Annotated in this window: 54 protein-coding genes, 2 tRNA genes and 2 pseudogenes (1 of these 58 running past the window's edge); 31 read left to right on the top strand and 27 right to left on the bottom strand. The window is 34.4% G+C overall.

The window, feature by feature from the left end; translation table 11 throughout:
- From KDE13_RS05620 to KDE13_RS05605, 5 genes are all read right to left on the bottom strand, one after another.
- A protein-coding gene (locus KDE13_RS05620) for a nickel-dependent hydrogenase large subunit (protein ID WP_212141218.1) crosses the window boundary here: on the bottom strand, nucleotides 1-1294 show its 5' portion. Its footprint begins 425 nt before the window's first position; 1294 of the gene's 1719 nt are visible here — the first part of the coding sequence; its start codon is at nucleotides 1292-1294; its stop codon lies beyond the left edge, outside the window.
- Nucleotides 1295-1304: 10 nt separating this feature from the next.
- Nucleotides 1305-2432: a hydrogenase small subunit gene (locus KDE13_RS05615; RefSeq protein WP_212142030.1), complete on the bottom strand. Its 1128-nt coding sequence runs from the start codon at nucleotides 2430-2432 to the stop codon at nucleotides 1305-1307.
- Nucleotides 2433-2994: 562 nt separating this feature from the next.
- Nucleotides 2995-3147, bottom strand: coding sequence for a hypothetical protein (locus KDE13_RS09825; RefSeq protein ID WP_411508635.1), 153 nt, complete (start codon nucleotides 3145-3147; stop codon nucleotides 2995-2997).
- A gap of 68 nt (nucleotides 3148-3215) precedes the next feature.
- Nucleotides 3216-3353 carry a hypothetical protein gene (locus tag KDE13_RS05610; protein ID WP_212141219.1) on the bottom strand — a complete coding sequence of 46 codons (138 nt, stop codon included), beginning with the start codon at nucleotides 3351-3353 and terminating at the stop codon, nucleotides 3216-3218.
- Nucleotides 3354-3859: 506 nt separating this feature from the next.
- Nucleotides 3860-6436: an ATP-dependent Clp protease ATP-binding subunit gene (locus KDE13_RS05605; protein ID WP_212143078.1), complete on the bottom strand. Its 2577-nt coding sequence runs from the start codon at nucleotides 6434-6436 to the stop codon at nucleotides 3860-3862.
- A gap of 194 nt (nucleotides 6437-6630) precedes the next feature.
- Here KDE13_RS05605 and KDE13_RS05600 point away from each other — a divergent pair, with 194 nt between their 5' ends.
- From KDE13_RS05600 to KDE13_RS05560, 9 genes are all read left to right on the top strand, one after another.
- On the top strand, nucleotides 6631-7917 hold the full coding sequence (locus tag KDE13_RS05600) for a S41 family peptidase (protein WP_229204050.1): 1287 nt from the start codon (nucleotides 6631-6633) through the stop codon (nucleotides 7915-7917).
- 18 nt (nucleotides 7918-7935) lie between these two features.
- Entirely contained in the window at nucleotides 7936-8646 is a 711-nt protein-coding gene (gene purC, locus KDE13_RS05595; RefSeq protein ID WP_212141990.1) for a phosphoribosylaminoimidazolesuccinocarboxamide synthase, read from the top strand.
- A 14-nt stretch (nucleotides 8647-8660) separates the two neighbouring features.
- On the top strand, nucleotides 8661-8915 hold the full coding sequence (gene purS / locus KDE13_RS05590; protein WP_212141222.1) for a phosphoribosylformylglycinamidine synthase subunit PurS: 255 nt from the start codon (nucleotides 8661-8663) through the stop codon (nucleotides 8913-8915).
- Nucleotides 8912-9577, top strand: coding sequence for a phosphoribosylformylglycinamidine synthase I (gene purQ, locus KDE13_RS05585; RefSeq protein WP_212143077.1), 666 nt, complete (start codon nucleotides 8912-8914; stop codon nucleotides 9575-9577). Before purS ends, purQ begins: the two co-directional genes overlap by 4 nt.
- Entirely contained in the window at nucleotides 9571-10887 is a 1317-nt protein-coding gene (locus KDE13_RS05580; protein WP_212141992.1) for an SH3 domain-containing protein, read from the top strand. The genes purQ and KDE13_RS05580 overlap by 7 nt, the downstream gene beginning before the upstream one ends.
- Nucleotides 10868-11542, top strand: a complete 675-nt coding sequence (locus KDE13_RS05575) for a lysophospholipid acyltransferase family protein (protein WP_212143076.1) — start codon at nucleotides 10868-10870, stop codon at nucleotides 11540-11542. Before KDE13_RS05580 ends, KDE13_RS05575 begins: the two co-directional genes overlap by 20 nt.
- Nucleotides 11543-11914: a fluoride efflux transporter CrcB gene (gene crcB, locus KDE13_RS05570; RefSeq protein WP_212143075.1), complete on the top strand. Its 372-nt coding sequence runs from the start codon at nucleotides 11543-11545 to the stop codon at nucleotides 11912-11914. It begins immediately after the preceding gene.
- Nucleotides 11915-12054: 140 nt separating this feature from the next.
- Nucleotides 12055-13914, top strand: a complete 1860-nt coding sequence (htpG, locus tag KDE13_RS05565) for a molecular chaperone HtpG (protein ID WP_212143074.1) — start codon at nucleotides 12055-12057, stop codon at nucleotides 13912-13914.
- Between the two features lie 457 nt (nucleotides 13915-14371).
- Nucleotides 14372-14674, top strand: a complete 303-nt coding sequence (locus tag KDE13_RS05560) for a hypothetical protein (protein WP_212143073.1) — start codon at nucleotides 14372-14374, stop codon at nucleotides 14672-14674.
- A 600-nt stretch (nucleotides 14675-15274) separates the two neighbouring features.
- Here the strand turns inward: KDE13_RS05560 and KDE13_RS05555 are convergent.
- A complete protein-coding gene (locus tag KDE13_RS05555; protein WP_212143072.1) occupies nucleotides 15275-15550 on the bottom strand; it encodes an EexN family lipoprotein in 276 nt (91 codons plus the stop codon).
- A gap of 212 nt (nucleotides 15551-15762) precedes the next feature.
- On the opposite strand from KDE13_RS05555, the gene KDE13_RS05550 reads away from it, so the two are divergent.
- Complete coding sequence (locus KDE13_RS05550; protein WP_212143071.1) at nucleotides 15763-16038, top strand: TetR/AcrR family transcriptional regulator; 276 nt, start codon at nucleotides 15763-15765, stop codon at nucleotides 16036-16038.
- A gap of 110 nt (nucleotides 16039-16148) precedes the next feature.
- On the opposite strand, the gene KDE13_RS05545 is transcribed toward KDE13_RS05550, so the two are convergent.
- The 3 genes from KDE13_RS05545 to KDE13_RS05535 are packed head-to-tail and all read right to left on the bottom strand — an operon-like array spanning nucleotide 16149 to nucleotide 17001.
- Nucleotides 16149-16427, bottom strand: coding sequence for a helix-turn-helix domain-containing protein (locus KDE13_RS05545; RefSeq protein WP_046037566.1), 279 nt, complete (start codon nucleotides 16425-16427; stop codon nucleotides 16149-16151).
- Nucleotides 16424-16735, bottom strand: coding sequence for a type II toxin-antitoxin system RelE/ParE family toxin (locus KDE13_RS05540; protein WP_212143070.1), 312 nt, complete (start codon nucleotides 16733-16735; stop codon nucleotides 16424-16426). The genes KDE13_RS05545 and KDE13_RS05540 overlap by 4 nt, the downstream gene beginning before the upstream one ends.
- Nucleotides 16729-17001, bottom strand: coding sequence for a hypothetical protein (locus tag KDE13_RS05535; protein WP_212141997.1), 273 nt, complete (start codon nucleotides 16999-17001; stop codon nucleotides 16729-16731). Before KDE13_RS05535 ends, KDE13_RS05540 begins: the two co-directional genes overlap by 7 nt.
- A 183-nt stretch (nucleotides 17002-17184) precedes the next feature.
- On the opposite strand from KDE13_RS05535, the gene mobP1 reads away from it, so the two are divergent.
- From mobP1 to KDE13_RS05465, 14 genes are all read left to right on the top strand, one after another.
- On the top strand, nucleotides 17185-18045 hold the full coding sequence (gene mobP1, locus KDE13_RS05530) for a MobP1 family relaxase (RefSeq protein ID WP_212143197.1): 861 nt from the start codon (nucleotides 17185-17187) through the stop codon (nucleotides 18043-18045).
- An 11-nt stretch (nucleotides 18046-18056) separates the two neighbouring features.
- Nucleotides 18057-18704, top strand: a complete 648-nt coding sequence (locus tag KDE13_RS05525) for a hypothetical protein (protein WP_212143069.1) — start codon at nucleotides 18057-18059, stop codon at nucleotides 18702-18704.
- A 743-nt stretch (nucleotides 18705-19447) separates the two neighbouring features.
- Nucleotides 19448-21064, top strand: coding sequence for an AAA family ATPase (locus KDE13_RS05520; RefSeq protein WP_212143068.1), 1617 nt, complete (start codon nucleotides 19448-19450; stop codon nucleotides 21062-21064).
- On the top strand, nucleotides 21036-22280 hold the full coding sequence (locus KDE13_RS05515) for an McrC family protein (RefSeq protein WP_212143067.1): 1245 nt from the start codon (nucleotides 21036-21038) through the stop codon (nucleotides 22278-22280). Before KDE13_RS05520 ends, KDE13_RS05515 begins: the two co-directional genes overlap by 29 nt.
- Before the next feature lie 279 nt (nucleotides 22281-22559).
- The gene (gene flgL / locus KDE13_RS05510) at nucleotides 22560-24797 is read left to right on the top strand and encodes a flagellar hook-associated protein FlgL (RefSeq protein ID WP_212141233.1); all 2238 of its coding nucleotides are present in this window, start codon (nucleotides 22560-22562) and stop codon (nucleotides 24795-24797) included.
- Between the two features lie 135 nt (nucleotides 24798-24932).
- Nucleotides 24933-27023 (top strand): FtsK/SpoIIIE family DNA translocase, encoded by a 2091-nt coding sequence (locus KDE13_RS05505; protein ID WP_420838379.1) that lies wholly within the window; start codon nucleotides 24933-24935, stop codon nucleotides 27021-27023.
- Between the two features lie 76 nt (nucleotides 27024-27099).
- Nucleotides 27100-27174, top strand: a tRNA-Gln gene (locus KDE13_RS05500).
- A gap of 26 nt (nucleotides 27175-27200) precedes the next feature.
- Nucleotides 27201-27275, top strand: a tRNA-Met gene (locus tag KDE13_RS05495).
- A gap of 465 nt (nucleotides 27276-27740) precedes the next feature.
- Nucleotides 27741-28649 (top strand): AEC family transporter, encoded by a 909-nt coding sequence (locus KDE13_RS05490; RefSeq protein ID WP_212143066.1) that lies wholly within the window; start codon nucleotides 27741-27743, stop codon nucleotides 28647-28649.
- A gap of 61 nt (nucleotides 28650-28710) precedes the next feature.
- The gene (locus KDE13_RS05485) at nucleotides 28711-28920 is read left to right on the top strand and encodes a hypothetical protein (protein ID WP_212143065.1); all 210 of its coding nucleotides are present in this window, start codon (nucleotides 28711-28713) and stop codon (nucleotides 28918-28920) included.
- Nucleotides 28920-29591: a response regulator transcription factor gene (locus tag KDE13_RS05480; protein WP_212143064.1), complete on the top strand. Its 672-nt coding sequence runs from the start codon at nucleotides 28920-28922 to the stop codon at nucleotides 29589-29591. Before KDE13_RS05485 ends, KDE13_RS05480 begins: the two co-directional genes overlap by 1 nt.
- Nucleotides 29575-30732 carry a sensor histidine kinase gene (locus KDE13_RS05475; protein WP_212142034.1) on the top strand — a complete coding sequence of 386 codons (1158 nt, stop codon included), beginning with the start codon at nucleotides 29575-29577 and terminating at the stop codon, nucleotides 30730-30732. The genes KDE13_RS05480 and KDE13_RS05475 overlap by 17 nt, the downstream gene beginning before the upstream one ends.
- A 79-nt stretch (nucleotides 30733-30811) precedes the next feature.
- On the top strand, nucleotides 30812-32290 hold the full coding sequence (locus KDE13_RS05470) for an aldehyde dehydrogenase family protein (RefSeq protein ID WP_212143063.1): 1479 nt from the start codon (nucleotides 30812-30814) through the stop codon (nucleotides 32288-32290).
- A 284-nt stretch (nucleotides 32291-32574) separates the two neighbouring features.
- Complete coding sequence (locus KDE13_RS05465; RefSeq protein ID WP_212142007.1) at nucleotides 32575-33273, top strand: metallophosphoesterase; 699 nt, start codon at nucleotides 32575-32577, stop codon at nucleotides 33271-33273.
- A gap of 248 nt (nucleotides 33274-33521) precedes the next feature.
- Here the strand turns inward: KDE13_RS05465 and KDE13_RS05460 are convergent, their stop codons facing one another.
- From KDE13_RS05460 to KDE13_RS05430, 7 genes are all read right to left on the bottom strand, one after another.
- Nucleotides 33522-34391, bottom strand: coding sequence for an EamA family transporter (locus KDE13_RS05460; protein ID WP_212142008.1), 870 nt, complete (start codon nucleotides 34389-34391; stop codon nucleotides 33522-33524).
- Nucleotides 34392-34411: 20 nt separating this feature from the next.
- Complete coding sequence (locus KDE13_RS05455) at nucleotides 34412-34891, bottom strand: hypothetical protein (RefSeq protein WP_212143062.1); 480 nt, start codon at nucleotides 34889-34891, stop codon at nucleotides 34412-34414.
- Between the two features lie 4 nt (nucleotides 34892-34895).
- Nucleotides 34896-35108, bottom strand: a complete 213-nt coding sequence (locus KDE13_RS05450; RefSeq protein WP_212143061.1) for a hypothetical protein — start codon at nucleotides 35106-35108, stop codon at nucleotides 34896-34898.
- Nucleotides 35109-35389: 281 nt separating this feature from the next.
- Nucleotides 35390-35635 (bottom strand): hypothetical protein, encoded by a 246-nt coding sequence (locus tag KDE13_RS05445; protein WP_212143060.1) that lies wholly within the window; start codon nucleotides 35633-35635, stop codon nucleotides 35390-35392.
- Nucleotides 35635-36366, bottom strand: a complete 732-nt coding sequence (gene fliP / locus KDE13_RS05440; RefSeq protein WP_212142012.1) for a flagellar type III secretion system pore protein FliP — start codon at nucleotides 36364-36366, stop codon at nucleotides 35635-35637. The genes KDE13_RS05445 and fliP overlap by 1 nt, the downstream gene beginning before the upstream one ends.
- On the bottom strand, nucleotides 36363-37139 hold the full coding sequence (locus KDE13_RS05435; protein ID WP_212141245.1) for an OmpA/MotB family protein: 777 nt from the start codon (nucleotides 37137-37139) through the stop codon (nucleotides 36363-36365). The genes fliP and KDE13_RS05435 overlap by 4 nt, the downstream gene beginning before the upstream one ends.
- A gap of 5 nt (nucleotides 37140-37144) precedes the next feature.
- Nucleotides 37145-37909 (bottom strand): motility protein A, encoded by a 765-nt coding sequence (locus tag KDE13_RS05430; protein WP_212141246.1) that lies wholly within the window; start codon nucleotides 37907-37909, stop codon nucleotides 37145-37147.
- 128 nt (nucleotides 37910-38037) lie between these two features.
- Here KDE13_RS05430 and glmU point away from each other — a divergent pair, with 128 nt between their 5' ends.
- The 7 genes from glmU to truA are packed head-to-tail and all read left to right on the top strand — an operon-like array spanning nucleotide 38038 to nucleotide 44414.
- A complete protein-coding gene (gene glmU, locus KDE13_RS05425; protein ID WP_212143059.1) occupies nucleotides 38038-39345 on the top strand; it encodes a bifunctional UDP-N-acetylglucosamine diphosphorylase/glucosamine-1-phosphate N-acetyltransferase GlmU in 1308 nt (435 codons plus the stop codon).
- Nucleotides 39332-40504, top strand: coding sequence for a bifunctional phosphopantothenoylcysteine decarboxylase/phosphopantothenate--cysteine ligase CoaBC (coaBC, locus tag KDE13_RS05420; RefSeq protein WP_212142014.1), 1173 nt, complete (start codon nucleotides 39332-39334; stop codon nucleotides 40502-40504). The genes glmU and coaBC overlap by 14 nt, the downstream gene beginning before the upstream one ends.
- Nucleotides 40505-40516: 12 nt before the next feature.
- The gene (locus tag KDE13_RS05415; RefSeq protein WP_212142015.1) at nucleotides 40517-41200 is read left to right on the top strand and encodes a hypothetical protein; all 684 of its coding nucleotides are present in this window, start codon (nucleotides 40517-40519) and stop codon (nucleotides 41198-41200) included.
- A gap of 3 nt (nucleotides 41201-41203) precedes the next feature.
- Nucleotides 41204-41875 carry a polyprenyl diphosphate synthase gene (gene uppS / locus KDE13_RS05410; RefSeq protein WP_212141250.1) on the top strand — a complete coding sequence of 224 codons (672 nt, stop codon included), beginning with the start codon at nucleotides 41204-41206 and terminating at the stop codon, nucleotides 41873-41875.
- 1 nt (nucleotide 41876) lies between these two features.
- Nucleotides 41877-42671: a prepilin peptidase gene (locus KDE13_RS05405; protein ID WP_212141251.1), complete on the top strand. Its 795-nt coding sequence runs from the start codon at nucleotides 41877-41879 to the stop codon at nucleotides 42669-42671.
- Entirely contained in the window at nucleotides 42664-43692 is a 1029-nt protein-coding gene (locus KDE13_RS05400; protein ID WP_212142017.1) for an LptF/LptG family permease, read from the top strand. The genes KDE13_RS05405 and KDE13_RS05400 overlap by 8 nt, the downstream gene beginning before the upstream one ends.
- Nucleotides 43692-44414 carry a tRNA pseudouridine(38-40) synthase TruA gene (gene truA / locus KDE13_RS05395; RefSeq protein WP_212143058.1) on the top strand — a complete coding sequence of 241 codons (723 nt, stop codon included), beginning with the start codon at nucleotides 43692-43694 and terminating at the stop codon, nucleotides 44412-44414. Before KDE13_RS05400 ends, truA begins: the two co-directional genes overlap by 1 nt.
- Nucleotides 44415-44446: 32 nt before the next feature.
- Here the strand turns inward: truA and KDE13_RS05390 are convergent, their stop codons facing one another.
- From KDE13_RS05390 to KDE13_RS05345, 11 genes and pseudogenes are all read right to left on the bottom strand, one after another.
- Nucleotides 44447-45136 carry a DUF4230 domain-containing protein gene (locus KDE13_RS05390; RefSeq protein ID WP_212143057.1) on the bottom strand — a complete coding sequence of 230 codons (690 nt, stop codon included), beginning with the start codon at nucleotides 45134-45136 and terminating at the stop codon, nucleotides 44447-44449.
- 45 nt (nucleotides 45137-45181) lie between these two features.
- On the bottom strand, nucleotides 45182-46393 hold the full coding sequence (gene ilvA, locus KDE13_RS05385) for a threonine ammonia-lyase (protein ID WP_212141255.1): 1212 nt from the start codon (nucleotides 46391-46393) through the stop codon (nucleotides 45182-45184).
- Nucleotides 46394-46396: 3 nt separating this feature from the next.
- A complete protein-coding gene (locus KDE13_RS05380; RefSeq protein ID WP_212142020.1) occupies nucleotides 46397-46795 on the bottom strand; it encodes a CoA-binding protein in 399 nt (132 codons plus the stop codon).
- The gene (trmA, locus tag KDE13_RS05375) at nucleotides 46785-47900 is read right to left on the bottom strand and encodes a tRNA (uridine(54)-C5)-methyltransferase TrmA (protein WP_212142021.1); all 1116 of its coding nucleotides are present in this window, start codon (nucleotides 47898-47900) and stop codon (nucleotides 46785-46787) included. The genes KDE13_RS05380 and trmA overlap by 11 nt, the downstream gene beginning before the upstream one ends.
- Nucleotides 47901-49592 carry a Na+/H+ antiporter NhaC family protein gene (locus tag KDE13_RS05370; RefSeq protein WP_212141258.1) on the bottom strand — a complete coding sequence of 564 codons (1692 nt, stop codon included), beginning with the start codon at nucleotides 49590-49592 and terminating at the stop codon, nucleotides 47901-47903.
- Nucleotides 49593-49611: 19 nt separating this feature from the next.
- Nucleotides 49612-50358 (bottom strand): SDR family NAD(P)-dependent oxidoreductase, encoded by a 747-nt coding sequence (locus KDE13_RS05365; protein ID WP_212142022.1) that lies wholly within the window; start codon nucleotides 50356-50358, stop codon nucleotides 49612-49614.
- Nucleotides 50359-50370: 12 nt separating this feature from the next.
- Nucleotides 50371-51582: an ankyrin repeat domain-containing protein gene (locus KDE13_RS05360; RefSeq protein ID WP_338083717.1), complete on the bottom strand. Its 1212-nt coding sequence runs from the start codon at nucleotides 51580-51582 to the stop codon at nucleotides 50371-50373.
- A 34-nt stretch (nucleotides 51583-51616) separates the two neighbouring features.
- Nucleotides 51617-54166 (bottom strand): bifunctional aconitate hydratase 2/2-methylisocitrate dehydratase, encoded by a 2550-nt coding sequence (locus KDE13_RS05355; RefSeq protein ID WP_212143056.1) that lies wholly within the window; start codon nucleotides 54164-54166, stop codon nucleotides 51617-51619.
- A 123-nt stretch (nucleotides 54167-54289) separates the two neighbouring features.
- A pseudogene (locus tag KDE13_RS09820) lies at nucleotides 54290-54691 on the bottom strand (methyl-accepting chemotaxis protein); the annotation flags it as partial.
- Between the two features lie 918 nt (nucleotides 54692-55609).
- Nucleotides 55610-56182: pseudogene (locus KDE13_RS09815) on the bottom strand (PDC sensor domain-containing protein); the annotation flags it as partial.
- Nucleotides 56183-56394: 212 nt separating this feature from the next.
- Entirely contained in the window at nucleotides 56395-57411 is a 1017-nt protein-coding gene (locus KDE13_RS05345) for a bifunctional 3,4-dihydroxy-2-butanone 4-phosphate synthase/GTP cyclohydrolase II (RefSeq protein ID WP_212141262.1), read from the bottom strand.
- Between the last annotated feature and the right edge of the window lie 260 nt (nucleotides 57412-57671).

The following is a 57671-nucleotide window of genomic DNA, read 5'->3' as shown; positions in this document are numbered from 1 at the left end:
TACGAGCAGCAGTTCTGCCAAGTGTTGAAAATACCGCACTAAGTGGTAGCTCGCTATCTTGTAAAAATTTATCAACGATTTTTACTACGCGTGGATTACCTTTAGCATAATTAATAACTATACTTGCAAGAGGTCCAACCTGCATAGGTTTACCCTCATATCGTGGGGCTTTTATCCAACTGTATTTACCTTTTTCATTAAAGACTTTGGTGTCTATCATCTCGCCCTTGCCATCAATAGTTTTCATATCAACTAACCCTGTGTAGTTTGGCTCTGTTATACCATCATATGGATGAAGCGGTGCGTCATCTTTATACCACGAACGAGTTGCCTCTTCAGTGATGTTATCGCCATTTACATCATAAACCTTGCTTATATCACCATTTAATATCACACCGCCTTTTAGCAAATAGTCATTTTTGTCAACTAAAAATTCATCGTAACATAATAAATTTGATACACCAACATCATTTAATACGCTTGATTCATTTCCATAAGCCTTAGCTGCCATTAATATATCAGGATAGTAAGCACGATTGACAAACTCAACAACCTCTTGAAATTTAGTAAGATATTCGCCTAAACGTGATGGATTTAGCAAGTCCATAACACAGGTTACACCACCTACTGTCAAGCTTTGTGGATGTGGGTTTTTAGAACCAAATATAGCCATCATCTGAGCCATTATACGTTGCACTCTAAGACACTCTAAGTAATGAGAAAGGACAATTAAATTTTGTTCTGGACTAAATTTATATGTGCTATGCCCCCAGTATGCATTAGCAAATGGTCCAAGACTACCTTTTTTAGCAAAGGCTGCAATACGTTCTTTTACCTCTTTTAACTTATCAGCCCCAGTGGCATAAGGTGTATCGCAATATTTAAATGCCTCTTCACTCGCCTTAAACACATCTGCTTTTAATGCTGAGAGTATATCAACCCAGTCAAGTCCGTGAAGCTGATAAAAATGCACAACGTGGTCATGTAGATAAAGGGCATTATTCATAAGTGTACGAGTTAGTTCAGCATTTAATGGTGGTTTTATGCCAAGTGCATTTTCAACTGCCATTATACCAGCTCTGTAGTGTGAAAATGTACAAACACCACAAATTCTTTGTGTAAAAAAGCCAACGTCACGTGGATCGCGATTACGCACGATCTGCTCTATACCACGCCAAAGTGTTGAACCTGAGTATGCCTCTTTAACTACATTATTTTCATCTACAACTACTTCAATACGAAGATGTCCCTCTATCCTTGTGATAGGGTCTATTACTATTCTTTGTTCACTCATTATCTCCACCTTACTCTTTATCTTTTTTCATTATGCCAATGGCTGCATGTGCTGCAATACCAATGCCTGCAAGAGTTAAAACCCCTACTCCAATCTTGTCACTGACGTTATCCGCACCAAGTCCTAAAACCGTATCAAACAGCCTATCTGCCATCGGTTCTTCAAATGGTCCCATATTATCCCAAAAATCCGGCTCAGAGCAACCTATACAGCCATGTCCTGCTTGAACTGGCCAACTTGTGTGCTGATTAAATCTCTCTCTAGAGCAGTTATTAAACGTGTATGGTCCTTTGCAACCGACTTTATATAGGCAGTATCCTTGCTTAGCACCCTCATCGCCAAAGCTTTGTACGAACTCACCAGCATCAAAATGTCCGCGTCTTTCACAAAGATCGTGGATACGTAAGCCATAAGCCCATCTTGGTCGATTGAATACATCAAGTGCTGGGAGTGTGCCAAATAAAATATAGTGAAGCACGTTACCCACGATGTTTTTCTCACTAGGCGGACAGCCTGGGACATTTATAACGGGCTTACTTGTAACTTTGCTTAAGGATACAGAATTTGAAGGATTAGGACGTGCAGCTTGAATGCCACCAAAACTAGAACAGGTACCGATGGCAAATATAGCAGCTGCTTTCTCACAGGCACTTTGTGCGTGATGAAGCCCACTTATACCAAGACCACCTATCGTGAGATAATGCTCCGTCTCTCCCGTAGGTATGCCTCCTTCTACCAAAAGTATGTATTTGCCTTTGTATTTTTCAACTGCACTTTCTAAATTTTCTTCCGCTTGCCAACCAGATGCCGCCATAATCGTCTCGTGATACTCAAGAGAGATATAATCAAATATCAAGCTATCAATGCTAGGAGCATCTGAACGCAATAAACTCTCACTACAGCCAGTACATTCTGCCATATGTAGCCATACAACCGGCACTCTATCACTAAGCTCAGCAGCACGTGCCACAACAGGTGTCATAGAAGCAGGTAATGCCATAAACGCGGTCATTGCCCCAGCCCATTTCATAAAATCACGACGGCTAAATCCATGGTCTTTTAGGGCTTTTGCAATAGAGCCATTTTGCTTGATACTTGGTAAAGTAGCCAACTCATCTAAATGCTTGTTTATTCGCATTAACAAATCGCCATTCATACAAAACTCCTTTAATAATAAAATTGTTTTATGAAATCTTACTACTATTTAAACAAAGAGTTAATTAAATTTGTAACATAAAAGTTTAACTTAAATGAAATTTAATTAATACAATATGTAAAATTTTCATATTGTATTATATTTTATAGCTTTATTATATTCTTTTAATTTATCAAATAAAATTTTATAGATATTTATGTATAGAATAATAAGGATTAACAACGCAGTGAAGTACCTTGTCGTTTTTCTCATCTAAATGCACCCTTATACCACACTTTGCGACACAGCTATGACACATAGAAAAATATCAAAGAGTGGTTTTAGCTATATACTCTTTTACTATCAATTTAGACTCATTTGAGCTACCTTGTGACATAAAGTCCTCTTTGTCTTTTACCATAAACTCCCATCTGCACTGCTGTGGCTGCTATCACTGAGCCTTTTATAAATTCTCGTCTTTTCATATCACGCCCCCCCCCCTACTCTACATTCTAGTTGCTTTTTGTGTATTCTCATCATTTTTTGCTAAAAATTCACTCACACCCTAAGAAAACATATACGAATTGGTATTTTTTGGCCTATCTATTACTATTTTCTTGTGTGTGGCTATAAATTTTATAATGTTTGAGTTTGGATCGTTTAGATTGCCTATTATAAGACTACCGCCTACACAGATCTCAACACAAGACGATAACAATCCAACTCTTAAACGATGGTCGCAAAAAGTGCATTTATTAACCTTTAGAGTTTAGATATTTAGGTATCTTACACTGTATAGACAAGCCTCTGCACAAAGCATTCAACTATAATCTTAACAACTTCATTAGTGCATTGGTATGTCACAACCTCGTGACGCACATCTATATAGGCTGGTGAGCCAAAGTGGTTATAAAGTCTTGGCAATGAAGCGACAATGCTACATCCGTCTTGTGTTGTGGCTTCGTATTAAGAGACTATCGTGCAAAATGCCTCTGCTGGAACGCCGTTTTCTATAGAGTAGTTTATCGTGCATAACAACAGTCTATACGGCGAGTGAGATCTATCACCATACAAAATATCTCCTATTTTGTTTCAATAAAATTAATTAGTGTAGCCTTTTAAGTGTATTTGCTACAAAAAAATACACCAACCATAGAGATAAAGCCACGTCTAGAGTTTGGATCTAGTTGCATACTTTATCCTTGTTTTAAAATTTTGGTCGCAGATATTATCGTAATAAATATTAACTTAAAATTCTGTTTAATTTTATTAAGTTTTATTTAACATTATTATAAATTTAACGTTTATTTAGGGATTTTAATAAATGATATAAATATTCTATTTTTACTTAGAATAGATTTTACGTAAATTTAAAAGAAGTTTTGGCGTGAGCTTAATAAGACACCTTCCTTACTCACGCCATTTTAAATTTAATGTTTTACATTTATAATGATATTTTCTTTATCGGCATCTATTATAATCTCATCACCACTACCTATCTCATCACGCAGTATCATCTCAGCTAAGCGATCTTCCACCAGCTCATACAATGCTCTACGAAGTGGTCTTGCACCATAGACTATATCAAATCCGGCAGAGGCTATAAATTTCTTAGCCTCTTCGCTTAAAGTCGCCTTTATACCGCGATTTGCAAGCACTTTTTCAAGCTCTTTAAACATTATAGCCACTATCTCTCTAAGTCCATCTTCACTTAGTGGGTTAAAGATTATCGTATCGTCAAGGCGGTTTAAAAACTCTGGTTTAAAGTAGTTTTTAAGTTCATTTTTAACCGCGTTTTCACGCTCTTCTCCCTCCAAATCCATAATAAAATTTGAAGCGATATTTGATGTTAAAATGATAATCGTATTTTTAAAATCAACTGTTACACCCTTATTATCAGTCGCACGACCATCATCTAAAATACCTAAAAGCACGTTAAATACATCTTTGTGAGCCTTTTCTATCTCATCAAAAAGTATCACGCTATATGGTCTCCTTCGCACCGCCTCTGTTAGCTGTCCGCCCTCATCATATCCGACATAACCAGGAGGTGCCCCAAGCAGACGGCTGACACTATGTTTTTCCATATATTCGCTCATATCAAAGCGGATCAATGCCTTTTCATCATCAAATAAAAACTTCGCTAACGCCTTTGCTGACTGTGTTTTACCAACACCAGTTGGACCTAGAAATAAGAATGATCCAATCGGTCTAGCACCTTCATTTAGCCCGGCTTTATTTCGCTTTATCGCACGGCTAAGTGCGTGTATAGCGGCATCCTGACCCACTACGCTTTCACGTAAAGACTCTTCTATCATTAGATATTTTTGTTTCTCGCTAGTTAGCATTTTTGAGACAGAGATTCCAGTCCATTTGCTTAAAATTTCAGCTACGATCTCCTCATCAACCTGATTTTTAAGCAATACTCCAGCTCTTTTCATCTCTTCCCATTTTTCTTCAAGCTGCTTTTGCTCATTTTGAGCCTCTAAAATTTTACCATATTCTATCTCAGCAGCCTTTTGCAAATCACCATTTCTGCGTGCCATCTCAGCTTCATTTTTAAGTGCATCTATCTGCTTTTTAGCCTTAGAAATTCCACCAAAAACAGCCTTTTCATTTTCGAATTTAGTATCTAACGAGTGTTTTTGCTCATTTAAATTTGCTATCTCTTTTTCTATCTCACCCAAACGCTCGGCATTTTTCTCTACATCCTCCATTTTTAACGCCTCTTTTTCTACCTGAAGCGTTACTATCTCACGCTTTATCTTAGCTAACTCATACGGCTCACTCTCTATCTGCATTTTTAGCTCCGCTGCTGCTTCATCTATTAAATCTATCGCCTTATCTGGCAAAAAGCGATTTGAGATATAGCGATCGCTTAACTTTGTGGCAGCGACAAGTGCGCTATCGGTTATAGTAACACTGTGATGAACCTCAAGGCGTTCTTTGATACCACGTAAAATTTGCAAAGCCTCATTTACACTTGGCTCACGCACATCAATAGGTTGAAAACGGCGTTGTAAAGCGGCATCTTTTTCAAAATACTTGCGATACTCTTTAAGTGTTGTCGCACCAACAGTATGCAACTCACCACGTGCTAGAGCTGGCTTTAATATATTTGCTGCATCCATACTGCCCTCACTCGCTCCAGCCCCGACTATCGTGTGAATCTCATCTATAAAAAGTATGATGTTTCCAGCTTTTTTGACCTCATTAATGACCGCTTTTAATCTATCTTCAAACTCTCCGCGGTATTTTGCCCCAGCAATTAAAGCACTCATATCAAGGGCTACAACACGCTTATTTGCAAGGCTAGTTGGAACATCACGAGCAATTATCTTTTGAGCTAGACCTTCAACGATAGCCGTTTTACCAACACCTGGCTCACCAAGCAAGATAGGATTATTTTTACTCTTTCTTATTAAAATTTGCATCATCCGTGTGATCTCCTCATCGCGTCCGATAACTGGATCAAGCTCTGAGTTTAACGCTTTTTTAGTTAAGTCTATGCCAAATTTTTCTAAACTATCAAGCGTTTCATCACTCGTTTGCGTATCTATCTTACGTCCTGCTCTTATAGCTTCTAAATTTTTACGCACCTCAAGTACGTCAGTAAATTTTGATAAAATTTCTCTTATCTCGCTTATCTCCAAAGCAGCCATTATCCACGTATCTACGGCGATATAGCTATCTCCAAGGCTTGTCATTAAAGCTTTTGCAGCCTCAAGTGAGTTTATAAGCTCTCGTGAGATTTGAACGTTTTCTTTAATGACGTTTGAACTAGTTGGTAAATTTGAAATTTTACTTTTTATCTCTAGCTCCATCGCCTCTTTTGAGACAGACATTTTGTTAAATACTTGATTAAGCAACGAAGTACTATCAGCCACCAAAGCCCATAGTACGTGTAGTGGCACGACTTGCGGATTTTTAGCGTGAAGTGCTAAAGCTACGCCTTTTTCTAAAGTCTCTTGCATTTGTGCTGTTAAGTTTTCTGCTAAATTTGCCATATTTTCTCCTTTATTTATAATGATGGTATTATATAACTTTAGTGCTTTAATGTCAAGTTATTAGCACTTAATATTTATAAGTGCTAATAAAATTTAGCACGATTTTAAATTTTTATATAAGAAATTTATAAATTTAGCCGTTTTTTAGGCAAAAATTATTAAAATTCGTTTTTATCGCAAAATTAGGAGATAATTTGAATATTAAATTTTTAGCCACACTGCTATTTTGTGGGCTACTTTCATCAAATTTAGTTGCTAAAAGCGACAGTGATGCAAATACAAGGCTTGAGGCACTTGCAAAACTAACCAAAACCATATCAACAGTCGAAAAATACTACGTTGATGATATAAAATTTCAAGAGTTAATTGACAAAGCTATAAGTGGCTTAATGCAAAATTTAGATGCACACTCAGGATTTTTAAACGAAAAAGCATTCAAGGATATGCAGATACAAACAAACGGCGAATTTGGTGGTCTTGGCATAACTGTTGGTATGAAAGATGGGGCTTTAACCGTTATCGCACCTATAGAAGATACTCCTGCCGATAAAGCTGGTATAAAATCAGGTGATATAATCGTCCGCATAGATGGCAATGCAACTATTGGCACGACTATAGATGAAGCGGTCAATAAAATGCGTGGTAAGCCAAAAACTCCAATAACAATAACCATCGTACGAAAGGGCGAACAAAAGCCATTTGATGTAAATATAATACGCGATATCATCAAAGTAGAATCAGTCTATGCTAAAAAGATCAAAGATGAAAATATACTTTATATCCGTGTTACAAATTTTGATAAAAACGTAGTTAGTAAGGCAAGCGAGTTTATAAAATCAAATCCAAAAGTAAATGGTATAATCTTAGATCTTAGAAATAATCCAGGTGGTTTACTAAATCAAGCTGTTGGACTTGTAAATTTATTTGTTGATAGTGGCATTATCGTATCCCAAAAAGGTCGCGATGCTGATGATAATATAGAGTATAAAGCAAGCCCTAGCAATACTTTAACAAAAGCTCCTCTTGTAACCTTAGTAAATGGTGGAAGTGCGAGTGCAAGTGAGATAGTAAGCGGTTCGCTACAAGATCATAAACGTGCCGTTGTTGTAGGGGAAAATACATTTGGCAAGGGTAGCGTTCAAGTTATACTTCCTATAAATGATGCAGAGGCATTAAGGCTAACTACTGCAAGATACTATCTGCCAAGTGGCAAAACCGTTCAAGCTGTAGGCGTAACACCTGATGTTATCGTCCATCCCGGCAAAGTCCCACAAAGCGATAGTAGCACGTTTTCTATAAAAGAGAGTGAGTTAAAGGCACACTTGCAAGGTGAGTTAGAAAAGATAAACATAAAGCCAAGTGAAGCAAATAAAACTGAGCAAAAAGATGAAAAAAATATCATAACAAAACAAAAAATAGATGAAGATATACAGTTAAAAACAGCAATAGATGTCATAAAAGTCCTAAAAATAAAACAATAACTCAAAAGGAGCAGTAAAATGGAAAAGAGAGAGCTTATCTACGAAGGTAAAGGTAAAAAAATGTATGCGACTGACGATCCAAATTTGTTGATCGCTGAGTTTAAAGATGACTTAACCGCTTTTGATGCACAAAAAAGAGGTAACGAGCCTGGCAAAGGTGCATTAAACAATAAGATTAGCACACAAATTTTTAAACTTTTAAAAGAAAATGGTATTGCAACTGACTTAGTCGAGACTATAAGTGATACAGAGCAGCTTGTAAAAAGATGTGATATCATACCTCTTGAAGTCGTTATTCGCAATATTGCTACAGGCTCACTTACAAAGCGTTTAGCTATCGCAGAAGGTACCATTTTGCCATTTCCATTAGTTGAGTTTTATTATAAAAATGACGAGCTCCACGATCCTATAGTAACTGATGAACATTGTATTATTATGGGTCTTGTAAAGAGTGAAAAAGATCTGCAAACTCTACGCCATATCGGACGTGAAATAAACTCTATACTATTTAAATTTTTCGAAGAGAGAAATTTAAAACTAGTTGATTTTAAGATAGAATTTGGCATGGATAAAGATGGTAACATACTTCTTGCCGATGAGATAAGTCCTGATAGTTGTAGATTCTGGGACGCTACGACAAATGAAAAGTTGGACAAAGATCGCTTTAGACAAGATCTAGGGAGCGTAAAAGTTGCTTACGAAGAGGTTTTAAGAAGAATTTTATCATAATTTAAAGGTAAAAAATGAAAGCAATCATAAATATAGCTCTTAAAAGTGGCGTTTTAGATCCAGCTGGTAAAGCAACAGAACACGCACTTAGCTCACTTGGGTTTAACAACGTTTCGAATGTGCGTATAGGTAAGCAGATTGTATTAAATTTAATCGATGAAAAAGACAGCGATAAGGCCAAGAAGCAGCTTACAAAAATGTGTGAAGAGCTGTTGGCAAACACTGTTATCGAAGAGTATGAGATAATCATCGAAGAGAAGACGCTATGAAAGTAGCCATCGTCCTTTTTCCTGGCACAAACTGCGAGACAGATACAGAATATGCATTTAAACTACTTGGTTGTCAGACACAAATTATTTGGCACAAGCAAGATAATTTTGAAGCTGACTTAGTAGTATTGCCCGGTGGTTTTAGCTATGGTGATTATCTGCGAACAGCAGCGATTGCTAAATTTTCTCCAGTAATGAAAGGTGTCATTGCTCACGCTCAAAAAGGTGGCTATGTGCTTGGAATTTGCAATGGTTTTCAAATGCTAACTGAGCTTAAGCTCCTAGATGGTGCGATGAGACGCAATAAAAATTTAAACTTTATCTCAAAATACCAATATTTAAAAGTATTTTCAAACAATAATAAATTTTTATCAAATTTAAATGCAGGTGAAGTAGTAAATATACCATTAGCACACGGAGAAGGCAACTTTTTTGTTGATGAAGATGTATGTAAAAAGCTATATGATAATGACCAAATTTTATTAAAATATTGTGATAAAAACGGTAAAGAACTCGATATAAATGGCTCGATAGACAACATTGCAGGCATTTGCGACAAAAGCAAAAAAATATTTGGTCTTATGCCACATCCTGAACGTGCTTGTGAAAAAATTGTAGGCACAGATGATGGATTAAAAATGTTAAAAGGGCTAGTTTGTTAAAGATTTTACTACCCCTTTTGCTTGTTATAAATTTATACGCAGCTGATAGAAGTAGTGAAGTAAGCGTGTTTGATATGATGGATAATGCTAGAGAAGATAAGTTAGTCAATCAGCCACAATCACATCCTACTTCACAACTGCCTACACTAAATTCAGTGCAAATTTCACCAGAAACAAATACTGACATAAGCTCAAAACTCACGACACCACAGACATTAACACCAGATCAATTAAAAAATATAATCCCTACAAACGAGCCTGATATATCGGTACCTGATTCTCAAATTTATGAGCGTATAAAGGCAAAAGAGCTACTTTTACAAAGCACAAATATGCCAAGATCGGTTATTGTCGGTGAGATATTTAGCATAGATGTTACAGCAAATACACAAAGTGAACTAGAACTGGAGTTTAATACTCAAGTAGATGAAACAAATATCAAATGGCTTAATAGTAAAAATTTAGAGTGGGTTTCGCTCGGTGGCGGTAAATATATAGCTAAATTTTATCTAGAAGCTAAAAATATAAATGCAAAAAGTGTGCGAATAAGCCTAAATTTAAAACGAAATGGCGAATACTACCAACACGCAAATATAAATGTATTTATGCCAAAACTAAAAGAGCTTAGAAGCGATGAAAATTATAATCACATCGTAGCTGATAGCTTGGAAGTGAAAAAATTTAAGACGACAAAATTTGATGACATAAATAATATAATGGTTGTTGAAATCGTTGGTAAAAACGTCGATTTAAGTGCATTTTATATCGAAAATAAGACTATTTTAAAACAAGGCGTAGACACTATAGTCGGAGATTTTAATTCACAAAGTGCATATTATTTTGCTGTCTTTAAGCCAAATAAAAAAACGCTTGACTTTAACTACTATAACTTAAAAAAAGCTAAATTTGAGAGTTTTTCGCTCCCTGTGAGCGTTGAAGATGATGATGTTAGCACTCAAATCGGACTAAATCCAAAACAAAGCGAACTAAACACTTACAAAGATATTGCGATTTACTCACTTGCTACGTTATTTTTTATATTGGCGTTGATTAGACGTAAATTTAGCTATTTTTTCGTTGCAGCAGTGTTTATCACGCTCGGAATTTATACTTATAACCCTTTTGGCAAGGCTGTATTAAAACCAAATGTAAGCGTAAGCATACTACCGACTAGAAATTCAACTATATTTTACACATCACAAACAAAAGAAGATATTGAAATTTTAGGCGATAAAGAAGAGTGGTATAAAATTTTATTTAAAGATGGCAAGATAGGTTGGGTAAACAGAGATGATCTTATCAAAAATTAAAGCGATTTTATACGCTATAGAATTTATCATCAGCGTCATTTTAATTATATTTTTTATGTGGTTGTTTCCAAAACACATGCATAAAGCTCGTCGTATTTGGGCCAGAATACAAAGATTTTTTGGGCTTTATGAGATTGAAATCGTAGGTGAGCCGGATTTGGATGCAAATATCATACTTATAAATCACCAAAGTATGCTTGATATCATTGTAATGGAAGAAATTTACCCTAAAAATCTCAGCTGGGTTGCCAAAAAAGAGATAGGAGATATACCAATAATAGGCAAAATTTTAACTCTACCAAAGATGCTACCGATCGATAGATCGCCACGTGGAATAGTAAATTTAATAAAAGAAGCTAAAGATAGATTACAAAGTGGTCGTGTTATAGCTATCTTTCCAGAAGGCACTCGTGGACGTGGAGAAAAACTGCTTAAATTTCAAGTTGGTGCAAAAGTGCTAACTGAAAAGCTAAATTTAAAAGCCCAACCTGTCGTGATAGTTGGTACGAACATTATGGATGCTAAACGTTTTTCGTTTAAAAATGGTAAGATCAAAATCATCTACATGCCTCTCATTGATACTACCAATGAGAGATGGTTAGAAAACACGCGTGATACAATGCAACAAACACTTAGCAAAGAGTTAGCAAGATAGATGCTTATGCTTAGTGCATTTTATGTAGGGTTTGGTGGATTTCTCGGTGCAATTTTACGATATTTTTCAAATTTGATTTTTTTAAAATTTACTGTTTTACCTTTGCCTTTATCAACGCTATTTGTCAATATTTTAGGTGGATTTTGTATAGGATTTTTACTAAATTTACAAGCTTTACAAAATGTAAATTTAAAATTATTTCTAATCACAGGACTGCTTGGTGGATTTACTACATTTTCGGCTTTTACAAATGAAAGTTTGACACTTTTTCTATCACAAAGCCCTATTTTAGCCATTTTTAATATCATTTTAAATGTCTTACTCTGCCTTATATTTTGCTATATCGGTAAAATTTTAGCTGTAAAGTTTTAATATATTTCATATTTTATTATTTTATGAAATTATTTTAAAGTTATTTAGTTTAAAACTTGACATAAATCCTATCAACTTTAAAATTTATTTTAGCACTCTATGGTATAATATGCCAAAAATTTATAAAAATAGGAGTTAAAATGGCAGATAAATTTGAATTTCAAACTGAAGTGAATGACCTATTAAATTTAATGATACATTCGCTTTACTCAAACAAAGAGATATTTTTACGTGAACTTATCTCAAATGCAAGTGACGCACTAGATAAGCTAAACTACCTTTGTTTAACAGATGAGAGCTACAAAGCTATAAATTACACTCCACGCATTGACATTACTGTGGATAAGGACGCAAAAACGCTAACTATCAGCGACAACGGTATTGGTATGAGCAAAGACGAACTCATATCAAATCTCGGCACTATCGCAAGAAGTGGTACAAAGGGCTTTATAAACAGCCTAAGTGGTGACGCAAAAAAGGATAGCTCACTCATAGGGCAGTTTGGTGTGGGCTTTTACTCAGCATTTATGGTGGCAAATAAAATTGAAGTTACTAGCCGTAAAGCCCTAAGCAACGAGGCTTTTATATGGAGCTCAGATGCAAAGAACTACACTATCGCTTCAACAAACAAAGAGAGTCACGGCACGAGTATAGTTTTACATCTAAATGATACTGAGTTTACCGATGAGTGGAGGCTTGAGAGTATTATAAAAAAATACTCAAACCACATCCCATATGCTATATTTATGGATAAGCAGGAATATATCGCACCAGCTGAGGGCGAAAAGGATGGTAAGTATGAGAGTAAAAATACACAAATCAACCGAGCATCGGCTCTTTGGCGTATGCCAAAATCTAACTTAAAAGCAAATGATTACAATGATTTTTATAAGCAAATAAGCCATGATAGCGAGGATCCGTTGCTTTACATACACACAAAGGCTGAGGGTAAAGTGGAGTATAGCACACTGTTTTACATACCAAGCTCTGAGCCGTTTGACCTATTTCGCGTAGATTATCAAAGTGGCGTAAAGCTATATGTAAAGCGTGTATTCATAACTGATGATGCCAAAGAGCTACTGCCACCGTTTTTACGCTTTATCCGTGGCGTCATAGATGTAGAGGACTTACCACTAAACGTGAGTCGTGAGATTTTACAAGAAAATGCGATAATGCGAACTGTAAAAGAGCAAAGTATAAAGAAAATTTTAAGCGAACTAGCAAAACTAAAAGATAGCGATAGAGAAAAATATATAAAATTTTACAAACTTTTTGGCAAGGTTATCAAAGAGGGGCTTTATGGATTTGGTAACGATAAAGAGCAAATATTAAATTTAGTAATGTTTAAATCAAATAAACGCGACGAATTAATTAGCTTAAAAGAGTATAAAGACTCAATGAAAGATGATCAAAAGAGTATCTATTACATCAGTGGCAACAACGAGAATATGCTAAAAAACTCACCCCTTTTAGAGAGCTTTAACAAAAATGATATTGAAGTGCTTATAATGGATGAAGAGATAGACACTATCGTGATGCCGATGGTAAATGAGTTTGATAAAACTCCGATAAAATCGATCTCACATGCTGATATAAACGATGAGATAAAGAGTGATGAGACGCCAGTAGATGAAAGCAAAGTCGCAAATACCCTTGTAAAGATGCGTGAAATTTTAAAAGATGATGTTAAAGATGTGCGTTTAAGCTCGCGTTTAAGCGACTCGGCGGCAGTTTTAATCTATGATAAAAACGACCCAGACTACGCTATGCAGTCAATGCTAAGACAGATGGGACAGGCAGATAACTTACCAAAAATCAAGCCAATACTTGAGATAAATGCCAAACATGAGATATTTACAAAGCTTGAAAAAGACGTGAGTGCAGTCTATGACATTGCACCGCTTTTATTAGGTATGGCAAAGCTAAATGAAGGCATAAACCTAGAAAATCCAGCTGAGTTTAGCAAAAAATTAACAAAAATAATGCTAAAAGCGATATAAGTTTAATTACTTCTTAAGTTTTGCCCTATTTTTAGGGCAAAACTCCGCTACTGATTTAAATTTTGTAAAATCAAAAATACAGATATGATTTTGAGTATAAAAATTTTAAAGATGACAAATTAACCATATTTATTTTAAAAAAATTAAATAAAAAGACATGAAAAACTTTATTTTAAATAAGATATAAATCATTACGCCAAGCATGATAGATATGCCGATGAACGGATTTGTTAGCTTATTTTGTTGTCTCTGTTTTTATAAAGTTATTTCAGCTATTATAGTCTTAAAAGTCAAAAGATTTAAGCAAACAATACACAAATTAGTATAACCATTGTATAATCACTAAATATTTTGAGAGGTTTAGCAATTATTATAGTTGGTAGTTGTTGCTAGTTTTTATATAAACAAATCTTAAATTTTGTTGATTTATCTTAAAAGTTTTTTAAAAAGATTTACAATGATAAGCGGTTCAAACAGTATCTCGTTTTTAAAACTACCCAATATAGATATCGCTAGAGTAAACAAAAACTACTCTTTAAAAGAAACCATCAAGGTTAGTGATGAGATCATGACTTCGGTAGAATATCTCAATAGACAAGCACAGATAGAGTATAGGACAAAAGACTTTTTAAGAGCCCAGTCAAGCAGTATTATTTCAAAACTACGTGTAAATAATATTATGAATATTAATTATAAAATCAAGATGGCTCATTCAAAAAAATTAATACAAACAACTTACTCAATAGAAACAATGGCTTAGACTATCATTATAGCTCGTCTCCGACTTTAGCAGGAGACTTTGGAAAATACGATTTTACATATTTAATTCAAAGTATTTGATTGGAGAATAGCAAAGAATGACGAACTTCTAGTAACAATAAAACAGCAAGAGCAAGAATTTGAAGTGTTGCGAAGAATGATAAAGAGAGTATAAATTTAACAAAAAGCTTGAGCTTTGCGTAGTTATAGTATTTTATATAACTTTATGATATAACACTTGCAAATTTATTGCAAGGAGGATACAATGCAAAAACTTCAAAGAGTGGCTGGATAATTTTACATCCACTAATCAAATTAGCCCCAACGATACCTTTACATTTACTAAAAAAGATGGTAGTAAAGATGTTGTTAAGGTAAGTCAAATTTTAGATTTTATTGTTAAATCATCTGAAAAAGAGCAGGACAAATTTAAAGCTAGTTTAGAAAAAGGGTTAGAGGTAAATAACCTTATAGGGTATGCAGATAAATGCTAAAAAAGCAGATGGGGCAAATGAGGTTTTAAATAAGCTTTATGATACTAACGCAAGTAAGATTGATTTAAATAAAAAATAACGGCATAAAATGCCATTAAACAAGTAAATTATTTTGTTTTATTTTTGTCAGGACTTTTATCTTCAAAAAAGTCATCGCCAAGACCAGTTCCCATTCTTTTCATAGCCTGAGCTTTAAAAGCATTTTCGCACTCTTGTTTTTGGCTGTCAGTCATTTTCTCTGCCTTTTGACATTTTGTGATAACTTTTTCCATCTCCTCAGGATGATTTTTAAAATACTCTGCTGTTTTAATCTCTTGCTCAAAACAACCAGTGAGCGAAAACAAACCAACAACTAAAATGCTACCAGCGACTATCTGTTTCATAGTGGTTTCTCCTTTGTTAGAAATTTATTGCTAATTTTATCTTAAGTGTCATTAAAACTGTATAAAAAAATTACTAAACAGTTACACATAAATAAACTTAGTATTTAAATGCTAAATTGTTTATGCTATAATTTTAAATAACAAATTATTTTTTAAATATTTTGAATTATAATATAATTTTATTTAAAAAATCAAGGGATAATTAAAAAAAAATGATGAAAAAAAGAGTTGATGCAATAACTTCTTTTAAAAAAGAAATAGCAAATAAAATAAATATAAGCATTCAACCCCTTTATAACTGGGAAATAAGTAAGCCCAATCTGTATAATTTAATACTTAGCTACTATAAAAAAGATTTACAAAAAGTTACACCAATCGAACAAGAACTATTAAATCATTTTAGAAAACTTGATAAAACTTCTCAAGAAATAATAGCTACTGAAATAAAATTAAAAGCTCTTAAACAACAAAATACTAAAAATTTATAAAAGTACTATATTTTCAAAAATAACGATGATACTAATTTAGAAAAATTTTGCCGAGAAAAATCTCGGTTTTCGAGATTTTTGACACGTATTTTAGGGGTATAAAATAAAAATTAACGATTTAGGCTAAAATCAAACTTCAAACCGCACGCAGCAACATAATTTTGTAAGGTTGAAAATTTAAAATCCGCATCCGCAGAACCTTCAAACCTAGCCACAACACTTTGAGAGACGTTCATTAGTTTTGCAATATCCGTCTGACTAAGTCCGGCATCAAGTCTTGCCCTTACTAGCCTCTTTTTTATCTCAAATAGCGGTATATTCTTTGAACCAAGCTCATTAAATTCGTTATTTTGTAAGTTTTTAGCAAGCAGCCTTTTATATCCGATCATTTGATTTCCTTTAGATTTTTAAAATTTATCTTTGGTAAATTTTCTTTGTAAATCAAAAGAATTGTAATAGTGTCATTTGTATTATCGACGTAAAACGGAACAACGTAGCCTTTATAGATCAGATCTCGAACGTTTTCGTTTTCGGCATCAAAATTTTTACGATAACTATACGGCATAGAAGCTATTTTTTCTATTTCGGTGCGTAGATTTTTTGTAAATTTATCGGCTCGTGATTTACTATCTAGTGCAATAAAATTCCTAATTTCAGAAAGGGCGTCAAAAAAATCATCGCTATATATTATTACCACACAAAGCCTTTCTCAGCCATTTTTGCTTCAAATTCTTGCGATGTGTATGTATTTAGCTCACCGCTTTGAGCCTTTGCAACCACTGCTTTTAGATATTTAGCGTCTTCTTTGCTTAGTCTATTTTCAGTTGGCACCTCTAACTCTTTGGTTTCTAAGGTATTAATATACTTGATTTGATACTTTGGCGTCATAGCTTGTGCCATTGCACTAAATGCTCCGATTGCTTGTTGGCTAAGGTTTTCGCCCATAATTGTGATTGTTTGCATTTTACCCCTTTATTGAAAATACAAAGATTATATCTTTAATATTATAAAATATAGCTTGAAAGCGATAAAATAATCAAACTTTTGCTCGGTTTTTGACAAGAAAAAACTCGTTTTTCGCAAATTTAGACCCCTAAAGTAGGGTGTTTGAGATGGCTTAAACAAGTATATTAAACAAGAAATAATATTAAAGAGCTTTTTTATAAAAAACGAGTAAATACAAATGCCAAAAAACCAAAAAGAGAAACATTAAATTTTGTTTTTTCTATGAGAGATCATTTGCAAGCACCAGCAAACAAAATTCAAGAAGCTGCCATAAAAGTTTTAAAGGAAAAATTTCCTGATAATTATTTTTTAGCTGCTATTCACAATGATACAGATAATCCACATTGCCATATATGTTTAAAAATTACAGATGCTCATGGAAAAAGAATTAATCCTAAAAAATCTGACTTAGATGATCTTAGAAAAAATTTTGCTTTAGAGCTTAACCGAATGAATATTGATGCTACTGCAACGATTAGAAAAAAAATCCAGATTAACAAAGATGGAAAAATTATTGATGAGCCTGAAATAAAATCACACCATTATGAAGTAACTGGGTTTGGTGAAGCACCATATAAATTTAACTCAGATAATGATCAAAGTTACTATGTAAATTATAAAACACCGACAGGGAAAATTGTAACTATTTGGAGCAAGGATTTAAAAAAAGTTATTGAGGAAAATAAAATTAATGTCGGAGAATTTTGTCGCTTTGCTATTACTGGAGAGCAGGAGATGAAATTTGTTTATTTTGATAAAAAAACGAAAAATACAATCGAAAAAACATCTTATAAAAAAATGTGGGACGTTTCTGTAAATGATAGATTGGAAAAAGAGTTAAAGCCTTTAAAAAAATACTCTATGCCAACTATCAAAATTTTAAAGAAATTTAATGCAGAAATTAAACAATATATTAATCAAACAGTAGTTAAATCAAAAAATGATACAATTAAAATTAGCCAAGATTTGAATATGCAAATTAATGAAAAAACGTTACAGTAATCAGGATGAAAATGCAAAAATTTATAAAAACAATAGATAATATAATATCAAAAGAACGCCTTAGTTCATATAATAGCATAGATGAGCATTGTAAAAATTTAAGGACAATTGCAATACTTACTCCAAACATTGCCATGATAGAAATATCTATAAGAAATATTGTTGATTTTTATTTAAAGCAGATATACGGTACAGAGTGGATTAAAAACTCAAATCATGAACAAATACTTGCCGAAAAAATAAGCATAGATAAAAGATTTAAATTTGCTGATCTAACGCATGATCAGTATTTATCAAATTTTAGCTTTGGTAAAATTATATATTTAGCCAAAGAAAACCATTTGCAAATGTATATATTTGAAAATTTAAATGAGTTAGATTTTAGGGCGTTTAGCGATAGCAATAGAAATTTTTTCTTTTTCAATGATAGAAAAAACGATTTTTCCGATATAGATAAAGCCGACATTTTGTTGAGCCTACTTCTTACTATTCGCAATCGATGTTACCATTGGGAAAATATACTAAAAATAAGATCTGTTAATAATAAAACATACCCAAGGATCACCTATAGGCTTAATGATACAAATATAGGCATTATGCCAAAAGAGCTAAATAAATTTCTATCTGATGTATTAAATAAGTTCATTGGGATAGTTTAGAGGGATATGGCATATCCCTCAAGGCGTCTAGTCCGCCTCTCGAAGTATGAGTAAATTTTATCAAAAAAAACTTAAAATTTGTTAAACAAAATATATAGTAGTATCAGTTTTGATAAAAACTGTTTTTAATTTCGGCATAATCTAAATTTAGATTTTTTGCATATATCTATAAAATCACAAATTTTTATAACAATATTTCTTAAACTATTTTGATTATATATTGCCGTTTCATGGTTGATATTAAAATGTTCTTTCTCTTTAAAAATATCTTTACTGCATTCATTGTCTATTTTGTTGATTAACATCTCTTTGTTTTAATAAATTTGTTCGAAATTATAAAAATTGCTTATAGTGTATGTATATTTTTTATTTAAGAAATATACCAATTTTTACAATTTTTTATTGAATTCTTAAGCCATTTTTTTACTTTAAGCTTTTTAAACCTTAAAATACATTTTGAGATTTTTAACATAAGCCCTAGAATTGGTATTTTTATAAGTTTTATATTGAAAATCATACTTTTCATTTACAAAATTTATAATATTGTATATAATGCGGTGATGGGTTATTTGTATCCATACATCAAAAAACGAGAGTGTCTTGTATTTAAAATGATAGTGATTAAAACTTTACATTTTTTCACTCTCATTTTCTTTGCCTCTCCACAAAAATAACTTGACAATCTATTAAAATTTGGAATAGAATTTAAATGATTTTATTATAAAAAATAATAAGGAAAAAATATGAAACAAAAGATAGATTATGAAGATTTTAAAAGTACCCAAGGAAAGCGTGAAATAAAATCTCAAAAAAGCACAGATTGCATATTAAATAATGAAGATATAGTAAATTATCCATTAAACCAAATTTTATATGGACCTCCAGGCACAGGAAAGACTTACAATACAGTAAAAATAGCCGTAAACATAATAGAACAAAATTCTTTAGATGACAAAGAGTATATAAAAAAGCAATTTAAAAAATACAAAGATAACGGACAAATCGAGTTTATAACCTTTCATCAAAGCTACGGATATGAGGAGTTTGTGGAAGGCATAAAGCCAAATTTAGACAATGGCGAGATTAGCGAAAGCAGAAAAATAATATATAGTATTAAAGATGGAATTTTTAAAAGGCTTTGTAAAACAGCACAGAATATTGAAAGTAAGCCTACTCAGACCTTAGTTTTTAAAGACGATGTAAATTTTTGGAAGATGTCTTTAGGCGACTCTCAAAATTCAAAAGAAGATTTTGTATTTGACTATTGTATTAAAAACAATGTTATTTTGCTCGGTCTTGGCGAACGGCTTGATTTTAGCAAATGTAAAGACGTCAAGCAAATTTTAAAGCTTATGGGAAAAGAAAAACAAGATTTTCCAGCCATAGCTATAAATATACTAAAAAACGAGATAAAAAATGGAGATATAATTTTAATTTCATTAGGAAACAAAAAATTAAGGGCAGTAGCTCAAATAACAGGCGAATATAAATTTTTAGATAAAGATAATTTAGGTAGTTTTGTTCAAGCCAGAAATGTAAAATGGATTTTTGTACCTAAAGAACCTATGCGTTATGAAAAAATTTTATATAAAAAATTCATGCAAAAGAGTATTTATAATATAAAAAGCAATTTAAAAATTGATGATTTTAAACAAATCCTTATAAAAGATGATCAAAAAAATAGAAAAAACTATATTTTAATCATCGATGAAATCAATCGTGGAAATATCTCAAAAATTTTTGGTGAGTTAATTACATTAATCGAGCCATCAAAAAGAATTGGTGCAGACGATGAGCTAGTTGCAAGACTTCCTTATTCGCAGACTGAATTTGGTGTACCAAAAAATCTTTATATTATCGGTACAATGAATACAGCTGATAGAAGTATCACTCCCATTGATACAGCACTTCGTAGAAGATTTGAATTCGTAGAGATGATGCCTGATTATGAAGTCTTATCAGATAATGTAGATGGTATAAATTTAAGAAAAATGTTAAAAGCTATCAACAGAAGAATCGAATTCCTTTACGATAGAGATCATCAAATTGGACACGCTTATTTAATAAGTATTAAAAATTTAGATGACCTTAAAGATGTATTTAAAAATAAGATAATTCCACTTTTATCTGAATATTTTTATGATGACTGGGAAAATATTAAGAAAATTTTAAATAGTAGCTTTTTTAAGAAGGATAAAGAAGAATCAGAATATCTAAAAAATATACAAAGCAACAATAATAAAATAATTTATAAAATCTCAGATACTAGCAAGTGGGATTTTAAAGCAATTTACGATAAATTTGATACATCTAGCCAAGAGCATAGCAAAGATGAAACAGCAGACAATACAGATAAGTGAATTTGGGCTTATTTTTAATGGCAAAAAGAGCGATGACGAATACACTAGCAAGTATCTTTGCGACTCTATAAATTGTAGTGATCAATATAATGAGCTAGAAGAATTTGTTAAAAGCGATGCAGGGCAGCAGATCTTTGAATTTGTTAAAAACGGCAAATGTTTACGTGCTAAAAATTATGTTGGGACTTTGCAATTTAAAAGTGGTCTCACAATAGAAATCCTACCAAAAATAGCAAAAAGCCAAAAAAATGAAAATAGACAAAAAAGCCAAAATGATGCAAAAGTGCTATTAGTCAAGCTTTTATGCATACTTTATAAATTACCAAACTATAAACACATAGATAAAGCAAATTTTAATTATCTAAAACATATGCGAATTTTTGAGATTTTTATAAATATGTTTTTAGGCGATATTGGGCGAATTATTAAGCATGGACTCAAGTCAGACTATACCTATTTACAAGAAAATCAGTATTTTTTAAAGGGTAAGTTACTATTTAATGAGAATTTACGCTTAAATTTGGCTCATAAAGAGAGATTTTTCATGGAATTTTCGGATTATAATCAAAATTGCCCTGAAAATCGCCTTTTAAAAAGCACACTAAATTTTCTTTATCAAGCATCAAATGACTGGAATAATAAACGTCTTATTTTACAATATTTAGAGCATATGGGGCATATAAAATACTCGTCAAATTTTATAGCTGATTTTCGTAGCATTAAAAAAGAGCGAGGATTAAGGCACTATGAAAACGCCCTAATATGGTCGAAAATATTTCTAAATCATTCAAGCTTTGATATCTTTTGTGGTAATAGTGTGGCTTTTGCAATTTTATTTCCTATGCAAACTCTTTTTGAGAGCTTTGTGGGGTGGTATTTGAGAAAAAGTAAGCCAAATTTAGAAATTTTAGAGCAGTTTAATAGTCGTAATTTTGTTAAAGGATTGTTTGGCATTAGTCCTGATTTTGTTGCAAAAAATGGCAAAGATATAGAGTTTATCGCTGATGCAAAATGGAAAGTAATCAGCAAAAATAATGACTTTAGCCAAAGCGATTTTTACCAACTTTTTACTTATCATAAACTATTTAAAAGCCCAAATACTCATATTTATTATCCACAATCAGACGAAAAAAATTGTTATAAATTTTTTGAATATTTTGACGGTAATAAAATTGAAATTTATTTTTTAGATATTTTAAAAGAGCTTGGTAATTAAATAAAATAATAAATAAGCCAAGTTGTGGACTTAATATGGTTAGTAAGCAAAAATGATTTTAAAAAATATTTGTAAGACTAAAAAGTTTACAGAGTTTACTCTCGTTCACATTTCTCATAAAACATTATAAATTTGATCTTTGTCCACAAAATTTATACCGCTTGTTGCGTTTTTACTTCTAAAATCATATTTGAGTCTAAATTTTATCAAATTTTATCCGATATAAATGAAGCGGAACTATTTTTGCTTATGATTTTAAAATAAATTTTAGGAAAAGCAATGAGAATAACAAACCAATGGCGATACAGTCAGACATTATATGATTATCAACGAAGTATGGCAGAGGTCAATAAAAACTATCAACAAATTTCAAGTGGCTTAAAGATAAACCAATCCTATGAAGGTGCAGCGACTTATAACGATGCGATGAGACTTGATTATGAGGTGGCTACAATTGATCAAGTCATAGAAGCGACATCAAAATCTGTAAATTTTGCTAAAAATACAGATAAATCAATATCAGAGTTTGTAAAACAGCTTGAAAAATTTAAAGTTAAAGTCGTGCAAGCTGCAAGTGATATAAATAGCACAACATCACTTGAAGCAATAGCAAATGACTTGCAAGGTATCAAAAACCACCTTGTAAATATCGCCAATACTTCAATAAATGGGCAATTTTTATTTTCAGGAAGTGCAGTTGATACAAAACCAATCGATGGTAGCGGAAACTATCAAGGCAATAAAGAATATATGAAAACTCACAGTGGGGCACAGGTAGAGATAGCTCATAATATACCGGGATATGATATGTTTTTAGGTAAAGATAGCGACTATCGAAAAATCATAACCACAAATGTCATTCAAGTTGATCGCACAAGGGCAGATACAACTGAAAATCCAAAGATACTAAACGGCGAAAGCAAGATCAAAAATATGATCGGACTAAACTATGTAAAACAGCCCAATACGATAAATAAAGACTATGACTTTGTCGATAAAGATGTAAAATTCCCTGACACATACTTTTATATGCAGGGTAAAAAGCCAGATGGTACGAGCTTTACAAGCAAATTTAAGATGACAGCAGATACAACGATTGATAGCCTAATGGAAAAGATCGGTTATGAGTTTGGTAATACAGCAACGACTAAAGTCGTAGATGTAAGCATAAATGCCGATGGACAGTTTAATATAAAAGATCTAACAAAAGGCAACCAAGTCATCGACTTTCATATGGTCGCAGCGACAACTCAAGTAAACACAAAAGATGACTTAGCTACTGCAAATGCAGCTATAGCTAGCACCGATACACTAGCAAATTTAGAGACATTGGCAAATAATGGAAGCATATATATTACTGAATTTACTAAGAGTAATTTTAAAGACAATAACGGAGTAGCTACAAACTCGTTTGATTATACTAAAGTGAGATTTGCTAAAAAAGACAATACTGTAACAAGCAATGTTTCGCAAATTGTTCGTGCGACCGGAGAATTTGCTACTGATTCAACAAGATTAAGCCAAGTAGCTGGGACAAAAACACTATATCCAAACTCAAACGATCGCTACAATATAGATAATAAAAATATAAACATGAAGATAGTCTCAAAATCAGGAGCAACATACAATATAAAAGTAAAGCTAGGGACACAAGATCCAAGTGTACCGGTAACATTTGATATCTCTGGTACAGCAGCCGATGGCACACAATTATTTAATGGTGCAACTAGAATTTTGCCAGTTTATAACTCAGATGAGTTTGGTACATATAGAACTCAGACGAATGACTTCACGTATCGCCAACTTATGGATATAGTTGGTATGGTTGCAAGTGATAATATACCACCACAATCATCTTTAACTACCGAAGGTGCTACTATAACACAGGCTCAAAGGGAGGCAAATAGCAAGGCTATGCAAAATGAGATAATAAAATCTCGTGGTAGCGTATCAGTAGAGCTAGATCATAGTGGTAAAGTTGTACTTAAAGATCTTCAAAATGCCGTTACTCCAATCGAGTTAGCTATGTATGATGAAGATAATACTGACAAATTTTATGGCGATAGCACAGGCACTACGACTGCTGATTCTCAAGGCGGTGGTGCAGCATTTAACTTTTCAGCAAATAATGCTATAACGATAGATGAACCAAGTGTAAATTTATTTAAAGAGCTTGATGATATGATATTTGCTGTTAGAAATGGCTATTATAGGGCAGATTCAGAAGCTGGAGATCCACGAAATACTGGTATGCAAGGAGCTATCGAGAGACTGGATCATTTTATGGATCATGTAAATAAACAAGTAACTAAAATTGGCTCACAAACAAAACTTCTTACATCAACGCAAGAACGTGCTGAGATAATGAAAGTTAACGTTTCATCTGTAAAGAGTGAGGTTATCGATGCAGACTATGCCAAAGCTTATCTTAGTTTCACACAAAAATCAATGGCATATCAAGCAATGCTGCAAGCCACATCTAAGATAAATCAACTTAGCTTACTAAATTATATGTAAAATCAGCGGTAATTCCGCTGATTTTTTAAATTTTAAACTCCAATGTGCTATAATAAGCCTTTTTGAAAAAAAGGATCTGAAATTTTACGTCAAAGCATTTTAACGATTACGATTTGTATATTAGTCTATTTTGGTATATCCACAGCTGCTCCTACTGCAGATTTTGTCGGCTCATTTGGTCAAGCTATCGGTAGTATAAATTTTAAATTTTTTGGATATATCGCCTATATTTTTCCATTTTTACTCATCATCATTGCATACTTTATCTATAAAAACTACACCAAATTTGATTTAGAATTTTCTCAATACTTGTTTGGAATTTTGCTATTTTTTCTTGCTATATTGATGCTTCAAGCACTCACATCATCGCAAGAAAATGGTGGCATGGTAGGTGGATTTATAAATTTAGCGCTAAAAGATGTCATCGGCACGATCGGCACTTGCGTCGTTATACTTATGCTTTTTATAATCTCTGTAGGACTTATATTTAAAGAGAGTGTTGTAGTGGTTTTAAGGCGAGCATTTGTCGATCCGATCAGTACAAAACTAGAGAAAAAGAGTGAGCAAAAGACAAAAACAAGCCCGATACAAATTCCATCTTCAGGTAAATCAAAAGAGTCAAATTTAAAACAAAATGAGTCTGAAGATGAGATTATTGATACTCAAATTTTAGAAGATGAAGTGGTGCAAAATGAGCCTAAAACAGATCAATGTAGCGATAAAGTCTCAATAGTAAATGGTGTAGAAATTTTAAATGAAGTAGCTGAAAATAAAAAATTGCTTGATGAACTAGAAAAAGGTAAAGTCGAAAAACCAAAAGACTTTGTACTACCATCTCTTAAATTTCTAAATAATCCACCAAAACGTTCACATAGTGTAAATGAGGCTGAAATAGATCAAAAAATTTCTGATCTACTTGAAAAATTGCGTCGCTTTAAGATAGATGGCGACGTTGTTCGCACCTACACAGGTCCTATCGTAACGACATTTGAGTTTCGCCCTGCCCCACACATCAAAGTAAGTAAAATTCTTACTTTACAAGATGACTTAGCAATGGCTCTTAAAGCCCAAACTATTCGTATACAAGCCCCAATACCTGGTAAAGATGTCGTAGGTATCGAAGTGCCAAATCAAAATTTAGAGACAATATATCTTAAAGAAATTTTAGAGAGTGAAATTTATAAAAATGCTTCCAGCCCTCTTACAATGGCACTTGGCAAAGATATCGTAGGAGCACCATTTATAACAGATCTAAAAAAGCTCCCACATCTTCTTATTGCTGGAACGACTGGTAGTGGAAAAAGTGTAGGCATAAATGCAATGTTACTTAGCCTACTTTATCGCAACTCTCCGCAGACATTACGTCTTATGATGATAGATCCAAAGATGTTGGAATTTAGTATTTATAACGATATCCCGCATCTCCTCACGCCTGTCATAACACAGGCTAAACAAGCCATAACCGCACTGGCAAATATGGTTGCGGAGATGGAGCGTCGCTATACGATAATGAGCCACACACGCACAAAAAATATCGAAAGCTATAACGAAAAGATGAAAACAGAAGGCGGTGAACAACTGCCATACATAGTTATTATCATTGATGAACTTGCTGACCTTATGATGACGAGCGGCAAAGATGTAGAACTTTACATAGGACGCTTAGCACAGATGGCAAGAGCTAGTGGCATACATCTCATCGTAGCTACACAACGCCCATCCGTAGATGTCGTAACAGGTCTAATAAAAGCAAATCTACCAAGTCGTATCAGCTACCGTGTAGGTCAGCGTATTGATAGTAAAGTCATACTCGATCAAATGGGTGCAGAGAGCTTACTAGGGCGTGGAGATATGCTTTTTACGCCACCTGGAAGCCCTGGCATCATCAGACTTCATGCACCTTTTGCAAGCGAGAAAGAGATAGAAAGTATCGTTGAGTTTTTAAAACAGCAACAAGAAGTTGTTTATGATGAGCGATTTTTAGCTGAAGATAGCACAAATAGTGGCTCTAGTGGTGCAAATGGTAGCATAATAAATTGCGGTGAGCTTGATGAACTTTATGAGGAGGCAAAAGAGATAGTGTTAAGTGAGCAAAAAACATCAATAAGCTATCTACAGCGTCGCTTAAAGATAGGATATAACAAGGCCGCAAATATTATAGAGCAGATGGAAAAAATGGGTGTTTTAAGCCCAGTAAATTCAAAAGGGCAAAGGGATATTTTATAAAATTTTGTGTGTAAATTTATAAAAACTCTTGACAAAATTATCTAAAAACTATATAATTACGCTTTCTTAACAAAGTTGGGGTATCGCCAAGCGGTAAGGCAACTGGTTTTGGTCCAGTCATCCAGAGGTTCGAATCCTCTTACCCCATCCAACTCTAGATTTTTAATCTTAGCTTATCGCAGAGTAGAGCAGTGGTAGCTCGTCGGGCTCATAACCCGAAGGTCAGCGGTTCAAATCCGCTCTCTGCAACCAAGAGATTAAAACACTTTAAATCAAAAATAAAATACATTTAACTTATACTATACTCATTATGCATAATCATCTACATTTAATAACCATATACCAAGTTCAAATCTTTTTATACATCTCTCTAAACACTATTTAAGTGAATTATATACTCCTCTACCTCATATACTTATTTAAGATTCAATAATAAAACTCACTCAAATTTCTCTTTTTAACATATGCAAATAAATCTTAAGTGTATCTTTTATTCTGTTGATTTGGCTATCTTCACACGCTTTGCTACATTTTTAAATTTTTAATATATGCTATCTATAAGTATGGCTACACTTAAGCTATTTCCTGTAGGACGCATGCTTTTTATTTGCATAAGTTTTTGTATATTCAATCTATTATTAATATCTAAAACACAAATTTAATTAAATTTTAAAATATAAAGCTATATAATCCACTTTTTATATCTAAAGAGCTATTATGAATTTGATCCCATTATTTTCTATTTTTGTTATGATTAGCACTGGTTTTTTTGCTAAAAAAGTTAAGATAGTTGAGACCAAACACTCTGTTATCTTTGTAGACTTCGTCCTATGCTTTGCCATACCTGCACTTGTATTTGATAAAATTTATCATGTAACTATCGATACGACACTCATTAATTCCATTGCGACTGGCTTTTTATCGTCTATTTTCGGTGGTACTTTAGCATTGGTGCTTGGTTGCTTATTCAAATTTTCACGAGCCACCATCGTAAGTATGGTTATGTTAAGTATTTTTGGCAATACTCTTTTTGTTGGACTGCCAGTACTTCAGGGATTTTTTGGCGATGAAGTATTAAACGAAGTTATATTTTACGATCAGCTTGCCACCGCAATACCGCTTTCTATCCTTGGTCCGCTTATCTTGTCCTTTGGTGCATCAGAGAAAGTTTCACTTTTTGCAAATGCAGTAAAAATTTTAAAATTTCCACCATTTATAGCACTCATTTGTGCGTTTATGTTAAAGGGGTTTTATATACCTGATTTTATATTTGCACCTCTTAGAATGTTTTCTGGTGCGATCACGCCAATCGCACTATTTGCTATCGGCATAGGGCTTAGTTTTAATAGCATTAGAAGTTCGTATAAAGGGCTTTTCATCGTCATATTTTGTAAGATGATAGCTCCTGCTTTATTCATAATTGCGGTAATAAATATCTTTAGTATACATATAGATACAAAATGGATTGTTGCGATATTTCAAGCATCAATGCCACCTATGGTCTTAGCTAGTGCGATGATAATGAAAGCTGGACTAGATAGTTCACTAGCCATATCATCAGTTGCAATGGGTGTAACATTTAGCTTTGTTAGCCTACCTGTACTTTTTTATATTTTTGGAGTATGATTTCACACTTGCTTTACACTAAAATTTTATAATTTCAACATATTAATTTAAAGGAGAAATTATGAAAAAATTAGTTTTAGTCGCACTTAGTGCATTATTTGTAACAAGCAGTGCTTTTGCAGGCGATATGAATAAGTCCATGGACAATAAAGATGGTATGATGACAAAAAGTCAGACTATGATGGATAAAAAGGACAAAATGATGGATAGTAAAGATAAGATGATGGATAATGCTAAAGAGATGAAAGACGATATGAAAAAGGGTATGTAGTGATAAAAATTTTGCTCGTAGAAGATGATGAGACACTGCTTGAGATGATAGCTGAGTATCTTAGAGATAACGATTACTTAGTAACCACTTGCAACAATGCAGCTGATGCACTAGATCTAGCCTATGAGCAAAATTTTGATATCTTAGTACTTGATGTTAAGCTACCAAAAGGCGATGGCTTTTCCTTGTTATCGTCTTTAAGGTCTGCCGGAGTTAACACACCCGCTATATTTACAACCTCACTAAACACCGTCAATGACTTAGAGAGTGGCTATGAAAGCGGTTGCGATGATTACTTAAAGAAGCCATATGAGCTAAAAGAACTACTAATACGTATAAAAAATTTAATAAAACGTAGCTTTTTGCATACAAATAGCGACTTTATTACGCTTGCAGATGGTTATAAATTTTACCCACAAAGCAAAAATCTGACTAAAAATGACGAAATAGTAAATCTTTCAAACAAACAAAGCGAACTACTTATCCTATTTTTACAAAATAAAAATAAACTTCTTACAAAACAAGAAATATTTGATAAAATTTGGAGCTTCGACGAAGAGCCAAGTGAGCAAAGTTTGCGTGTATATATAAAAGATATACGCCAAATTTTAGGAAAAGAAAATATAACAAACAAAAGGGGCGATGGCTATATATATGCCATACAAAACTAAAATTTTAAGCAAAATATTATCGCTATATCTTATTACTAGTGCCATATTTTTAGGCTATTTTTTCATAAATGATTATAGAATGAAAAAAGATACACTCATTTTAAATGAAGTAAAAAATTTAAAAGAGATAAAAATGGGTATTTATATGAAGGCTAGAATGGACGGTATAGACAAGATAAATACGCTAAGCAATGAAAAAAATATCAAAACTTGCATATTTTCTCAAGACGGGACAGAGCTTTATAATGAAATAGACTGCAACAAATTTAATAAAAAAAGTGAGGTGCAAGACGATAAAGTAGTTATATTTGAACCAATACAAACAATGGATGTAGCTACTGATGAGTTATCAAAAGCAAATATATTACTAATTGGTAAAGACATAAAGAGTGAGATTTTAAACCTAAAAATTAAAAGTATTTTAAAGCTTTTAATTGCATTAAGTGCTATACTATTTATTGCATATTATTTAGCCAAACTATCCCTTGAACCACTTTATACAAAGATAACCACACTAAATCGCTTTATAAAAGACTCAACCCACGAGATAAATACACCGCTAAGTATCATAATGATGAGCATTGAAACAACCGATAAAAACTCACTAAATGAGCGAAATTTAAAACGCTTTAATAACATAGAACTAGCCGCAAAAAGCCTAAATAACGTATATGATACACTTGTGCATCTTGCATTTGATACTAATAAAAAAATAGTCAAAGAAGAGATAGATTTAAAAGAGCTTTTAAGTGAAAGGCTTGATTATTTTGCTCCATTTTTTACAAAAAGAGCCCTTAAAATAGATATAAATTTAAAAAAAGCAACTATAAAAGCAAATAGATATGAGATGAGTAAGATATTTGATAACTTACTAAGCAACGCTGCAAAATACACAAATTTAGGAGGTAATGTCTATATAATCTTAGAGCAAAATAGCTTTAGTATAACAAACACCGGTAACGGCATAAGCAAAGAACAACAGGCTCAAATTTATGAACGTTATACACGCTTTAACGCAGATCAAGGTGGCTTTGGCATAGGTTTAAGTCTAGTAAAACAATCTTGCAAAAATAATGATATAACCATAAAATGTAATAGCTGCATAGGTAAAGAAACTACATTTAGCCTTCAATGGGTTTAAAAATTTACTTTCAATTTATACGATGATTAACTTTAAAGGATTATAATTGTATTATTAAAAATTTCCAAAAGGAGAAAAAATGACAAAATTACTTAAACAATATAGTCTTTTTATCAACGGTGAGTGGCGTGAAGCAAAAGATAAAGCAACACTCAAAACTTACAACCCCGCAAATGGTAAACTTCTAGCCGAGATAGCTGACGCTACAGAAGATGACGTAAATGACGCAGTTAAAGCAGCTCGTGTGGCGTTTAATAAATTTAAACACTCAACTATCTCTGAGCGTTCAGCACTTTTAAACAAAATAGCCGACGTGATAGATGCAAATAAGGAGCATTTAGCACATGTTGAGACGATAGATAATGGTAAGCCAATACGCGAAACACTAAATGTAGATATTCCGCTTGCAGCGGAACATTTTAGGTATTTTGCCGGCGTTATCGCCGGTGAAGAGGGCAGTGCAAATGTATTAAATGAAAAGCAACTCTCTATCGTGCTTCGTGAGCCGATCGGCGTTGTAGGACAGATCGTGCCATGGAATTTTCCATTTTTGATGGCAGCGTGGAAACTAGCACCGGTCATAGCAGCAGGGAATGCAAGCGTGTTTAAACCCTCAAGCGAGACGAGCTTATCGGTGCTTGAGCTATTTCGCTTGATAGATAAAATTTTACCAAAAGGGCTTGTTAATGTTGTGACTGGTAAAGGCAGTAAGGCTGGCGAATGGATCAAAAATCACCCAGGACTTGATAAATTAGCCTTTACAGGCTCAACCGAGATCGGTCGTGATATAGCCATAGCAGCAGCCAATCGTATCATACCAGCAACGCTTGAGCTTGGTGGAAAGAGTGCAAATATATTCTTTGCTGATGCTGATTTAGACAAGGCACTTGATGGTTTACAACTTGGTATTTTATTTAACCAAGGACAGGTGTGTTGTGCTGGTTCAAGAATATTCGTTGAAGAGAAATTTTATGACAAATTTATAGATGCAGCAGTTAAAAAATTTAGCAGCATAAAAGTCGGCGATCCACTAGATCCAACTACACAAATGGGTGCTCAAATAAACAAAAAACAGGCTGAGAAAATTTTAAACTATGTCGAGATCGGCAAAAAAGAGGGGGCAAAAGTCGCTGTAGGTGGCAAGGCATATACTAAAAATGGTTGCGATAAGGGTGCATTTGTAGAGCCAACTTTGCTAACTGATGTGCGAAACAATATGCAAGTGGCACAAGAGGAGATATTTGGACCAGTTGGTGTTGTGATTAAATTTAAAGACGAATCTGAGCTTATTAAAATGGTAAATGATAGTGAATACGGCTTGGGTGGTGGTGTTTTCACGCAAGACATAACAAAGGCATTGCGTGTGGCTCGTGCTATGGAAACTGGTCGCGTCTGGATAAACACTTATAATCAAATCCCAGAGGGTAGTCCATTTGGCGGATATAAAAACTCAGGCATAGGTCGTGAAACACACAAGATCATCTTAGAACACTACACTCAAATGAAAAACATAATGATCGATCTAACTGGTAAACCAAGTGGCTTTTACGAGCAATGATTATATGGGGCGATAAACGCCCCTATTTATACTTCATTCCCCTGCTTTATCTTTTTAACTTAGTTGCATAAATTGTCTTTACACGACTTGATATAGCATATTATATATAGCATAAATCAAACGTTTTGTCTTAATGCTTGATGTGTCTATTGGTTAGCAGTGTTTATACTCATAGACAACCTGTCATACTAAGCGTGAGTTATAAGTAATTTCTTGTCAGATGTGTATCAAATTTGGTGCAAATTTAGTCAAATTTGGCTAAAATACCATTAAAAAGGGCTATTTTGAGCGAACAAATTTATATCATCGGCGACGTACATGGTTGTTTTAAGACACTTTTAGCCTTAATTAACAAGCTACCAAATGGTATAACCTCACGCATTTGCTTTGTTGGAGATCTAGTAGATAGAGGTATGGATAGTGCCAAGGTCGTTGAGCTTATAATACAAAACAAATTTGAATGTGTCATGGGTAATCACGAACGTAGATTAGTGCTAAACGCAGATGGACTTATGCAAAATGATCTTTTAAGCGATGATGCTTACGACTTGGCGTGGTATTTTAAACACGGCGGATTTGAGACGTTTGCTTCATATGCGGATAAAAGTGATGAATATAAACGCTCTCATGTTGAGTTCTTATCAAATTTACCTATTTTTATAGAGTTTGATGAGTTTAAAACGCTAGATGATCGCCATCTAGTCATCTCTCACTCTGCTGTTGGAAAAATGTGGTATTTACGCAACTCACCAAATCACGCACAAGAGTTTAAAGCTCACGTTCTTTCAGGCAGAGATGATACGCACGAAAATATACGAATTTTTAATGTATTTGGGCATACTCCGCTTAATGAGCCACTTATAACGCATTTTAGTGCTAATATAGACCTAGGATGTGGCTGTGGGCGTAAAGTGATGTCTGCAAGACTTTGTGCGTTAGAGTTTCCTAGTATGAGAATTTTTACACAAGATAATATAGAGTAACAATCTACCTTATAGCCAAATAGCAAAAACTGCCCAATCTTTTACTATTTTGTAATGTTTTTAAAATTTTTACTCACTATCTTGCTTTACTCGTGTCAAGTTTTTACTATATATTTTTTTAAATAAAAAATATAGAGTAAAGTATTTTTAGCTAGATGCAATAAAGTTAAGCAAAGTTAGAAAGCACACATATAGTACAGTCCGTGACTGGGTAAAATTTCAGCAAAGTATAGCAAAAAGACAAATCTCTAAATAGCTTTAACTTCATAAAAAGAGACAATTTTTTTATGTATTATCAAGGATATGCATAACACTCCTGCCCCAAGAATAAGGCGTAACATATCCGTATCTTTATACCAAAATACTAAATTTACAACAATCGCAGCTGGTATTAAGGCGTTATTCATAATGGCTAAAACTCCGCTATCAACCTCACATGCACCGCTATTCCACAAAAAATATCCAAGTCCACTAGCCACTATGCCAAGCCATAATAGCACTGCAACCTGCGTCCAGTTAAGTATAATGCGATCAAAATTCCCAAATATCAAAAACGCCACAAGAGTTATCAGTAATGCACCAAAATGAAAATACCCAAAAATAAAAATTCCTTTTTGAGCTACATCATATCGTTCAAGCAATGCTTTATATGCACTTTGTCCAAACCCAAAGCAGATATTTGCACCTTGAACGAGCAAAAAACCTTTTAAAAAGCCATCGTTTATTGAGTCGTATTTAATAATAAATGCACCAAGCACCGCCACACCGACACTAAGTAGATACAATGGGCGAAATCTAATTTTAAAAGCGTCATAAATAATCGTAACATAAAACGGCGTAAATATCGTAAATAACGCAACTTCTGTAACACTAAGATACAAAAATGAGTTATAGTAAAATAGATACATAACGCCGATTTGTGCCGCACCAATAGCCATAATGCTTAGTGCAAGACGTGGCGATACACCTTTAAATTTAGTAAAAGGTAAAAATACAAGCGAAGCCAATGTCACACGTACTACAACGGCAAAGTAGCTATCTATCTTACCGGCTAAAAATTCCCCTATTAAACTAAAACTAAACGCCCACAAAATCGTAACAAAAACTAATTTTTTCAATCTAAAATTCTCCTTAATATCTAATCTCCACGCTCATAAAAATACTCAACCTTAGCAGTCTCAAACTCACCAATATCGAAAATAAAACTAGACCTATCTTCTAAATTTTTATCCATGCTATACAAAAACTCACCATATTTTATATTGCCTTTTGTATATAAACTCACACTATTTTTTAAATTTTTACTTAAATTTTGTTGTTTTAAAGCGCTTATCTCTATCTTCGCACCTAGCCTTTTTATGCACTCTTTTAGTTGCCCTAATCTCATATTCACACGCATCTGCTCATCGTTTAAACTTAAAGCTTTTGTGCTTTGCTCTATGCGTTTTTGCTGACTTTGTCTGGATACCACAACACTACTTGACAAATTCCACTCAAACTCAAATAATAATCTATTTGCTGCGACATATTCACTTAACTTTTTACTACCACTTTTATCACCTATTTTAAAGCTATCATTATTAAAGCTTTGTGTATCTTTTAGATAAATTTTAGACAATAACTCACCTTTTTTTGTGGTTTAAAAGCTCATTTTTTATGTTTTTAATCGCATTTATCTCTGGCATTTTATTAGAATTTACTTTATCAAAATCAGGCATTAAAATATTTGACCCACTGATAAAATCGATCTTGCCATTTGATAATAAATTTACACGTGAGACTAGATCTGAGTATCTTAACCCAAACTCGTCTTTATTATTTTTAAATTTATCCAAGCCTCCTCTTAGTGCGTTGTATTCATTCACGTCTATCTCACCAAACTCCAGCTAAAACTCAGCCATCTCTATCAGAGGCGTAAGTAAATTTATAAACTCATCGTTTAAAGCCACAAGCGACTTTATGGCTATGGCATTAAAATAAATTTTACTAATCTGCCTACTGGTTAAATTTTTAAGCTCTTCATTTTTGTATAAAATTTAAATATTCTCTTGAGTGAGGATTTGATTTGCTACTTCACTCATACCACCATCAAACAGTAAATACTCAATATGTGCCTTTATAGATCCGGACTTGGTTTTATACCCCTGTCTTGCTCGTTTGGCACAAATGTATAGCGTCCACTAAAGCTTAGTTTGACACGCTTATTTTCATCTTGATTTTTATTAAAATTTATTAAATTTTGCCTTGTTGCACTTTGAGCCAAAGCAATTAGCTGGAGTAAATTTCCAGCTTGTAAACACTCTGTAAAAATAACAAAAATGCAAAGCAAAGGTAAAAGGCGTTTAAGAAATTTATAAAACATCAATGAAAGCTTTTGACGAGATTTCCTATAAGTAGATTCCATCCATCCACTAGAACAAATATCAGTAGTTTAAACGGTAACGAGATCATAACCGGCGGTAACATCATCATACCCATAGCCATAAGTACCGAGCTAACAACCATATCAATAACTAAAAATGGAAGATATATTAAAAATCCTATCTCAAAAGCCGTCTTTAACTCACTTATCATAAATGCTGACATCGCGATACTTAGTGGTATTTCATCGATATTTGCAGGATTATTCATATCTCTTATACGAAAAAATAGGGCTAAATCCTTTTCACGTGTATTTTTTACCATAAATTCTTTAAACGGTTTTACACTTTTATCAAATGCCTCTTCATAACCAATCTGTTCAGCTAGATATGGTTTTATACCATCATTATAGCTTTGTGTTGCTATAGGCTCCATTATAAAAAACGTAAGCATCATCGCAAGAGATATAAGGACAGTTGATGGTGGTACTTGCTGTGTTCCCATCGCTTGACGCAAAAATGAAAAAACCACGATAAGACGCAGAAAACTCGTCATCATAAACACAAGCGATGGAGCCAATGTTAAGATCGTCAAGAAAAATAAAACATTTAAAGAATTTACAAGCTGCTGTGGCGTATCTGGTGCAGTTAAGCTTAAATTTATTGTGGGAATAGGTTCTGCACCGAAACTAATACAAAAAATAGCTGATAAAACCAATAAAATTTTCATCATTTTACCGCGTCAAGGACACTTTTTTTCGTAGCCTCTTTTGCCTTTTTATCGAGCGAAACAAAGTGTATATCTACGCGATTATTACGCTCTTTGCCTTCTGCTGTATCATTACTAGCAAATGGCTCATAAGCAGCACGACCTGAGGCTATGAGCCTATCTGCACTCACACCATCTTCTAAAAGCTCCTGCACTACACTTATAGCACGTGCTGTTGATAGTTGCCAGTTATCTTTATAAAGAGAGTTTATGTCAGGTTTTTGGTTATCAGTATGCCCTATAACATTTACCTTAACATCTGATGGCATCTTTGCAGCGACCATCGCGATACGTTTTAGAAATAGCCTTACATCATCACTTTGTATATTTGCCTTACCACTTTCAAAAAGCAAACTCGCAGGAAGTCGCACGATAAAACCATCTTCACTCTCTTGTATAGTAACTTCAGGCGATCCGCTAGATCTAGTTAGTTCATTGATAGTTTTTACGATATTTCCCATTTCACTTTGGTTATTGACTTTACCTTGGGATTTTTTGATCTTATTTTGTAGTTCAGTTTCTTGCTCTACTTGAGTATCAGGCTTTGCACCACCATCAAGCACACTAAGAGCACCAGCAAGTGACCCAGCGGCCGCCTCCATCTTTTTAGCATCCATAGTTGCCATTGAAAGTAAAAGGACAAAAAAACACAATAAAAGAGACATCAAATCACCAAATGTAGCAAGCCATTGAGGCATACATTTTGGACAGTCAGCTGGATCTATTTTATTTGCCATTGCTATTACTCAAATTGACTTTTTCTATCTTTTGGTGGTAAAAACGACAAAAGTTTTGCTTCAAGCGTTCGCGGATTATCTCCAGCTTGTATTGCCATAATACCCTCTAAAATCACTTGCTTTTCTAATGCCTCATCACTATCACGAATAGAAAGGATGTTTGCTACAGGAGCTCCAATGATATTACCTATCATAGAGCCATAAAGAGTCGTAAGCAAAGCAACCGCCATAGATGGACCGATAGCCGATGGGTCAGCCATATTTAAAAGCATCGCAACTAGACCTATAAGTGTTCCTATCATACCCATAGCTCCTGCAAAACCACCAACTTGATCAAAAATTTTAATATTTCCAGTATGTCTACTCCTAGACTGCTCTAAATCCGTTTCAAGTAATGCCCTTATAGCGTCAGGCTCATTGCCATCAACAGCCATTGAAAGACCTTTTTTTAAAAAGACATTTGGTTCGTTATTTACATCATTTTCAAGAGCCAAGATTCCATCACGTCGTGCCTTTGTAGAGTATTCTACTATTTTTTTTATGGTCTCTGGTAAATTTATCGTAGTTGGTTTTACTGCTATGCCATAAAATTTAAAGATGTTTTTTAACGTCTCCATCTTAAATCCGACCATCATAACGCCGATAGTTCCACCAAATACGATCATTACAGAAGGTATATCAATATATGGTCCAACGCCAACGCCAATCGCCATCGCACCCACTAGCAAAACCATCGCTAAAATCCAACCAACAACGGTCCCTAAATCCATATTAACTCTCTTTTTTTGTATTTAAACTTTAATTCTATATAGTTTTAGTTGAAAAAATAGTTAAATTTAAAATTTTATTTGCGTTTTTTTGATACAATCTTGAAAAATTTAATATCTAAGGCGTAAAAATGAGTGACATATCTATCGTTATACTAGCTGCAGGTCTTGGTACAAGAATGAAATCAACTCAACCAAAGGTGCTTTTTAAGCTCTGCAATGAACCGATGATAATACACATCCTAAAACAAGCATACGCTATCACAAATGACGTTAGCGTAGTACTTTACTATGAAAAAGAGCTCATTGAAAGTGTGATAAAAATGGCATATCCGCAAACTAAAATTTATACGCAAGACTTAGCGAATTTTCCTGGTACAGCAGGTGCGATAAAAAATATCAAATTTGACGGTAAAAAAGTGCTTGTAACGTGCGGAGATATGCCACTTGTTCGTGGTGCTGATCTTATGCGACTTGCAAATACTGACGCAGACATAGCAATGAGTAGCTTTGAAGCAACCGAGCCATTTGGATATGGCAGAGTTATAAGCAAAAACGGCAAGATAGAAAAGATAGTAGAGCAAAAGGACGCAAGTGAAGCAGAGTTAGCGGTAAGAAGCGTAAATGCAGGATGCTACTGCTTTAAACGCGAGGTTTTAGAAAGTATTTTGCCAATGATTGACAGTCAAAACGCACAGAAGGAATTTTATCTAACTGATAGCATACGAATAGCTAATGAAAATGGTTACAAATGTGTTGCTGTCAATGTAAATGAAGAGAGTTTTATGGGGATAAATGATAAATTTCAACTTAGCATTGCAGAAAAAATAATGCAAGATGAGATAAAGAAAAATTTAATGAAAAATGGCATTTTAATGCGATTGCCTGACAGTATTTTCATAGATAGCAGAGCTAAATTTGAAGGTGAATGTGTTATAGAAGAAAATGTAAGCATTTTAGGTGAGTGTGTGATAAAAGATAGCATTATAAAAAGCTCAAGCGTCATTGAAGATAGTGTGATAGAAAACTCAGACATAGGACCTCTTGCTCATATCCGTCCAAAAAGCGAGATCAAAAATACACATATCGGTAACTTTGTAGAGGTAAAAAAGGGCGTTTTAAGTGGAGTAAAAGCTGGTCATCTAAGCTATTTGGGCGATTGTGAGATTGACGAAGGCACAAATATAGGATGTGGTACGATAACTTGCAACTATGACGGCAAGACAAAACACAAAACAACTATCGGTAAAAACGTATTTATCGGCTCTGATACTCAACTAATAGCTCCTGTAAATATTGCTGATGATGTGTTAATCGCAGCTGGTAGCACAATAACTAACGACGTAAAAAGTGGTGCGTTAGCTATAAGTCGCGTCAAACAAGAGAACAAAAGCGGATTTTTCTATAAATTTTTTGGAAAAAATAATGCTGAAAAATAAGAAAATTTTGCTAGCCGTGTGCGGAAGTATCGCATTTTACAAAGCATTTGAGATTTTATCTTTACTAAAAAAACAAGGAGCTGATGTATACGTTGCACTTAGTGATGGGGCATTAAAATTTTGTAGCATTAATGGATTTGAAGCACTTAGTTCGCACAGAGTACTAAGTAGCATGAGCGAAGACTGGCAAAATGGAGTCAACCACATAGCATACGCAAAAATGGACTTGGTACTAGTTGCTCCAGCTTCGGTAAATACGATAAATAGCCTTGCAAATGGTATCTGTGATAATATTTTTATGCAAACACTCATCGCCTCCCCTGCTCCACTTGTTATCGCCCCTGCGGCAAACGATAAGATGATAAGTCACTTTGCAACGCAAAAAAGTCTTAAATTTTTAGCAGATAACGATGTCAGCATAGTTGAGCCAATGCTTAAAACACTTGCTTGTGGTGATATTGGCAAAGGAGGACTAGCTGAGCCAGAGATAATCGTGCAAGAGTGTATCCGTAAACTTAATGGCAATGAATTCAAAGGACAAAAGATAGTCATTACCGGTGGTGCGACTACTGAAAATATTGATGATGTGCGTGGTATCACCAACTTTTCAAGTGGCAAGATGGCAAAGGCTTTAGCAGACGCATTTTACTATGCTGGAGCAGATGTAGTGCTGGTGGCTAGTTTTGAAACACAAAATCTGCCTTATAGAGTTTCACAATTTAGACAAACCGCCGAACTTTTACAAATTTGTAAAGATGAGTGTAAAAATGCCCAAATACTTGTAATGTGTGCTGCAATTAGCGATTATGTATGTGAGCAAAAATTTAACGGAAAACTTAAAAAAGATGAGCTTGGAGATAGGTTTGTTTTAAATTTAGTTAAAAATTTAGACGTTTTAGAAAATTTAAAAGAGTTAAAGTGCAAAAAAATCGGCTTTAAACTTGAATTTGATGCTAAAAATGCTGAAGCGAATGCTAAAAATATGCTAAATGCAAAGACTCTTGACGCAGTTTGTTTAAACATTATCAGTAGCGAAAATAAATTTGGTAGTGAGTTAAATGAGGTAACATTTATCACAAAAAATAGCCAAACAACACTTAAAATGGCAGAGAAATCAAAAATCGCCATGCAGATCGCAAAACTAGCAAAAGAACTATAAATAAGTGTATAAATGATAGATAAAATCGGTAGAATAAGTCAAATATCCAAGACTCAAAAAAGTGGAGAAATAGCCCTAAACACATCGCTACCAACAAGCATTAAAGTGGCTGCAAAGATAGGGTATAACCGCTATTTACTAAAATTTGGTAATCAAAGTATAAATACAAAGAGCACAAAGTCTTTAAATGTGGGTGGTGAATACTGGGGCGAGATAGAAAATGGCGATGGTAATATACTTATAAAAAATATGCAGCCAAAGCCAAATTTTACGCAGTTTAACGTACTTGAAAATGGCATAAATTTAATAGAAAAAATTATAAGTGAGCCAAGCCTTGACTGGTTTTATGAGTATATTTTTAGCTCACTTGGCAATACAGAAAGCAAAGATGAGTTTGTGATTTTTACCGATATGCTTATGGCGTTACAGGAGAGTATCGTGCATATACCATTTGTCTATGATGGGCATTTGGGGCTTTTTCAACTTAAAAAAGAGCTAAAAAGCAGTAGTGTCTATCTTGTATTTTTAAATTTTGCTCCGATCATTTTTAAATTTGCACCAGATTTTATGCAAATTTTAACTCCATTCTCAAATGTCGCCACGCTTTTATCGGCAAATTTTAACTGTGAAGTTACACAAAGTAATGTCGTACCATTTTGGAGCAAAAATGAAAAACTCATTGATTTTAAGGGCTAGATAATGAATGAGCTAAGACATCTTGCTATCATAATGGATGGCAATGGGCGTTGGGCGAAACGGCAAGGATTTTTACGCACAAAAGGACATGAAGTCGGTGCAAATGTGGTTGAAAAAATGTGTGAGTTTTGCATTGATAGTGGTATTAAAATTTTAAGCTTATACGCTTTTAGCACCGAAAACTGGAAGCGACCGCAAAAAGAGGTGGATTTTTTAATGAATCTACTTAAAAAATTTCTTATATCAAAGCGTGAAAATTTTGTCAAAAATGGTATAAAATTTACTACAATCGGCGATATTAGCGTATTTAGTAATGAGTTAAAAAGCGAGATTATAAATTTAAAAGAGTTAACCAAAGATAACAAGAAACTTAAATTAAACTTAGCCATAAACTACGGTTCAAGAGATGAGCTAATACGTGCTATGCGTGAGTTAAATCGTATTAAACTTGAGATAAATGAGACAAACATCACTCAGATGCTTGATGAGAGCAGTGATATAGATCTACTCGTTCGCACAGGTGGGGAGCAAAGACTATCAAATTTTATGCTCTGGCAGGCAAGTTACGCTGAACTTGCGTTTACACAGACGCTTTGGCCTGACTTTACTCGTGATGAGTTAGAGCAGATAGTAACTAAATTTAAAAATAAAAACAGACGTTTTGGTGGGCTTTGATATGAGTGAGTTTGTATTTTGTGTAGTAGTATTTTTTATATTTGGCGTATGTATCGGCTCATTTGCAAATGTACTGATATATCGTTTGCCTCGTAACAAGAGTGTATTTAAACCACCATCTCACTGCACAAATTGTAAAAGATCGCTTAAGTTTTATCACAATGTGCCAATACTTTCATGGCTATTTTTGCGTGGGCATTGTGGCTTTTGTGGCGTTAAGATTAGCCCATTATATCCGCTTGTTGAGCTAAGTAGTGGAGTGCTTATGAGTTTAGTTTTTTTGATTGAAATTAAAACAAATTTAAATAGCACAATAATCGACGCACAAACACTTATAAGCACTATACTTATTGGATTTTGTTTTATATTTTTACTAGCTCTTAGCGTTATTGATCTACAGTTTAAGGCTGTGCCCGATAGCCTACTTTTTAGTGCACTTGGTGTAGCTATTATTTACGCCATAACTCAATTTTTTTGGTTTGGCTTGTTTGAACTACTCTTAAACTCAGTCTTTTTTATGGCTGGTTTTTGGCTACTTAGATACGTCGTATCAAAGTTAATCAGACGCGAAGCTATGGGGAGTGCAGACATTTTTATCGCTGGTATTATAGGGGCTATACTACCATTAAATTTAGGACTAGTTGCCATCTGTATTGCAGCGGTTATGACACTACCTTTTTATCTTTTTATGCAAGATAAAGAGCTTGCGTTTGTGCCATTTTTAAATGCTGGACTTGTGATAGTCTATGCATTTGGTGATAAATTTATAAATTTTTTAGGTAAGCTTTATGAGTAGAGTTAATCGCTATCTTTTTAACAACTTTTTAAGCACATTTGCATCGCTTTTTAGCACACTTTTCTTGATAATGTCTATCGTATTTTTTATCCAGATTGCACGTGTAACATCATACATTGAGATAAGCTTTATAGAACTTGCCAAACTCTATCTTTTTGCACTGCCTAGAGTGCTACTATTCGTCGTGCCTATCGCATTTTTTGTATCACTTGCAATGATGTTTTTTCGCTTATCAAAAGAGAATGAGAGTATTGTTATATTCACACTTGGTAGTTCGCCAAACTCAATAGCTAGGTTTTTTTTAGCTTTTTCATCCCTGTTTAGTGTATCTCTTCTTGTGATTGCAATCGTTTTAATACCGATGGCAGCAGAACTAAATGCAAATTTTATAGACTACAAAAAGACAATCGCAAAGCTAAATTTAAAGCCAAGCCAATTTGGACAAAAATTTTCAGAGTGGATGATCTACGTAGGTAGCGAAACAAATGATAAAAACAGCACTACATATAATGATATTGTGATGTTTAACCCGGTTTCAAATAATCTCTCACGCCTAATAATCGCCAAAAATGCTAAAATACTTAACTTAAACTCAAGCATAGAACTATCATTAAATGATGGCAAAAGCTACGATATAAAAAATGATCTAATTCATCAAAGCAACTTCAAAACTTTACAAATTCGCACAAAACAGAACGAACGTATATCTGAAGTCGGTAGTATAAAGCAGTATTGGGCGGATACAAAAACAAATAACAAACGTAAAAAAGATCTTAGCACATATGTACTTGTCGCACTCTTTCCTATTTCCACTACACTATTTGCATTAAGCCTTGGCATAGTTACATACCGATACGAAAAGGGGGCGGTATACCTTGGAACATTCGGTGTGCTTTTTAGCTACTTTGCACTCATAATGTTACTAAGTGCAAAGCCGTTTATAGCCATACCTACAGTATTTTTGATCTTTTTTATAAGTTCAATTGTCTATTATAAATTTAAAATTATGCGGCGTTATTAGTGAAAATTCAGCTTATTTTTAGCTACGATGGCTCCAAATTTCAAGGCTCACAGACTCAGCCACATGGCAACGGTGTTGAAGATGTGCTAGGCGTCGCACTATCTCGTGTTGGGATTTTTAGCAAGATTATATCTAGTTCTCGCACCGATAAAGGTGTGCATGCAAACAATCAAAGTGCAACAGTCGAGTGCGGTGAATATTTTAAAGACCTTAATCGCTTAGCAAATTTAATAAATCGCCACACACACCCGCATATCCATATCAAAAAAATTTATAAAGTTAGTGATAATTTTCAAGCTAGATTTGACGCTAAGGCAAGGGCTTATCGCTATGTTATAAACCATGGCGAGTTTGATGTGTTTAGCTCAAACTATCAAGTATTTTTATCAAAATTTGATACAAACATCGCAAACAATCTACTTAAAAATTTCATAGGAGAACATGATTTTAGCCTTTTTATGAAAACCGGCAGCGACACTAAAAGCCCATTTCGCCGAATTTATAAGGCGTTTTGTTATGAGCACAAAAATAAAACAATAATAGTTTTTAAAGCAAATGGCTTTTTACGTGGACAGGTCAGACTTATGGTCGCTGCAGTGCTAAAAGCCATAAATTTAAAAGATGGCGAAGAGCTTTTAAAGGCTCAGATAGAGAGTCAAAAGCCACTCACTCGCATTCCTGCTCCCGCAAATGGGCTATATCTACACCGAGTTTTTTACTAAAATAGGATATAAATTTAAGCTTCTATCTGACTTTAAGCAACGTTTAAATTTATCTGAGTTAGTATCTCACGCTCATCATCATTAAACTCAAAGCTTATATCATCTGCACCAAAGCTCTTGGCGATAGCTTCTAAAGTATCACGAGCTGATTTGTGGATCTTTCCTTGTAGTTGTGATATGAGTCGCACACTCATCTTCTGCACCTCGGCCCTAGCCTCCTCTATTAAGCGATTTTTATCCTCTTCACTAAAACTACTACCAAAAAAACCATTAAGCGAATCGGGTAATAAAAATGGTATAAATTTGCCATTTTTCTCATCGTAAAATTTCATATTTGCGATTGAGAATTTATACTTGCATGGTGGCATTTTTACCTTGTAATGTGAGTTTGCCACTTGCACTATCTCAAATTTAGAACTCATCAGATCATATATAAAATTTATCTCAAACTCAAATATCATCGATAGCTTTTTCTCGCTAACTAACCACCTTAAATACTCTTTACCAAAGTTTCCAAATGCATGATCTGTCTTAGTTACTATCTCCTTGCTATAGACTTGAAAAACAGAGAGTTCACCGATATTTTTTATCTGTTCTATCTCAGTTGTTATGCTCGTATTTGTAGCAATTTGGCTCTTTTTAACGGCACGGTTTAATCTATAAACCACAAAAAATAGCACAATCAATAATCCTGCAAGTATTAAATTTAAATATTCAGCCATTTTTTATCCTTTCAAAAAGTGCCATTTTACTACTACTTTTTAAATTTAAAATATCTGTCTAAACTCAAATCCAGCTTTCATAAGCGTATTAGCCACATTTACTTGGTGCTCTTTGCCCTTTGTCTCAAGTGTTATTATGATACTAGCATCACCGTATTCTAGCTCGGTTGAGAAGCGATCGTAGTCTATTTTAACTATATTTGCATTTGCGACTTTTAGTGCGTCAGTTAGGCTTAGCAATGCACCAGGTTTATCAATAAGCGTTACTTGGATTATCATTTTGCGAGATGATTTGATAAGTCCTTTTTCTATGATGATGGATAACATCTGCACGTCTATGTTGCCGCCACTTAAAACGATACCGATTTTAGCATCCTTTTTATGTGTTACTTTGCCATGCATTAGTGCCGCTACACCGACTGCACCAGCACCTTCAACAACGATCTTTTGGCTCTCTAACAAAAACAAAATCGCTGTTGCTATCTCCTCATCATCAACTTGCACGAACTCATCAACACATTCTAAGATATTTTTAAGTGTTATCTCACTTGCATCACGCACGGCGATACCGTCAGCTATCGTGCGAACCGACTTTGAGTTTATACTCTTTTTAGCGTTATAGCTCTGCCACATCGCAGGTGCACCCTTTGCACCTACACAAACCACGCGTATATCAGGGTTTACTTGTTTAACACAACTTGCCACACCACTAGCCAAACCACCGCCACCCACAGGCACGATAACTACATCAAGATCAGCTATATCATCAAGCATCTCAAGTCCGATAGTCCCCTGTCCAGCCATAACGAACTCATCATTAAAAGGGTGGATAAACTCCTTACTATGCTCCTTTGCATACGAGACTGCAAACTCATACGCTTCATCAAAGTTATCGCCTTTTAGTATGACCTCGGCTCCTAAGTCCTTTGTCCCAGCGACTTTTAAAAGTGGCGTTGATTCAGGCATTACAATAGTAGCTTTGACACCAAACTCACGTGCCGAGATAGCAACACCTTGAGCGTGGTTACCAGCACTTGCCGCCACTACACCCTTGCTGCGTTGCTCTTGGTTTAAATGAGCTATTTTATTATACGCACCTCTTATCTTATACGCCCCGGTTCGCTGAAGATTCTCTTCTTTTAGATAGACTTTTGAGCCTGTGAGTATGCTAAGCTTTGGCGATAGTGCAAAAGGTGTTTTATTAACGAAGTTGCTTATCGTCATCTTTGCCTGTATGATTTTATTTAGTGATACCATTTTTTACCTTTTTAAATTTTGTAATTCTATCTTTATACATCTATTTTGTATAAAATTTATACCATTTTGCTCCGCCCTTTTTCTTGCGTTTTCGTTTATGATACCCAGCTGAAGCCACAGCGTTTTTACACCTTTTTTGATAACTTCATCAAGCAAAACGTCCGCAAACTCACTTTTACGAAACATCACAGCGATATCTATCCTGTCATCTATATCACATAAATTTCCATATACTTTACGACTTAAAATTTCATCAAATTTTGGATATACAGGATAGATTTCATATCCTTGCTCTATTAAATTTCTTGCGACCATATTGCTGTCTTTTCTCTCATCTGGACTTAATCCAACGACTGCGATACGCTTTGCTGTTCTTAAAATTTGCTCTATTTTATCTTGCATTTTTAGCCTTTAAAAGCACTCCGCACTCTATATGATGAGTGTGAGCAAACTGATCAAACACCGCAAAATTAGTCACTTTGTGAGTTTGTGTGATCTCTTTTAAGTTATCATAAAGAGTTTTAGGATTACAGGATATGTAGATAATGTTTGGGTAGTTTTTTATGAAATTTATCACGCTCATATCTAGACCAGCACGAGGAGGATCGACTAAGATATGAGTGAAATTATAATCGCTTAAACTTATATTGTTTAAACGGCGAAATTTACGCTCACCAGCATAAGCAGCCATTAGCTCCTCACTTGATAAGCGGACAAATTTGATATTTTGAACACCGTTTATCTCGCAGTTTTTAAGTGCATAAGATATGGAGCTTTTGCTTATCTCAGTTGCTAAAACATTTTTAAATTTAAAACTAAGTGGTAGAGTAAAATTTCCATGTCCGCAATACATCTCAAGTAAGTCACCACGATATTTCGTATCATCATTAATGCAACTTCTAACCCAAGCTATCATCTGCTTATTTACGCCCTTGTTTGGCTGGATAAATGCCGAGTCGCCATATCTCATTTGATAACTCAGTTTTTCAATATTAAATTTATCCGTCAGCTCACGCTCATCGCTTTGTAGCTTTACCCCATGAGAGCGTGCGATTATCTTTAAATTTAGCCTCTCGCTTATGTCTTTTATATCCTCTTCTAGTCCTACGACACTCTTGTGATACAAAAGTATAGCAACAACTAAATTTGAACTAGCTATAAACTCAACACCAAAAAGCCTATATTTTAACGTCTTGTTTGCACCAAGCTCATACAAAAGACGCCACATCACGTCTGCGATTGTCTTACATACTTTTGGGCACTCGCTTATCTTTATAAATTTAGTATTTATCCCACGCATAGTATAGCTTATCTCATCGCCATCATGCCATATGCCAAACTCTGCTCTATTGCGATATCCACGTGGCTCGGAGGCAAAAATCTCAATCTCGCCTCCATAAAATTTGCTAAATTTATCAGCTATTAGAGTGCGTTTAAACTCAATCTGTTTTTCGTAACTTTCAGATAAAACACAACTACCGCACTCGCTAAAATGACTACACTGCAACTACGCTTCCACCTTTTTGCCTACAAATCTTACTAATGCCCAAGTAACAAGTAGACCAAACGGCAAAACAAGCCAAATACTAATCCCAAGTGTAGCTGGTATATATCCAGCTAAAATCGCCACTGCACCAACGCTAAGTGCGTAAAACAACTGTGTTGAAACGTGATCTAAGTGATTGCACCCTGCACCCATTGATGAGAGTATTGTAGTGTCTGAGATAGGTGAGCAGTGATCGCCAAATATGGCTCCCGTAAGCACTGATGAGATGTTGATAATCATATATGTATGAAGTTCTTCTCCACTTAAGCCATAGTTTGCACCTACAGCGTTTGCAAGTGGTATTGCAAGTGGCATTAAAATTCCCATTGTACCGTAGCTAGTGCCAGTTGAAAACGAAATAAATGAGCCAAGCATAAAGATAGCCGCAGGAAGTATGAGCTTTGGTGTAGTACTACTTAGCATATCAACCAAATAACGTGATGTACCAAGGTCTTTGATAACCGAGCTTAAACTCCACGCAAGAAGAAGGATAACTATCGTAATAATCATCGTTTTCCAGCCCTTTACCCAAGTGTCTATAGCCTCTTTTACGCTAAAAATTTTACGCCAAACACCCATTATGATAGCAACTATCGTAGCTAAAAGTGCTGATTGGAATAATGCCACAGAAGCATCCGCTGCACCAAAGGTCTCTCTAAAAGTCTCAAAAGATAGTGGTGCTGCCTGAGCCGCATTTAATGCCTCACCCTCTAACGCGGATAGTCCACTAAAATAAAAACTCACAAAAGCTCCAAATATCAGCACTAAAAGTGGCACAACAGCATTTGAGCTTTGCAACTTTATGCCATCTTTTGGTTCTAAAGTTTTATCATCAATATCTTGCATCTTAGTTCTATTAGAACTTATCTCGCCCTTTCTTGCACGACACTCTGCAAGTAGCATAGGTCCAAACTCACGCCCCATCATAGCAGTGCAGATGATAAAAAATAGGATGAAAAGGTTATAAAAACGATAAGGTATCGTCTCTATAAATATGCCATAGGCATTGATATTTTCAATGCCTATTAGTGCATAACCATCTTTTATGAGAGAGATCTCAAGTCCAACCCAAGTTGAGATAATAGCAATACCAGCAATCGGTGCTGCAGTAGCATCAATGATAAATGCAAGTTTTTCACGACTTACTTTAAATTTATCAGTTATCGGACGCATAATAGGTCCAACTATCAAAGCGTTTGCATAATCATCAAAGAAGACAAAAAGTCCCATTACCCAAGTAGAAATTTGAGCCGAGATACCAGTTTTCGCCTTTTTGCTAAGCCATAGTGCTACCGCCTTTGTGCCACCCATTTTAGTAATAAGTGCGACGACACCACCAATACAAAGGACTTGTAACATAATACCAGCATTCCAGCTATCTGCCATAGATTTTACAACTCTCTCAACAATGCCGATAAATGCCTTAACAAAAGTTGTAAATATATTTTCATTTACGATATTTATAAGAAATGTGCCGCTAAAAACGCCAATAAAAAGCGATAAAATAACATCTTTTGTAATAAACGCCAAAACTATCGCCATAACTGGAGGCACGAGCGTCCAAATGCCAAAAAGTTTCGCATTCTCAGCCGCATCAGCAAAACCCAGCATCGGCAAAAAAAGCAATCCAACAACGAATAAAAACCTTCTCATTCACATATTCCTTTTAAATTTAATTTTTCTCTATATGTAGTCCAGCCCAAGTCTGTGCTGTCGCCATCGCTTCAACGATATTGATATTGACATGTTTAGGCATATTTATGCAATTTAGCACGATAGTTGCAATATCTTCGGCTCTAATATACTCCACACCTTCATACACAGCATCTGCCTTTTTTGTATCACCCTTAAATCTCACATCGCTAAACTCGGTCTTGCATATGCCTGGAGCTATCTCGGTTACTCTTATGCCAGAACCTTTAATATCATTTCGCATATTACGACTAAACTGCTTAACAAATGCCTTGCTAGCACCATATACGTGGCTACCAGGATATGGCCACGCACCAGCAGTTGAGCCAATATTAAAGATATATCCACTTTTTCTAGCCATCATTATCGGTAACACTGCCTTTGTGGAGTAAAGTAGCCCTTTTATGTTTGTATCAATCATAACTTCCAAATCCTCTACATTTGCCTCTACAATACCATCAAGTCCAAGTGCAAGACCAGCGTTATTTACCAATACTTCAATATCTTTAAAATTTTCAGGCAAGCTTTTAACAGCTTCAAAAACTGCATTTTTATCACGTATGTCTGCGGTTATAATGTGCGTATTACCAAGCTCTGTGGCAAGTTTTTCTAGCCTCTCACGCCTGCGTCCAAGAGCAACGATCTTGTAACCCTCAAGCGAAAGTCGCCTTGCTATCGCCTCGCCAAAACCAGATGTCGCACCTGTTATAAAAGCTGTATTCTTCACCTTCACTCCTTTTTAATTTAAATTTGGCTCTAAACCAAGTGTTTTTAGATACTCTATCGCGTTATTATTTCCATTTATAATCGCATAATCCATAGCATTAAAGCCGATTTCATCTATCAAATTTATATCTACCATAGCACTTACAAGCAGTGCTAAAATACTAGCATCTGCATGAGCTGCAGCATGCATAAAGACCGAGCGACCAGTGTGCTCTAAAGCACAAGTATTTTCGTAAAATCGCTGGTCGCCCATATTTAGCATAGCGTTTTTGGTATTTGTGTCAATGTAAGTTGCATTCGTATCTGCACCATATTCTAAAAGCAACCTAATAAGCGACTCATCTTTAAATTCAACTGCATAAAACAGAGCTGTCTTGCCAAATAAATTTTTATGATTGACATTTGCACCCTGTTTTATCAAAAACTCTACATTTTTGATATTTTTGAGTGCATAAAAAAGTGGTGTCTCATCACCTATATTAATATCTGCTCCACGTTTTAAAATTTCATTTAATACGTCTACTCTTTGCTCATTTAAGAGTGCAGTATTTAGCATATTTGTTAGCTCAAATTGAGTATAATTTTTATTATAAAGTAGAGATATTAAATAGTTTAAATTTAAGTTTTTATCGCTTAAAATTTGTTGTATCTCGCTCATTTTACCACGTGATTTTTGCGTATATTCTTTACCAACTGCAAAACTTAAAAACTCATTTACTACGCTTGTCGCATAATACGCCGCACTACCAGCATCTATGCCACGACTCTCATAAAATTTAACAAGCGGAGTTTGAGCCTCATTATAAGCTTTTAAAAACTGCTTATGCTTTAAAAAATTATATAGATATAAGTTTCCCCAGTAGCGAAAATACGTCATTTGAGCATCTTTTTGTGCTTCAGCGACATCCGGTTTTGCTAATGTATTTTTATAAATTTCAGGGGCATATCCAGCCTTTAAAATACCCCATCTAAATTTATTAAAGTTCTCATCATAAACACCGCTGCCAACGCAGTTTGGGTTCTCGCCACGTATAATCTTAGCTAAATTTAAAAGCTCTTTTATCTCATTTAAATTTAAAATGGACTTATCACAAGAAAATAATTCTTCGCTGATATCTGCAAAGTTCTTTGGCTGTGTTTTAAACGCACTTTTATCGCTTAAGCTCTCGCAAGTTATGGCATAGGATGATACTGTCAAAAATATACAAAAAATAATATATCTCACTGTATCCTCCTTAAAACCCATTATTTTATCAAATTTATACACTAAATTCGCTTAGTTCGTTAAAATTTAAGTATTTATAAACTTCATTTTGTTTGTTCTCTAGCTTTTTAGGCACGATAGACATATACTCACTCACACTTGGCAAACGCCCTAAAATAGCACATACAGCGGCTAACTCAGCACTACCTAAATAAACCTTCGCACCCATACCCATACGGTTATCAAAATTTCTTGTTGAAGTTGAGAAAACGACCGCATTATCCGCTACACGAGCCTGATTACCCATACAAAGCGAACAGCCCGGCACTTCAGTCCTAGCTCCAGCCGCACCAAATACGCTATAATACCCTTCGCTTATGAGCTTATCCTTATCCATCTTTGTTGGTGGTACTACCCAAAGACGAGTAGGTATAGCTCCTTCACCACGCAGTATTTCGCCCAAAGCTCGGTAATGTCCGATGTTTGTCATACAGCTACCAACAAAAACCTCGTCTATCTTGTGCGGACGGCCGTTATCGGCCAAGATTTCACTCAAAGTCGCCACATCATCAGGATCATTAGGACACGCTAGAATCGGCTCTTTTATATCATCTAAATTTATCTCAATAATCTGAGCATATTTTGCATTTTTATCAGCCCTTAAAAGCGTAGGATTCTTGAGCCATTCACGCATTTTATCTGCTCTTCGCTCTAGTGTCTCACGGCTTGTATAACCAGAACTAATCATCGCCTCAATAAGGCTAATGTTTGATTTTATATACTCAATCACAGGAGCAACATCTAAATTTATCGCACAAGCTGCTGCAGAACGCTCCGCAGAAGCATCGCTAAGCTCAAATGCCTGTTCTACTTTTAAGCTCTCTAGTCCTTCAATTTCAAGAATTTTGCCAGCAAAAATATTCTTTTTATTCTTTTTATCGACACTTAAAAGCCCACGCTTTATCGCGTAGTATGGTATCGCATTTACAAGATCTCTTAGTGTTATACCATCTTGTAAAGTACCGCTAAATCGCACTAAAACAGACTCAGGCATATTAAGTGGCATAACACCAAGCACTGCCGCAAACGCCACCAATCCACTACCAGCAGGAAAGCTTATGCCAATAGGAAAGCGTGTATGACTGTCTCCGCCAGTACCAACACTATCAGGTAGCACCATACGATTTAGCCACGAATGTATGACGCCATCTCCTGGTTTTAGGCTCACGCCACCACGAGAGTTTATAAATTTAGGTAGAGTTTTATGCAAGGCTGCATCACTTATCTTTGGATATGCAGCGGTATGACAGAAGCTTTGTAATACAAAATCCGCTGAAAATCCAAGACTTGCAAGCTCTTTTATCTCATCTCTTGTCATCGGTCCAGTAGTGTCTTGTGAGCCGACTGTAAGCGTGAGTGGCTCAACGTAACTGTTTGGTAGCACGCCATCAATACCACACGCCTTGCCTACTATTTTTTGAGCTAACGTAAAGCCGACGTTTTCACTCTTTGGCTGTTCTGGCTTTATAAAAATTTGCTCTGCTTCTAAATTTAAAGCTGCTCTAGCCTTTGTGCAAAGTGAACGTGCGATAATAAGCGGTATGCGACCACCTGCTTTGATCTCATCAAATAAAGTATTTGGCGTGAGATTAAATTTAGCCACGACTAAGCCATCTTTAACTATCTCGCCCTTGTATGGGTAGATTTCTATTTTATCGCCCATCTCAAGTCCACTCACATCAGCTATAATCGGTAACGCACCACTATCTTCGGCAGTATTAAAAAATATCGGAGCGATAGTCGTGCCGATGACTATACCACCTGTTTTTTTATTTGGCACACCATCTATCTCACGCCCAAAGTGCCACTGAATGGAGTTTATACCACTCTTTCGGCTAGAGCCAGTACCCACTACATCACCGACATATACGACTTCCCGACCACTTTTTTTAAGCTCAGCAATCTTTTCTAAGCTCCCATTTTGACGCTTAAGCAACATTGCATTTGCATGTAGCGGTATGTCTGATCGAGTAAAAGCCTCACTTGCTGGACTTAGATCGTCAGTATTTGTCTCACCAGCAACTTTGAAAACTACTGCTTTTATAACATCTGGTAAACTCTCACGACTTAAAAACCACTCTGCATTCGCCCAAGAGATAAGAACTTGCATAGCAAATTTATTATTCTTACTTAAATTTAAAACATCGTTAAAATAATCATGAATAAATATCGTATTTTTTAGCTCATTACAGGCCGCCTCTGCTATGTTTTCATCGGCATTTGATAGAGTTAAGATAAGCACGATAACATTATAGCCACCTAACATTTTACCTAGCATTTTTATGGCTTTTATCTTATCAAGTCCTGCCACGTTTAGATCATGATTTATTATCTCGTTTAAAAATTCAGCCTTTACTTTTGCAGAATCATCAACACCTGGGTTAACACGAGTTGCTAATAAATTTATAAGCTCATCTTGACGAGCATCTCCATCTCTTAAAAGCTCGCAAATTTTTTTAGTCTGCTCTACATTTAATGCAAGTGGTGGTACACCAAGAGCAGCTCTCTCATTCACATGCTTTTCATAATTATCAAAAAAACTCATAATAGTCCTTTAAATTTTTTAGATAATTTTAGCAAAAAATATTTAAATTTAAAAATTATTGTATAGTAATATGTTTTTGTGTATAAATTTAAGAGCCTTATAGCTCTTAAATTTGATTGAAAGTTAAAATTTCTTCTTTCTAACGTCAGCAGTTATAGCCTTAGCCATCTCATCTACTTCAGATGTTATTTTGTTTGTTTGATTGGCTATCTCTACATTTTGTTTAGTCAAGTGATCAACTTGTGCTACACCTTGATTTATCATATTGATAGCTTCACTTTGTTCTCTTATTGATTCACTCATCTCATTTATTGATTGAGCTAAGACATTTGTATTAGCCTCTATCTCACCTAGTGATTTTTGAGTTCTCTCTGCTAGTTTTCTAACTTCATCAGCAACAACTGCAAAGCCTCTACCATGCTCTCCTGCTCTTGCTGCTTCAATAGCTGCATTAAGTGCTAGTAGATTTGTTTGATCTGCTATATCTCTAATTATAGTTATGATATTTTTAATCTCTTCACTTTGTCTTATAACATCCTGTGTCTTTTGAGTGATTGCACTCATTGATGAGCTCATCTCTTCAACCGCTGCTGCACTCTCTTGTAGGCTACTTGCTTGCTCTCTAGCTCCGTTTGTTAATGTTCCCATAGATTCTTCAAGTATTTTTGCTTTATCTTCTAATATTTGAGCATCATTTAAATTTTGATTTAACATAGCACGGATAACATTGCCCATATTAGCCACACCATCTATCATATCTCTTAATTCAGCTTCCAAATTTGGGTTTTGAGCTACTTGGGCGGTAAAATCATTATTTGAATATAAATTCAAAGTATTTGTAACATCTTTTAAATTTAAGCTAATAGATTCAAAAAATCCGTTTAATAAATTCTTAAGTTTAGATAACTCTGGATTATTAGGTTCACTTGAAATTTTTGCACCTAAATTTCCTTTAATCATCTTATTTGCAACGTTGTTTAGCTCATCTATCATTTTATTATCTAGTTTTAGACCACCTACTACTTTATCTATACTCTTATTTATAGCCTCACTCATCACGCCAAATTCATCTTTAGAATTTATCACAAGCCTACTTGGTTCACTTGTCTCGTATGTTACAAATTTAAACGTCTCATCTAACTTATCTTGTATAATTTTTATCGGACTAAGAGAGCGTTTGAGTAAAATATATATAAAAATAGATAGTAATACAACAAACAATATTGCAAGTCCTATTTGCATTTTTAAGAGCGGTATAGTATGAGTAGAAAATATATCTGCCTCCATAGCAGTAACTATAAGCCAACCTTTATCGTTTCCTACAGGTAAAATTTCTGCATTTACGCTCTCTCCGGCTGTATTTATATAGCTTATGAGACCATTTTTATCAAATTTTTTAGCATTATATTTTGCCACCAACTCCTTTGTAATATCTGTTGGTTTTGATACAAGGTCTTCATTTTCATGTATTAATATAACACCATTACTATCTATAACATACACATAGCTATAATCAGTCTTACCTATATCTAAGATCTCTTTGCTAACAGCTCCTACATCAAGATTCATTCCTAAAGCACCTATAAATTTACCATTTTGTTTTAGAGGAGCCGAAAATGCAATGACTTTTGATTTAGTAGATGCAGCTATATAAGGATCTGTGTATGTAACATTACCTTTTTCTTTTGCCAGTTTATACCAATCCCTAGTCCTTGGATCGTAACCATCACTAGGCATTTGGTGATTACCATTTGAACGATACATAGCACCATCTGCCTCATAACCAGCATATACCAAAGATATCAGATCGCTACCCCAAATTTTAGCACCTTTTATAATCTCGATAGTCTCTTGATGATCTGCATTTTTAGCTAAAACTTCTTTTGAAACTTTTGAAATTATTGCAATATTTCCATTTAAAAAATCATCTAATGTGCTTTTAACATCATCTAAGATTTTACTTTGTGTATGCCCAATTAGCTCTATCGCCTTATTTTCTGATATAGTGTAGCTCATAAATGATATTACACAAAACGAAACGCAAAGTGCAACTATAAGCATTAAAGCTATTTTGTTAGTTATGGAACGCATTAAATATCCTTTAAATAAATTTAATTTGTAAAAGAATTATTACTGTGGAATAAGTTATCAAAAAATATTTAAAAATTTAATAAATTTCAGTAAATACTAAAAATATTTAATGCTAATGTTACAAAAATATAATATCTTTAAAAATCTTTATAGTTTATAACATTTAGTCCAAATCCGCTAATGCCAACAAATTCTTTATTTTTGCTTGAAGTTATAAGTTCTATCTCACTCACTCCAAGATGCTTTAAAATTTGAGCTCCTATGCCATAGTCTTTAGTAGAATTTGATTGGTTATCCCCATCTAAAAATACAAATATGCCACTATTTTTACTTAAATATTCTATGGTCTTTACTATCTCTGTATATTTTATAGAGCTTAAAAACTCATAATCAGGCAATGATTTATGAAATTTTACATTTGTTTTTGAGCTAATTTTACCAAATACATAAGCCATATGAATTTTATCTTTGTGATCTTGTATTTTGAACTGCACTGCGTCAAAACCAGCTATTTTTATACTCTTTGGCTCACTAAATTTAACTAAGCTCTCATTGCTTAAGCGATACTCAACAAGATCAGAGACAGCAACCATAGCTATGTCGTATTTATCACAAAATTTCTCTAAATAATCACGCCGAGCCATCATACCGTCTTCTTTTACTATCTCACAAATCGCCGCCATTGGAGCAAGTCCAGCAAACTTACAAAGATCTACTGAACCCTCAGTGTGTCCCGTGCGAACAAGCACGCCACCACTTTTAGCAATCAATGGAAATATATGCCCCGGACGCACAAACTCATCAGGCTTTGAATCAGCTCTTGCGGCTAGGCGTATAGTCATATCACGCTCATATGCACTCACGCCAGTTGTAGCGTCCTTTGCGTCTATTGTAATAGTAAATGCCGTCTCATGGCTAGATGTGTTTTTAGCTACCATTAATGGCAAATCGAGTCGCTTAGCATTTGCCTCATCCATTGCAAGGCATAAAACGCCCTTAGCGTGAGTGATTGCAAAATTTACTTTTTGTATATCACTATGCTCAGCAGCAAATATCAGATCACCCTCATTTTCACGATCCTCATCATCAACCATAACTATCATCTTGCCATTTTTCATATCCTCAATGGCACGTCTAACTTTCTCAAAACTCATAAATTTCCTTTAATTTTTATGAAATAGTAACAAATTTTAACTTTTACTGTATTTAAAATTATTTGATTTTTTAGATAGCTTTTATTTTATCTTGGTTTTAAAATTATCTTTTGATATACGCTTTTATTTCTTATTCCTTTCTAACACACATTTTAATTATTTTACTTTTCTATACTCTGTGTTTTAGATATTTCCTCTTTAGCTTTTTGATTACTCTTAACTTCATCTACTTTAGAACTAGCTTTATTCTTTACCTTATT

The organism is Campylobacter anatolicus (assembly GCF_018145655.1).
GTDB classification, from domain to species: Bacteria; Campylobacterota; Campylobacteria; order Campylobacterales; family Campylobacteraceae; genus Campylobacter_A; species Campylobacter_A anatolicus.
This window is presented reverse-complemented; position numbering and strand designations above follow the sequence as displayed.

Coding starts and splice junctions, on each gene's coding strand:
- KDE13_RS05615 (WP_212142030.1), bottom strand. CDS start 2,432: ATGCGAATAAACAAGCATTTAGATGAGTTGGCTACTTTACCAAGTATC.
- KDE13_RS05605 (WP_212143078.1), bottom strand. CDS start 6,436: ATGGCAAATTTAGCAGAAAACTTAACAGCACAAATGCAAGAGACTTTA.
- purC (WP_212141990.1), top strand. CDS start 7,936: ATGGAAAAGAGAGAGCTTATCTACGAAGGTAAAGGTAAAAAAATGTAT.
- purS (WP_212141222.1), top strand. CDS start 8,661: ATGAAAGCAATCATAAATATAGCTCTTAAAAGTGGCGTTTTAGATCCA.
- purQ (WP_212143077.1), top strand. CDS start 8,912: ATGAAAGTAGCCATCGTCCTTTTTCCTGGCACAAACTGCGAGACAGAT.
- KDE13_RS05575 (WP_212143076.1), top strand. CDS start 10,868: ATGATCTTATCAAAAATTAAAGCGATTTTATACGCTATAGAATTTATC.
- crcB (WP_212143075.1), top strand. CDS start 11,543: ATGCTTATGCTTAGTGCATTTTATGTAGGGTTTGGTGGATTTCTCGGT.
- htpG (WP_212143074.1), top strand. CDS start 12,055: ATGGCAGATAAATTTGAATTTCAAACTGAAGTGAATGACCTATTAAAT.
- KDE13_RS05560 (WP_212143073.1), top strand. CDS start 14,372: ATGATAAGCGGTTCAAACAGTATCTCGTTTTTAAAACTACCCAATATA.
- KDE13_RS05555 (WP_212143072.1), bottom strand. CDS start 15,550: ATGAAACAGATAGTCGCTGGTAGCATTTTAGTTGTTGGTTTGTTTTCG.
- KDE13_RS05550 (WP_212143071.1), top strand. CDS start 15,763: ATGATGAAAAAAAGAGTTGATGCAATAACTTCTTTTAAAAAAGAAATA.
- KDE13_RS05545 (WP_046037566.1), bottom strand. CDS start 16,427: ATGATCGGATATAAAAGGCTGCTTGCTAAAAACTTACAAAATAACGAA.
- KDE13_RS05535 (WP_212141997.1), bottom strand. CDS start 17,001: ATGCAAACAATCACAATTATGGGCGAAAACCTTAGCCAACAAGCAATC.
- KDE13_RS05525 (WP_212143069.1), top strand. CDS start 18,057: ATGCAAAAATTTATAAAAACAATAGATAATATAATATCAAAAGAACGC.
- KDE13_RS05520 (WP_212143068.1), top strand. CDS start 19,448: ATGAAACAAAAGATAGATTATGAAGATTTTAAAAGTACCCAAGGAAAG.
- KDE13_RS05515 (WP_212143067.1), top strand. CDS start 21,036: ATGAAACAGCAGACAATACAGATAAGTGAATTTGGGCTTATTTTTAAT.
- flgL (WP_212141233.1), top strand. CDS start 22,560: ATGAGAATAACAAACCAATGGCGATACAGTCAGACATTATATGATTAT.
- KDE13_RS05490 (WP_212143066.1), top strand. CDS start 27,741: ATGAATTTGATCCCATTATTTTCTATTTTTGTTATGATTAGCACTGGT.
- KDE13_RS05485 (WP_212143065.1), top strand. CDS start 28,711: ATGAAAAAATTAGTTTTAGTCGCACTTAGTGCATTATTTGTAACAAGC.
- KDE13_RS05475 (WP_212142034.1), top strand. CDS start 29,575: ATGCCATACAAAACTAAAATTTTAAGCAAAATATTATCGCTATATCTT.
- KDE13_RS05470 (WP_212143063.1), top strand. CDS start 30,812: ATGACAAAATTACTTAAACAATATAGTCTTTTTATCAACGGTGAGTGG.
- KDE13_RS05445 (WP_212143060.1), bottom strand. CDS start 35,635: ATGTTTTATAAATTTCTTAAACGCCTTTTACCTTTGCTTTGCATTTTT.
- fliP (WP_212142012.1), bottom strand. CDS start 36,366: ATGATGAAAATTTTATTGGTTTTATCAGCTATTTTTTGTATTAGTTTC.
- KDE13_RS05435 (WP_212141245.1), bottom strand. CDS start 37,139: ATGGCAAATAAAATAGATCCAGCTGACTGTCCAAAATGTATGCCTCAA.
- KDE13_RS05430 (WP_212141246.1), bottom strand. CDS start 37,909: ATGGATTTAGGGACCGTTGTTGGTTGGATTTTAGCGATGGTTTTGCTA.
- glmU (WP_212143059.1), top strand. CDS start 38,038: ATGAGTGACATATCTATCGTTATACTAGCTGCAGGTCTTGGTACAAGA.
- coaBC (WP_212142014.1), top strand. CDS start 39,332: ATGCTGAAAAATAAGAAAATTTTGCTAGCCGTGTGCGGAAGTATCGCA.
- KDE13_RS05415 (WP_212142015.1), top strand. CDS start 40,517: ATGATAGATAAAATCGGTAGAATAAGTCAAATATCCAAGACTCAAAAA.
- uppS (WP_212141250.1), top strand. CDS start 41,204: ATGAATGAGCTAAGACATCTTGCTATCATAATGGATGGCAATGGGCGT.
- KDE13_RS05405 (WP_212141251.1), top strand. CDS start 41,877: ATGAGTGAGTTTGTATTTTGTGTAGTAGTATTTTTTATATTTGGCGTA.
- KDE13_RS05400 (WP_212142017.1), top strand. CDS start 42,664: ATGAGTAGAGTTAATCGCTATCTTTTTAACAACTTTTTAAGCACATTT.
- KDE13_RS05390 (WP_212143057.1), bottom strand. CDS start 45,136: ATGGCTGAATATTTAAATTTAATACTTGCAGGATTATTGATTGTGCTA.
- ilvA (WP_212141255.1), bottom strand. CDS start 46,393: ATGGTATCACTAAATAAAATCATACAGGCAAAGATGACGATAAGCAAC.
- KDE13_RS05380 (WP_212142020.1), bottom strand. CDS start 46,795: ATGCAAGATAAAATAGAGCAAATTTTAAGAACAGCAAAGCGTATCGCA.
- KDE13_RS05370 (WP_212141258.1), bottom strand. CDS start 49,592: ATGAGAAGGTTTTTATTCGTTGTTGGATTGCTTTTTTTGCCGATGCTG.
- KDE13_RS05355 (WP_212143056.1), bottom strand. CDS start 54,166: ATGAGTTTTTTTGATAATTATGAAAAGCATGTGAATGAGAGAGCTGCT.
- KDE13_RS05345 (WP_212141262.1), bottom strand. CDS start 57,411: ATGAGTTTTGAGAAAGTTAGACGTGCCATTGAGGATATGAAAAATGGC.